Genomic DNA, 55,698 nt, shown 5'->3' on the forward strand with positions numbered 1-55,698 from the left:
GGCGTGTTCGGTGGAGTACCGGGTCTGCATCCCGCCCTCCCACGGCCGGACCTCCTCGGCGAACACGCCCCACACGCCGGTCGCCGGATGCAGGTGCAGGTGCCGGCCGATGTTCGGGTTGGTGAGCCCGGAGCGGCGGAGCAGTGCGGGTGTCTGCACGCTGCCGGCGGCGACCACCACGGCGCGGGCGCGTACGGCGACCGGATGGCCGTCCGCGGTGTGGCCGGTCACGCCCGTCGCCCGGCCCGCTTCGACTGTCACGGTCCGCACGTCGACGCCGACGACGAGCCGCGCACCGGCGCGTTCCGCGTCGGCCAGCCAGGTCTTCGTCGCGGACCGTTTGGCGCCGATCCGGCAGCCCAGGCCGCAGCGCCCGCACTCGACACCGGTGTCGCAGCCGTCGACGTTGCGGGGCATCTCGTCGACGTGCCAGCCCAGCCGGTTCAGTCCGCGCTCCATCAGCGCGTCCCGGGAGGAGATCCGGCCGTGCTCGCGGTTGACGCCGAGCCGCGTCCACACCGCGTCGAGGCAGCCGTCGTACTCGTCGGTGGCGAACTGCGGCACGCCGAGCGCGGCCCACTCCTCGCGTACCCGGGCCGGGGTGGGGAACGACGTGGTGTAGTTCACCACTGTGCCGCCGCCGAGGCACTGCCCCTGGAGGAGGCTGAGCTGGCCCTCGGCGGTGGCGGCGGGGCCGGGGGCGTAGAGCCGGGACAGTCCGGACAACTCCCCGCCGTCGAAGTCCCGGTCGTCGTAGTAGCCGCCCTTCTCGACGACGACCACGTCCAGGCCGTGCCCGGCGAGGACCGCGGCGGCAGTGCCGCCGCCGGCGCCGGATCCGACGACGACGACGTCGCAGTCCAGTGTGGCCGGCGCGGAGGGGCGGACCGGGGTCAGCGGCGGCGCGGGCGCGTCGGCCCGGACCCCGAGCGGTCCGGGATAGCCGATGGCGTCCCACACGGGCGAGTGCCCGGCCGGCCCCGGCGTCAGGTAGTAGGAGAGGGTGGCGGCGCCCTTGAGTGCCTGGAACAGCGCCCGTTTGGCGGTGACCCGCGAGTGGGCCAGCGCGAGCAGCGTCCTCTCCCGGCGTTGCGGCGACTGCCGGGAGAACGGCTGCGCGCAACCGCCGAGGACGAACTGGGTGACCGGGGAGTCCCACCGGTCCAGCAGCCGCAGGAACTGCCGGACCTCGGCGGTGCGCGGATTGTGCAGGACGAGCGCGGCCATCACCTCGGTCGCGCCGAGCCGGCTGGCCGACGGGATCCCGGCGCCGTCACCCGGCGCGAACGTGTCGCAGATGCTCGCCAGGGCGGCGCGCTGGCGGTCGGACAGGTGCACGGTGCCTCCGATCGACCGAGGGGCCGGGTGGGTCAGGACATCTGCTCGGACAGGCCGTACGTCTTGGCGATGATCTCGCGCTGGATCTCGCTGGCGCCGCCGTAGACGGTGGACACGATCGACGAGCGGACCAGGCGCTCCATGTCGAACTCGGTGGTGTAGCCGTAGCCGCCCATCATCTGCATCGCGTCCAGGGCGACCCGGCGGGCGGTCTCGGTGGCCTTGAGCTTCGCCATCGAACTCTCCCGGGGCAGCACCGTGTCCGGTGCCCTGTCGACCTTGGCGGCGGTGTCGTAGACCAGCAGCCGGGCGCACTCGATCTCGGTGGCCAGGTCGGCCAGCCGGTGCCGGAGCACCTGGAACGATCCGATCGGCCGGCGGAACTGCCGCCGGTTCCGGACGTACTCCACGACGTCGTCGAACGCCCGCTGCGCGGTGCCGAGCATGACGCTGGCGAGGATCAGCCGCTCCATGTTGAGCCCGGCCATCAGTTGCCGCCAGCCGTTGTCGACCTCGCCGACCACGGCGTCGGCGGGCAGCGCGCAGTCGGTGAAGTAGAGGTCGTTCACCTCCCGGCCGCCCATGGTGTCGATGCCGGAGACGGTCAGGCCGGGCGCCGAGGCGGGGACCAGGAACATGGTCAGGCCGTGGTGGTCGCCGGCCCGGCCGGAGGTGCGGGCGACCAGCAGGATGTGCTCGGCGAGGTGGGCGTTCGAACACCACGTCTTCTGGCCGTTGACGACGTACCCGTCGTCGCGGCGCTCGGCGCGGCAGCTCAGGTTCGCCACGTCGGAGCCGGCCTCGGGCTCGGACATCGCGACCGCCTCGATGACACCGCGGGCCACTCCGGACAGGATCAGCTTCTTCTGGGCCGGCGTGCCGAACCGCTGGTAGGTGGCGGCCACGATGATCGAGGTGGTGAAGCCGCCGATCGGGGCCATCGCGCGGGCCGTCTCCTCCAGGAACAGGCACAGCTCCGTCATGCCGGCGCCGCCGCCGTCGAACTCCTCGGGCAGGGACAGGCCCAGCCAGCCGAGGTCGGCCATCTTGCGGTACAGCTCCGGGCTGTGCGGTTCCCGGCCGCCGTTCGTGAGGTTCCGCCGCTGCTCGCGGGTGCCCACCTCGCGGCGGCAGAAGTCCCGCACCGCCTCGACCAGGGATCGTTGCTCGTCGCTCCACTCCACCGCGGTACCTCCAGCGCGTCAGCAGGGATTGACAGCAAGGCTAGACTATCGAATATCAAATGTCAGGAGGCTGCCGATGACGTCCCTCGTGGAGCACCCTCGCCGGCTGCGCGTCGTCGACCCGGTGACGGGTGAGCACCGCGCCGACTACGAGATCGCCGACGACGCCGCCGTGCGCGCCGCCGTGGCACGGGCCCGCGAGGCGGCCGGCTGGTGGGCCGCCCTGGACGCCCGGCAACGCCGCCGCCACCTGCTGGCGTACAAGGCGGCGGTCGCCGGCGGCATCGAGGAACTGGCCGGGATCGTCCGGAGCGAGACCGGCAAGAGCCTCGCCGGGGCGCAGCTCGAGGTGATGCTCGCCGTCGAGCACCTGGACTGGGCGGCCCGGCACGCCGCGCGGGTGCTCAGGCGGCGCTCGGTCTCCTCCGGCCTGCTCGCGTTCAACCAGGCCGCCTCCGTCGAGTACGTGCCGTACGGCGTGGTCGGCGTGATCGGCCCGTGGAACTACCCCGTCTACACGCCGATGGGCGCGGTGTCGCACGCGCTCGCGGCCGGCAACGCGGTGGTGTTCAAGCCCAGCGAGTTCACCCCCGGCGTCGGTGTGTGGCTGGCCGAGCGCTGGCACGAGCTGTTCCCCGACCACCCGGTCCTCCAGGTGGTGACCGGCGACGGCTCGACCGGAGCCGCGCTGTGCCGCGCGTCGGCCGACAAGATCGCCTTCACCGGGTCGGCCGCGACCGGCCGCGCGGTCATGGCCGCCTGCGCCGAGAGCCTTACCCCGGTGGTGATCGAGGGCGGCGGCAAGGACGCGCTGATCGTCACCGCCGACGCCGACCTGGACGCGGCCGCGCGGGCGGCGGTCTTCGGCGGCCTGGGCAACGCCGGGCAGACGTGTGCCGGCGTCGAGCGCGTCTACGTCGAACGGTCCGTCTACGAGCCGTTCCTGGCCACGCTCACCGAGCTGGCACGGCAGGTCCGGCCGGGCGCCGAGCCGGACGCGCCGTACGGGCCGATGACCACGCCAACCCAGCCGGACGTCGTCCTGCGCCACGTCACCGACGCGCTCGACCGGGGCGGTCGGGCGGTGGTGGGTGACGCCGCTTCGGTGCGGCCCCCGTTCGTGGAGCCGGTCGTGCTGACCGAGGTGCCCGAGGACAGCACCGCCGTCACCGAGGAGACGTTCGGCCCGGTGCTCGTGGTCAACCCGGTGGCCGACGCCGACGAGGCGGTACGCCGGACGAACGCGACCAGCTACGGGCTCTCCGGTTCGATCTTCACCCGCGACCGCCGCCGTGGCCTGGCGCTCGCCGGGCGGCTGCGGGCCGGCGCGGTGTCGGTCAACTCCGTGCTGGGGTACGCGGGCGTGCCGTCACTGCCCTTCGGCGGTGTGGGCGACTCGGGGTTCGGCCGGGTCCACGGCGCGGACGGCCTGCGCGAGTTCAGCCGGGCGCGATCGGTGACGTGGCAGCGGTTCCGGCCGCTGATCGAGGTGATGACGCTCCAGCCGTCCGCCTCCGCCATGAAGCGCTCGCTGGCGATGTTCGCGTGGCGTCATGGCCGCCGGTGACTCACTCGTTCCACACGCCCAGCCCGTCGAGGTGCTTGACCAGCCGTTCCGCGCCGTCGGTGAAGTGCCGGGCCATGACCGGCCGGACGGCCTCCGGGTCGCGGGCTTCGAGCGCGTCGAGCAGCGCCTCGTGATCGGCGATCATGCCCGCCCGCCACTCGGGGTCGGCGGCGTAGAAACGCGACGGCGTGTAGCGGGTCACGGTCCGCAGCAGCCAGGACAGCTTGCGCGCGTCGGCGAGCCGGTTGATCCGGCGGTGGAACTCGTATTCGAGCTGCTCGACCCGGCTGACCTGCCGGGCCTGGGCGGCACGGCGCAGCCGCTCGTGCTGCTGCCGCAGGTCGTCGAGCTGCTCCGGGGTGATGCTGACGGCCACCCGGGCGGCCAGCTCACCGGCGATGTGGCCCTGGAGGCTGAACACGTCGATGATGTCCTGCCGGGACAGCGGCGCCACCACGTGCCCGCGGCGCGGTTGCAGCTCGACCATGTCCTCCGCGCGCAGCATCAGCAGCGCCTCGCGTACCGGCGTGATGCTCAGCCCGGTCTCCTGGGCGACCTCCTCCAGCCGGATGCGTTCGCCGGGGCGCAGCTGACCGGACATGATCCGGTCGCGCAGCAGACTCGCCACGGTCTCGGAGAGCTGGGGTTGAGAGACGTTCTGGATCCTGCCGCGGTCCGCCACCAGTTGAGGGTATCAAATGTCAAATGTCACAACAGGAGCGCCGGTCGGCGCCGGCTTGCGGGCCGCCACCAGCGGCGGCGTACGCACCATCTGGTTCGACCGGCCCGACCGGCGCAACGCGATGACGCTGGAGATGTTCCGCGACTACTACGCGGCCCTGGTGGCGGCGGACGCGGACCCGGAGGTACGGGCGGTCGTGGTCACCGGCTCCGGTGACTGGTTCTGCTCCGGCGCCGACCCGGAGGCGCTGGCCGCACTGCTCGACGAGCGCAACCGTGAGCTGCTCGCCGGCGAGTTCGGCTTCCCGCCGCACCTGCCGTTGACGCTCGGCACGCCGATCGTCGCCGCGATGAACGGCGGGGCGGCCGGTCTCGGCCTGGTCCACGCGCTCTACGCCGACATGCGGTTCATGGCGGCGGAGGCGCGCCTGTCCACCACGTTCAGCCGGCTCGGCCTCGTCGCCGAGTACGGCAGCGCCTGGCTGCTGCCCCGGCTCGTGGGCGTCGGCGCCGCGCTGGACCTGCTGCTGTCCGGCCGCAAGGTCGACGCGGTGGAGGCGTTCCGGATCGGGCTTGTGCAACGCGTGCTCCCGCGCGACGAGGTGCTGGCCGAGGCACAAGCCTATGCCGCGGCCCTGGCGCAGCACTGCTCACCGGCGTCCATGGCGGTGATCCGTCGGCAGGTGTTCTCCGGCCTGGAGACCGGCGCCGCCGAGGCCGCCGCCGACGCGATCCGCCTCATGGTCGAGTCGCTGGCCGGCGCCGACTTCGGCGAGGCCCTGCTCGGCCGGGCCCAGGGCCGCGCACCCCGCTTCGCGCCACGGGCCGGCGCGTGAGCGGCCCGCTCGCCGGCGTCCGGGTCGTGGAACTGGCCGGGATCGGCCCCGGCCCGTTCGCCGCCATGCTGCTCGCCGACCTCGGCGCCGACGTGGTCCGGGTCGACCGGCCGGAACCCGGCGCGTTCGCGTCCGGCGACCCCGGGCGGAACCTGCTCAACCGGGGCAAGCGTTCGATCGTGGTGGACCTGAAACACCCCGACGGTGCCGAGGTGGTCCTCGCGCTGGCCGGGCGGGCCGCGATCCTGATCGAGGGCTGGCGTCCCGGTGTCGCCGAGCGTCTGGGCGTCGGACCGGCCGCGGCGCTGGCCCGCAACCCGGGGCTGGTCTACGGGCGGATGACCGGCTGGGGACAGGACGGGCCGCTGGCCCGCACCGCCGGCCACGACATCGGCTACATCGCGGTGGCCGGGGCGCTGCACCCGATCGGCCGCGCCGACGGGCCGCCGCAGATCCCGCTCAACCTGGTCGGCGACTTCGGCGGCGGCGCGCTCTACCTGGTCGTCGGCATCCTGGCGGCGCTGCACGTCGCCGGCGCCACCGGGCGAGGGCAGGTCGTCGACGCCGCCATCGTGGACGGCGCGGCCCACCTCACCACCCCGTTCGCCGGGCTGCTCGCCGAGGGCGCCTGGCGGCCCGAGCGGGGCCGCAACCTGCTCGACGGCGGCGCGCCGTTCTACGACGTGTACGCCACCGCCGACGGCGGGCACATGGCGGTCGGCGCGCTGGAGCCGCAGTTCTACGCCGAACTGCTGCGGCTGCTCGGGCTGGCCGACGCGGACCTGCCGGACCGGCACGACGTCACCGGATGGCCGGTGCTGCGCGCCCGCTTCGCCGAGGTGTTCGCCGGGCGTACCCGCGACGAGTGGACGGCCGTGTTCGACGGCACCGACGCCTGCGTCGCGCCGGTGCTGTCGCTGACCGAGGCGCCGGGTCACCCGCACCTTCACGCGCGCGGCACGTACGAGGAGCACTTCGGCGTCCGGCAGCCCGCCGTGGCGCCCCGCCTGTCCGGGACACCCGGCCGGGTCGGCGGCCCGCCGCCCGCGCCGGGCGCGGACACCGAGCCCGTCCTCACCGACTGGGGGCTGGACGAACACCTACCGCGGTGGCTGGACGGCGGCGCCGTCGGCCGGAAGCAGGGAGCAGCGCACTGATGCGTATCGGGACGACACTGGCGTACGCCGCCGATCCCCGCGGCGGCGCCGACGACGTGGCCGCCTGGGAACAGGACGGCCTGGACGTGGTCTGGGTGTCCGAGGCGTACGGCTTCGACGCGCCCACGGTCATGGGTTACCTCGCCGCCCGCACGAGCCGCGTCCACATCGGCTCGGCGATCCTGCCGATCTTCTCGCGTACCCCGGCCCTGCTGGCGCAGACCGCGGCGGGCCTGGACGCGATGTCCGGTGGCCGGGCCATCCTCGGGCTCGGCGCGTCCGGGCCGCAGGTGATCGAGGGATGGCACGGCGTCGCGTACGACCGGCCGCTGGCCCGCACCCGCGAGGTGATCGACATCTGCCGGCGGGTGTGGCGGCGCGAGACGCTGACGAACGACGGCCTCTACCGGCTGCCGCTGCCGCCCGGCGAGGGCACCGGGCTGGGCAAGCCGCTGAAGATCCTCACCCACCCGGTCCGCGACCGCATCCCGATCCACGTGGCGAGCCTCGGCGACCGGAACGTCCGGATGACCGCCGAGATCGCCGACGGATGGCTGCCGTTCCTCTACGACCCGCGGCGCGCGGGCGACGTCTGGGGCGCCGCGCTGGCGGCCGGCCGGGCGAAGCGGTCCGCCGATCTGGGGCCGCTGGAGGTGGTGGCCGGCGGGCCGCTGGCCATCGGCCCGGACGTGACCGGGCTGCGCGACCTCGCCCGGCCGCTGATCGCCCTGTACGTGGGCGGGATGGGCGCCAAGGGCCGCAACTTCTACCACGACCTGCTGTGCCGCTACGGCTACGCCGCCGAGGCGGACCGCATCCAGGAGCTCTACCTGGACGGTCGCAAGGCCGAGGCCGCCGCCGCGGTGCCGGCGGAACTGCTGGAACGCACCAGCCTGATCGGGCCGGAGAGCTATGTGCGCGACCGGGTCCAGGAGTACCGCGACGCGGGCGTGACGATCCTGAACGTCGCGCCGCTGGGCGAGGACCCCCGGCGCCTCGTCGCCGCCGTCGCGGACATGGCCCGGTAGCGCGGGGGAGGGAGCCGACACATGGACCGCACCGTCTTCACCGCCGACCATCTCGCATTCGCCGAACTGGTGCGCGCGTTCATCGACAAGGAGATCACCCCGCACCACGAGCGCTGGGAGGCCGACGGCATCGTCGACTGCGGCGTGTGGCGGGCCGCGGGCGCCGCCGGCCTGCTCGGCTTCTTCGTCGACGAACGGTACGGCGGCGCCGGCGTCACCGACCGGCGCTTCCACGCCGTCCTGACCGAGGAACTGGCCCGGGCCGGCGCGAGCGGGCCGGCGTTCGGCCTGCACAACGACATCATCGGGCCGTACCTGACCGACCTGACCACCGAGGAGCAGAAGCAGCGCTGGCTGCCGGGCTTCTGCTCCGGCGAGATCGTCACCGCCATCGCGATGTCCGAGCCGGGCGCCGGCAGCGACCTGGCGGGCATCACCACCACGGCGGTACGCGACGGCGACGACTGGGTTCTCAACGGGCAGAAGACGTTCATCAGCAACGGCATCCTGGCCGACCTGGTGATCGTGGTCGCCCGTACCGACCCCGGCGCCGGACGGCGGGGGATCAGCCTGCTCGTGGTCGAGCGCGGCATGCCCGGGTTCGAGCGCGGCCGCAACCTCGACAAGCTCGGCCAGAAGGCGCAGGACACCGCCGAGCTGTTCTTCGCCGACGTCCGCGTACCGGCGGCCAACCTGCTCGGCGCCGAGGGCGAGGGTTTCGCCTACCTGATGCGCAACCTGCCGCTGGAGCGGCTGTCGATAGCCGTCGCGGCGCTCGCGGGCGCCGAGACGGTGTTCGCGCAGACGCTCGACTACTGCCGGCAGCGCCAGGCGTTCGGCCGTCCCATCGGCAGTTTCCAGCACAACCGGTTCGTGCTCGCCGAACTCGCCACCGAGCTGCGCCTGGGCCGGGTCTTCGTGGACCAGTGCCTGGTCGCGCCGGACCTCACCGCGGAGACGGCGGCGATGGCGAAGTGGTGGTGCACCGAGTTGCAGAAGCGCGTCGTGGACCGGTGCCTCCAGTTGCACGGCGGCTACGGCTACATGCGCGAGTACCCGGTGGCCCGCGCCTACCTGGACGCCCGCGTCCAGACCATCTACGGCGGCACCACCGAGATCATGAAGGAGGTGATCGGCCGCTCACTCGGCCTGTGAGCCGGGCTCCAGCATGGGTACGAGGAACCGCCGGGCCATCTCCCGCAGCGCGTCGGCGTCGTCGAGGTCGACGACGTGGCTCGGGGTGAGCAGGAAGGAGCAGGACAGGCGGGTCATCAGCTCGGCGGCCACCTCCACGTCCACTGTGGCGGCGATGGTGCCGGCGCGCTGCTCGCGGCGCAGCTGCCCGGCGACGAACCGCTGCACGGTCGCCAGCGTCCGCCCGCCGTCGCTGATCATCGAGGGGATGAGCACGTCCGGTTCGACGCTCATGAGCCCGCCGATCAGCGGGTTGCGGCGGATCGCGTCCAGCGCGCTGACGAAGCCCAGCACCACCCGGTCGCCGACTGTCTCCGCCTGCTGGATGTCGACCAGGAACCGGTCGAAGTAGCGCCGGAACTCGCGGCGGACCACCTGCTCGACCAGCCGGTCCTTGGTGGCGAACCGGCGGTACGCGGTGATCCGGGAGACGCCGGCCCGGCGGGCCACGTCCTCCATGGTGGAACGGCGGATGCCCATCCGGCAGAACTGCTCGTAGGCGGCGTCGAGGATCCGGGTGGCCACCTCGTCGGTGTCGTCGGCGCTGTGCAGCGCCTCGGTGAAGGCGCGTTCCAGCAGCGACTCCGGCGGGCCGGCCGGTTCGTCGTGACCGGCACCGGGGGAGGACGCCTGCGCCGGAGCGGTCCGGGCCATGGGTGCCCTCCCGGGAGAGACGGTGACGCGGTTGGCGCTTCACCGTACCAATCGCCGGGGCGTACCCCCGTGCGAGCGCGACCGCCGCGCCCTGCGGATGCGGGACGCGGCGGTCGCGTGGGTCGTGCGGCGTGCGGTCAGGAGCCGGCGCGCTTGGCCGTCGCCTTCAGATAGTCCCGGTTGAGCCGGCCGATGGTGTTCAGCGGGATGCCCTTCGGGCAGGCCGCCGCGCACTCGCCGATGTTGGTGCAGCCGCCGAAGCCGGCCTCGTCGTGCGCGTCGACCATGCCGATCACCCGGGTGTAACGCTCCGGCTGGCCCTGCGGCAGCAGCGAGAGCTGGGTGATCTTCGCGGCGGTGAACAGCATGCCGGAGCCGTTCGGGCAGGCCGCCACGCAGGCGCCGCAGCCGATGCAGGCCGCGGACTCGAACGCGGCGTCCGCGTCGGCCTTCGGCACCGGCACCGAGTGCGCCTCCGGGGCGCTGCCGGTCGGCGCGGTGACGTAGCCGCCGGCGGCGATGATCTGGTCGAAGGCGTTGCGGTTGACCACCAGGTCCTTGACGACCGGGAAGGCGCGGGCCCGCCAGGGCTCGATGTCGATCGTGTCGCCGTCGGAGAACTGCCGCATGTGCAGCTGGCAGGCGGTGGTGCCGCGCTGCGGGCCGTGCGCCTCACCGTTGATCATGAGGCTGCACATGCCGCAGATGCCCTCTCGGCAGTCGTGGTCGAACGCGACCGGCTCCTCGCCGTCGAGGATCAGCCGCTCGTTGAGCACGTCGAGCATCTCCAGGAAGGACATGTCCGGGGACACGTCCTGCACCGGGTAGGTCACCATCCGACCCTTGTCCTCGGGGCCGTGCTGGCGCCAGATGCGCAGGGTCAGGTTCACTTGTAGCTCCGCTGCGTGGGGTGGACGTATTCGAAGGTCAGGTCTTCCTTGTGCAGCACGGGCTCACCGGTGCCGGTGTACTCCCAGGCCGCCACGTAGGCGAACCGGTCGTCGTCGCGCTGCGCCTCGCCGTCGGGCGTCTGGTGCTCGGCCCGGAAGTGGCCGCCGCAGGACTCCTCGCGGTGCAGGGCGTCGATGCACATCAGCTCGGCCAGCTCGAAGAAGTCGGCCACCCGGCCGGCCTTCTCCAGCGACTGGTTGAGGCCCTCGCCGTCGCCCGGCACGCGCACCCGCTGCCAGAACTGCTCGCGCAGCGCGCGGATCTCGTCGATCGCCTTGCGCAGCCCGGCCTCGGAGCGCTCCATGCCGCAGTGCTCCCACATGATCTGGCCCAGCTCGCGGTGGAACGAGTCCACGGTACGGTCGCCGTTGATCGCCAGCAGCCGCTTGATCCGGTCCTCGACCTCGGTACGCGCCGCGACCGCATCGGGGTGGCTGGCGTCGACCTTGTCCAGCGGGCCGGAGGAGGCCAGGTAGTTGGCGAGCGTGTTCGGCAGCACGAAGTAGCCGTCGGCCAGGCCCTGCATCAGCGCCGAGGCGCCGAGCCGGTTCGCGCCGTGGTCGGAGAAGTTGGCCTCACCGATCACGAACAGGCCGGGGATGCTCGACTGGAGGTCGTAGTCGACCCAGAGGCCGCCCATCGTGTAGTGCACGGCGGGGTAGATCCGCATCGGCACCTCGTACGGGTCCTCGCCGGTGATCCGCTCGTACATCTCGAACAGGTTGCCGTACTTGGCCTCGATGGCCTTGCGGCCGAGCCGGTTGATCGCGTCGGCGAAGTCCAGGTAGACGCCGAGGCCGGTCGGGCCGACGCCGCGTCCGGAGTCGCACACGTTCTTCGCGGCGCGGGAGGCGATGTCGCGGGGGACCAGGTTGCCGAAGGACGGGTAGATCCGCTCCAGGTAGTAGTCCCGCTCGTCCTCGGGGATCTCCCGCGGGCTGCGCTGGTCGCCCTTGGCCTTGGGCACCCACACCCGGCCGTCATTGCGCAGCGACTCGCTCATCAGGGTCAGCTTCGACTGGTGGTCGCCGGAGACCGGGATGCAGGTCGGGTGGATCTGCGTGTAGCAGGGGTTCGCGAAGTACGCGCCCTTGCGGTGCGCCCGCCAGGAGGCGGTGACGTTGCAGCCCTTGGCGTTCGTGGAGAGGTAGAAGACGTTGCCGTAGCCGCCGGAGGCGAGCACGACCGCGTCGGCCATCTCGGTGCTGATCTCGCCGGTGACCATGTCGCGGACCACGATGCCGCGCGCCCGGCCGTCGACGAGCACCAGTTCGAGCATCTCGTGGCGGGCGTTCATCTCCACGTTGCCCAGGCCGATCTGCCGCTCCAGGGCCTGGTACGCGCCGAGCAGCAGCTGCTGGCCCGTCTGGCCCCGGGCGTAGAAGGTGCGCTGCACCTGGGCGCCGCCGAAGGAACGGGTGTCCAGCAGGCCGCCGTACTCGCGGGCGAACGGCACGCCCTGGGCCACGCACTGGTCGATGATGTTGACGGACACCTCGGCCAGCCGGTGCACGTTCGACTCGCGGGAGCGGAAGTCGCCGCCCTTGACCGTGTCGTAGAACAGGCGGTGCACGGAGTCGCCGTCGTTGCGGTAGTTCTTGGCGGCGTTGATGCCGCCCTGCGCGGCGATCGAGTGGGCCCGGCGCGGGCTGTCCTGGTAGCAGTAGGACTTCACCCGGTAGCCCTGCTCGGCCAGCGTGGCGGCGGCGGAGCCGCCGGCCAGGCCGGTGCCGACCACGATCACCGTCATCTTCCGGCGGTTGGCCGGGTTGACCAGCTTCATCTCGAAGCGGTGGCGCTCCCACCGCGTCTCGATCGGGCCGTCCGGGGCCCGGGTGTCGGCGATCGGGTCGCCCTCGGTGTAGAGATCCATGTCAGGCCACCAATCCGGTGATCACGGCGAACGGGACCAGCAGGTAGCCGCCGACGAGCGCGACGGCGAAGACGAGTGCGGCGATCCGGGCCCGGCGCTCGCCCTTGGGCGTCTGCTGGCCGAGGCTGCGGAACGCGCTGAAGGCGCCGTGGCGCAGGTGGAAGCCGAGGGTCACCAGCGCGAGGGTGTAGAAGAGCGTGACGTACCAGCGCTCCGGCGCGAAGTCCGCGACGACGTTGCCGTACGGGTTCGACGGGTCGCCCTGCGGGTTCAGGTGACCCGTGGTCAGGTCCAGGATGTGGTAGATCACGAAGAGCAGGATGATCACACCACCCCAGCGCATCGTGCGGGCCGCATAGTTCACGTGGATCTTGCGGCGGTGCGCGTACTTCACCGGCCGGGCGGCCCGGGACCGCATCGCGAGCATGGTGGCCGCGCCGATGTGCCCCAGGACGGCCAGGGTGAGCACCGTGCGCTGGATCCACAGGAACCACGTCGTCGGCAGCAGCGGCGTGCCGATGTCGCGCAGCCAGTGCGCGTAGTGGTCGAACGAGGTCTCGCCCGTGAAGATCTTCAGGTTTCCGAGCATGTGCAGGATCAGGAACAGCACAAGGATGATGCCCGTCACCGCCATGACGGCCTTGAGGCCGACGTTCGAGCGGATGGGCGACCGAGTTTTCGTGATTACCACGCGGTCGACGCTAGGAGCACTTCGATCAGGCGTCCAATGCATCGAAATCGCAGTGTTGATAGCCGTAAGCTATGTAGATGCAGCTCCATCAGCTTCGGTACTTCGTAGCGGTCGCCGAAGTACGACATTTCACCCAGGCAGCCGATCTTGTCGGCATTACCCAGCCCTCGTTGAGTAAGCAAATTCACGCCCTGGAGACCGACCTGGGGGCCCCGCTGTTCGAGCGGGTAAGGGGCAACATCGCACTCACCGCGGCCGGCGAGGTGCTGCTGCCGCTGGCCAAGCGGATCCTCGCCGACGTGGAGACCGCCACCCGCGAGGTGCAGGAGCTGGTGGGGCTGCGCCGCGGCCGGGTCCGGCTCGGCGCCACGCCCAGCCTGGCCACCTCGCTCGCCCCGCCGGTGCTGCGCCGGTTCCGCGACGCGCACCCCACTGTCGACCTACGCGTGGAGGAGGGCGGCTCGCAGGATCTCGTCCGGGACCTGCTCCGCGGCGACCTCGACCTCGCCCTGATCATCATGCCGTCGGCCGGCACCGACCCGGGGCTGCGCGCCGACCCGATCCTGCGCGAGAGCCTGGTGGTCGCCTCGGTCGACCCGCTTCCCGGCGCCTCGGCCGCCGGGGAGCTGCGCATCACCGACCTGCGCGACCAGCCGCTCGTCATGTTCCGTGAGGGCTACGACCTGCGCGACGCCACGCTCCAGGCGTGCCGGGCAGCAGGGTTCGAGCCGACCCTGTCGGTCGACGGCGGGGAGATGGACGCGGTGCTCAGCTTCGTCGAGGCCGGGCTCGGCGTCGCGCTGGTGCCGGGCATCGTGGTGGCCCGCCGCCCCGGCATCCGGGTCACCCGGCTCGTGCCGCCCGGCGTCCGCCGGACCATCGCGGTGGCCCGCCGCCGCGACGTGGTGCCCACGCACGCCGGGCGCGAGCTGCGCCGCATCCTCCTGGAGTACGTCCACGACGCCACCGCCACCGCCGCCCTCCCCCCAGGCGTGGAGCCGTTATAGCCCCGCCCGGCCGCCCCGCCTCCCCGCCGCCCCGTTGATCTTGCACTTTCGGCCCCGGCGAAAGGGGCGAATGCCCCTGCGCGGGGGTGCCAAGTGCAAGATCGACGCGCAGGGGTCAGCGGCCCTCGGCGTCGTCCATGGCTCGGTAGATGCGCTGCTCCGACACCGGGTAGGGGGTTCCCAGGGCCTGGGCGAAGACGTTCACCCGCAGCTCCTCGATCATCCAGCGGATCTGGCGCGCCGCCGGGGTCGCGCGCCTCGGCGGGGGCAGCGCGGCCAGCATGTCCTGGTACTCCTTCTGCACCGTGGCGACCCGGTCCTGCTGAGACTTGTCCCGCTGCGGGTTGCCCGGCAGCCGGTCCAGCCGCCGCTCGATCGCGGTCAGGTAGCGCAGCACGTCGGGCAGCCGCGCGTACCCCGTCTCGGTGACGAAACCCTTGTGCACCAGGCCGGTGAGCTGGTTGCGGATGTCGGCCAGCGCGGCCACCACCGCCAGGTTCCGGGTGGCGCCGAGCCGCTGCTCCACCGCGTACGCGGAAGCGAGCACCCGACGCACCCGCTCCATCACCTCGACGACCGTGTCCACCAGGTCGGCGCGCACCTTGTCGCGCAGCGCGGCGAAGCCCTCCGCGTCCCAGGCCGGGCCGCCCGCGTCGCCGATCAGCTTGTCGATCGCCGCGCCGGCCGCGTCCTCGATCAGCTCCGGCACGCTGCCGTGCGGGTTGCGCGACAGCGCCAGCTTCGCCTCGTTGCTCAGCCGCCCCTGGAGGAACTTCGCCGGTGACGGCGTCGTCAGCCGCAGCAGCCGCCGGGTGCCCGCCCAGTGCGCGGCCTCCTGCTCGGCGGCGGAGTCGAACACCTTCACCCCGACCGTCGTGCCCTCGTCCACCAGCGCCGGGTACGCGGTCACCGCGAAGCCGGCGCGTACCTGCTCGATGGTGCGCGGCAGGGTGCCGATCGACCACTCGGTCAGCCCGGTACGGGCCACGTCCGGCGCGGCGGCGGCCACGACCTGGCGTACCTCCTGGCGCAGCTCGCGTTGCAGCGCGGGCAGGTCCTTGCCCTCGGCGACCGGCTTGTCGTCGTCGCCGAGCACCCGGAACGTGACCCGCAGGTGCGGCGGCAGCCGGCTCAGGTCCCACGCGTCCGCCGGTACGGTCACGCCGGTCATCCGCCGCAACTGCCGGGTCAGCGCGGCGAGCAGCGGCTCCTCGCCCGGGGTGATCGCGGCCAGCGCGGCGCGGGCGTAGTCGGGCACCGGCACGAAGTTGCGCCGTACCGGCTTGGGCAGTGACCGGATCAGCGCGATCACCAGTTCCTCGCGCAGCCCCGGCACCTGCCAGTCGAAGCTCTCCGCCGGCACCTGGTTGAGCAGCGGCAGCGGGATGTCCACAGTCACGCCGTCGGTGGGCGCGGTCGGGTCGAACGTGTACGTCAGCGGCAGCGTCACGCCGTCGGCCCGCCACTCGTCCGGGTAGTCCTCCTCGTCCACCCCGCCCCGGCCGTCGTTGACGAGCAGTTCGCGGGTGAACGTGAGCAGGTCCGGCTGCTCCCGGCGGGTCTTCTTCCACCACGAGTCGAAGTGCCGGCCGGAGACCACGTCGGCGGGGATCCGCTGGTCGTAGAAGGCGAAGATGGTCTCGTCGTCGACCAGGATGTCGCGGCGCCGGGCCCGGTTCTCCAGTTCCTCGATCTCGGTCAGCAGCTTCTGGTTGTCCCGCCAGAACTGGTGGTGGGTCTGCCAGTCGCCCTCCACCAGGGCGTGCCTGATGAACAGCTCCCGGCTCAGACCTGCGTCGATCCGCCCGAAGTTCACCTTCCGCGAGGTGACGAGCGGGATGCCGTACAGCGTGACCTTCTCGTAGGCCATCACCGCGGCCTGCTTCTTCTCCCAGTGCGGCTCGCTGTAGCTGCGCTTGACCAGGTGCTGGGCCAGCGGCTCGACCCACTCCGGTTCGACCCGCCCGGCCACCCGGCCCCACAGCCGGGACGTCTCCACCAGCTCGGCGGCCATCACCCAGCGCGGCGGCTTCTTGAACAACGCGGACCCGGGGAAGATCCCGAACTTCGCGCCCCGCGCGCCGAGGTATTCGTGCTTCTGCGCGTCCTTGAGGCCGAGATGCGACAGCAGGCCGGGCAGCAGCGACTGGTGCACCTTCGGGGTGTCGATCTCCTCCGGCAGGTCGGCGCCGGCGCCGCGCCGGCCCTCACCCTTGTCGGAGGTACGCAAGACCTGGCGCAACTGGCTGACGATGTCCTGCCACTCGCGTACCCGGAGGTAGTTGAGGTATTCGGCCTTGCACATGCGGCGGAACGCGCTGGACGACAGTTCCCGCTGTTTCTCCCGTAGGTAGCGCCACAGGTTCAGGTACGCGACGAAGTCGGACTCCTTGTCGGCGAACCGGGCGTGCGCCTGGTCGGCCTGGGCCTGCTTGTCGGCCGGGCGTTCGCGCGGATCCTGGATGGACAGCGCGGCGGCGATCACCACCACCTCGGTGGCGCAGCCGTTGCGCTCGCCTTCGAGGACCATCCGGGCCAGCCGGGGGTCGACCGGGAGCTGGGCCAGCCGCCGTCCCAGGGCGGTGAGCCGCTTCGCCGGGTCGGTCTCGGCCGGGTCGAGCGCGCCCAGCTCGTGCAGCAGGTTGACGCCGTCGGTGACGTTGCGCCGGTCCGGCGGGTCGATGAACGGGAACGCCGCCACGTCCCCGAGCCCGATCGATGTCATCTGGAGGATGACCGAGGCCAGGTTGGTCCGCAGGATCTCCGGGTCGGTGAACTCGGGACGGGAGTCGAAGTCCTGCTCGTCGTAGAGGCGGATGCAGATGCCGTCCGAGGTACGCCCGCAGCGGCCCTTGCGCTGGTTGGCGCTGGCCTGCGAGACCGGCTCGATCGGCAGCCGCTGCACCTTGAGCCGGCTGGAGTAGCGGGAGATCCGGGCGGTGCCCGGGTCCACCACGTACTTGATGCCGGGCACCGTCAGCGAGGTCTCCGCGACGTTCGTGGCCAGTACCACCCGGCGGTTGCTGTGCGCGGCGAAGACCCGGTGCTGCTCGGCGGTGGAGAGCCGGGCGTACAGCGGCAGGATCTCGGTGCCGAGCAGGGCGCGCTTCTTCTGGACCAGCTTGCCCAGCGCGTCGGCGGTGTCGCGGATCTCCCGCTCGCCGCTGAGGAACACCAGGATGTCGCCCGGCCCCTCGGCGGCCAGTTCCTCGACCGCGTCGCCGATCGCCTGGATCTGGTCCCGGACGTTCTCCTCGTCGGCCTCGTCCTCCTCCTCGGCCTCGGTGACCTCGACCAGCGGCCGGTAGCGGACCTCCACCGGGTACGTGCGCCCGGACACCTCGACCACGGGCGCCGGGTTGCCGTCGGCGTCGGCGAAGTGCTTCGCGAACCGGTCGGTCTCGATGGTCGCCGACGTGATGACCACCTTGAGGTCGGGCCGGCGGGGCAGGAGCTGCTTCAGGTACCCGAGGATGAAGTCGATGTTGAGGCTGCGCTCGTGCGCCTCGTCGATGATCAGCGTGTCGTACTGCCGCAGCATCCGGTCGGTCTGCAACTCGGCCAGCAGGATGCCGTCGGTCATCAGCTTGACCAGGCTGTTGTCGCCCACCTGGTCGGTGAAGCGCACCTTGTAGCCGACCACGTCGCCCAGCTCGGTGCCGAGTTCGTCGGCGATCCGGTCGGCGACCGTGCGGGCCGCCAGCCGTCGGGGCTGGGTGTGCCCGATCAGGCCGGTGATGCCGCGCCCCAGCTCCAGGCAGATCTTGGGGAGCTGGGTGGTCTTCCCGGAGCCGGTCTCGCCGGCCACGATCACCACCTGGTGGTCGCGGATCGCGGCGGCGATGTCGTCCTTGCGCTCGCTGACCGGCAACTGCGGCGGATAGGTGATCGCCGGCACGGCTGCGCGGCGCGACGCCAGCCGCGCCTCGGCCCGGGCGACCTCGGCCCCGATCTCGGCCAGCGCCGCCTCCCGCCGCTGCGGGTCGCGCAGCTTGCGCACGCCGTCGAGCCGCCGCTGGAGCCGCCGCTGGTCGCGGAACATCAGGGGGCCGAGGCGGCGGTGCAGGTCGCGGGCGGTCTCAGGGGCGGCGGGTACGGCTGGATTCTGCATGTCGTCGCCAAGGATAGGCAGCCGCGCGGCGGACCGCCCCCGGGTTACCGGGCGCCGGGCGTGCCCTCCCTGGCCGGGCCGTCCGCGCCGGATAAAGTTGCCGCCGACGAGGCCGACGGACGAGGCCGACGAGGGGCGGGGATGATCATGCGGGACACCGACCGGGCGCTCGTGCAGGCCGCCACCGCCGTCGCGAAGCTGCGCTGCCGCAGCGACAACCACACCGTCGCCGCCGCCGTACGCAGCACCGACGGGCGGGTGTTCAGCGGGGTGAACGTCTACCACTTCACCGGCGGCCCGTGCGCCGAGGTGGTGGCTCTCGGGGCCGCCGCGACCCAGGGCGCCGGTGAACTGGAGGCCATCGTCGCGGTGGGGGACCGGGGCCGGGGCGTCCTGCCGCCGTGCGGGCGCTGCCGCCAGGTGCTCCTCGACTACTTCCCGTCGATCAAGGTGATCGTCGGCCCGCCCGACGGGCTGCGCGCGGTCCCGATCGCCGACCTGCTGCCCGAGACGTACGTCTGGTCCGACCAGCAGGTCGAGGTGCCGGTGGCCGCCCGAGCCGGGGTGTGGCCGACCCCGGTGGTGCCGGGCAGCCGGCAGGCGCCGGAGGACTGAGCCGCCTCAGTCGCCTGCCGCCGCCTCCAGCATCGAGCGGGGGACCGGCACCTGCTCGAAGCGGACCTGGCCCTCCGGCACCATCCAGCTGCTGACCTGCGCGACCAGCCGGCCCGCGCGGACCGCCGGGTCGTTCGCGTACAGCTCACGGGCCATCTGCGGGTCCACCGACAGCACCACGAAACCGCGGACACGCCCGTCGTCGCCGTCCAGGAACGGCCCGGCCGCGAGCACGGCGCCCTGCTCCACCAGCCCGGCCTGGTGCGCCAGGTGGGCGTCCTGGATCCGGTCGAGGGCGTCCTGCGGCAGGTCCGGCGCGTCGTCCGGGCGGACCAGGAGCACCACCGTGTGCCTGTCGAATCGCATGTCCTCAGGCTAGGGGCTGCCGGGCGTGCAGTGCCCGGATCGACCAGTCCAGCACCGGGGCCAGGCTCTCGGGCGGTGGCCAGCCGTTGACCACGGAGAGCAGCTCCAGGTACCGCTCCCGGCGAGGGTCGCGCGCGGTCCGCAACCGGTCCAGCATCCGCCGGCGCAGGCCGGCGTCGTCCGGCCGGCCGCAGAGCCGTGCGTACCGGTCCGCTGCCCGGGCCAGGACGGCGTCGGCCCCGGGCGAGGCCGGCTCGACACCGGCGGCCAGCGCCGGGGTCACCTCCTCCCGGACCACGGCGACCACGTCCCGGCGTACGCCCTCGGCGCCGGCCCGGTCCGCCTCGTGCTGCTCGGCCAGCCGGCGCAGCCCGGCCCGGAACTCCGGGTCCTGAGCCAGCTCGGCCAGCTCCACCCACGCCTCGACCTGGGCGTCGTCCGGATCGTCCGGCAGTTCGGGTGTGAGCGACCGGCGGATGCCCGTGAACCCCGGATCGGTCAGGCCGCCGAACGCCGCGTCGAGGAACTCGTCGACCAGTCGCCGTCGTTCCCGCGCGGCCAGGCCGGCCAGCCGGTGCAGCAGGTCGGCCTCGGACGGGCCGGCCCCGCGCCGGGCGATCACCGTGAGCACCGCGCGGCGCGACCGCAGCAGCCGGATCTGCGCGGTCAGCGCGTCCGCGTGCGCCGAGGCGACCTCGGCCAGGGTGACCTCCCGGGTCACCACCCGGCGCACTGTGGGCAGGTCCACGCCCAGCTCGCGCAACGTCCGTACCAGGTCGAGCCGGGCCACCGCGGCCGCGTCGTAGCGGCGGTGGCCGGCCGGTCCCCGGTCGGTGGGCGGCACGATGCCGCGGTCGGACCAGAACCGGATGGTCTTCACCGGCAGCCCGGTCCGCCGGGCCAGGTCACCGATCGAGTAGCGCTCCGCACCGTCCATGTGCCCACCATCGCGCCTCCCCCCGGTGGAGGCGCAACCCCATCGACAGCGCCCGCTTAGGTACGCCTTAGCAGGTCAGTTAAGGTAAGGCGCACCTAACTGGAAGGCCAAGATCCCTCGTGACCACCGTCGCCGTCCGGCCCGCGCGGGCCGGGGCTCCCGTCCGCCGCGGCACCGTACGCCGCGTCGCGGTCACCGTGGCGGCGGCACTCCTGCTCCTGCTGGCGCTGCTGGCCAGCCTGGCGCTCGGCAGCCGGCACCTCCCCGTCGACCAGGTGTGGCACGCGCTGGTGTCCCCGGACGGAGGCGACGCCACCACTGTGGTCCGGGACATGCGGCTGCCGCGTACCGCCCTCGGGCTCGTCGTCGGCCTGGCGCTGGCGCTGGCCGGGGTGCTGTTCCAGGCGGTGACCCGCAACCCCCTGGCCGAGCCGCGCATCCTCGGCGTCAGCGCCGGGGCGTCGTTCGGCGTGGTGCTGGCCATCGCCGTGTTCGGGGTGGGCACGCTCGCCGGGTACGTCTGGTTCGGTATCGCGGGCGCGCTGCTCGCCGGGCTGCTCGTGTTCGCCGTCGCCAACCGCGCCCGCGAGGGCGCCAGCCCGGTCACTCTCGCGCTCGTCGGCGCGGCCCTCGACGCCGGTCTCGGCGCCATCGTGTACGCGCTGCTCAGCATCGACGCCCGCACGTTCGAGGAGTACCGCTTCTGGGTGGTCGGCGGGCTGACCGGCCGCGACGTCGGCGTGGCCGGGCAGGTGCTGCCGTTCGTGGTGGCCGGGGTGCTGCTGGCCGCGCTCGCCGCCCGCGGCCTGGACGCGCTCGCCCTCGGCGACGACGTGGCCCGGGGGCTCGGGCACCGGGTCGCGCTGGTCCGGATCGCCGCCGGGGCCGGTGGCGTGCTGCTCACCGGCGCGGCGGTGGCCGCCGCCGGGCCGATCGCCTTCGTCGGGCTGGCGGTGCCGCACCTGGCCCGGGCGCTCGTCGGCGCGGACCAGCGGTGGACGCTCCTGGTCGCCGCGCTGCTCGGCCCCGCGTTGCTGCTCACGGCCGACGTGGCCGGCCGCCTGGTCGCCCCGCCCGGCGAGATCCCCGCCGGCATCATCACGGCTCTGCTCGGCGCGCCCCTCCTGGCCTTCCTGGTCCACCGAGCCAAGACGGTAACGACATGACCCGCCCCGCCCCCCACTCCCGCGATCTTGCACTCGCCGCCCCGGCCGAAGGGGCATTCCGGGCACCCGGAGGGCCCGAAGTGCAAGATCAACGACGTGGGACGCGGCGGCGCGGGCGTGGGGTGCTCACGGTCGGGGCGGTGGTGGTGCCGTTCCGGTGGCGGCCGGTCGTGGTGGCGTCCGTGCTTTTCGTGCTGCTGTGCGCTGCGGTGGTGATCAGTCTGTCGCTGGGTACGCCGTACGTCGCCCCCGTCGACGTGGTGCGGTCGCTCTCCGGCGCGGGCACCCCGTACGACCTCGTGGTGCGCGACCTGAGACTGCCTCGCGCGGTCCTCGCGGCGGTGGCCGGCGCGGCCTTCGGCGTGGCCGGCACGCTGATCCAGAGCGTCGCCCGCAACCCCCTCGCCAGCCCCGACGTCATCGGCGTCACCCAGGGCGCCGGGCTGGCCGCGACGATCGCGTTGACCAGCGGCGCGGCGGCGGTGCTGGTGGCGCCGGCGGCGCTGCTCGGCGGCCTGGCCGCCGCGGTGGTGGTGTTCGCGCTCGGCGCCCGGCACGGCCTTGCCGCCCAGCGGTTCGTGCTGGCCGGCGTGGCGGTGGCGTTCGCGTTCCGGGCGCTGATCGAGGTGGTCATGCTGACCGCCGACCCGATCGACGGGCTGCGCGCCCAGATCTGGCTGATCGGCACGCTCGCCGGCAAGGGGTGGAGCGAGGCGGCCTGGATCGCCGGCACGCTCGCCGTCCTGCTGCCGGTGCTGCTCTGGGCCGGGTGGGCGCTGCGCAGCAGCACGCTCGACGACGACACCGCGCGCGGGATCGGCCTGCGGCCGGTGGCCCGCCGGATCGGCCTGGCCGGGACGGGTGTGCTGGCCGCCGCCATGGTCACCGCCCAGGTCGGCGCCGTCGACTTCGTCGCGCTGGTGGCCCCGCAGGTGGCCCGCCGGCTGGTCCGCGCCGAGCGTCCGCCGCTGCTGTGCGCCGCGCTGCTGGGCGCGTTGCTGCTGGTCCTCGCCGACCTGGGCGCCCGCCGGCTGCTGGCGCCGACCCAACTGCCGGCCGGCGTGCTGACGGCCGCGATCGGCGGGCCGTACCTGATCTTCGTGCTGCTCCGCACCCGAGGGAGGCGGTCGTGACCGCGCTGCTGTCCACCCGCGACCTGGTCGTCGGCTACGAGGGCCGCACCGTGCTGGACGGACTGGACCTCGACCTGCCGGCCGACACGTTCACCGTGATCGTCGGCCCGAACGCCTGCGGCAAGTCGACGCTGCTGCGCACGATGGCCCGGCTGCTCACGCCGCGGCGCGGCGCGGTGCTGCTCGACGGCGCGGCGATCCGGGACCTGCCCACCCGGGACGTGGCCCGGCGGCTCGGCGTCCTGCCGCAGAGCCCGCTGGTGCCCGAGGGGATCACCGTGGCCGACCTGGTCGGGCGCGGGCGCCAGCCCTACCAGCGGTGGTGGCGGCAGTGGTCGGCCGAGGACGGACGGGCGGTCGACGAGGCCATGCGGCTGGCCGACGTCGGCGCGCTCGCCGACCGCGCGGTGGACACGCTCTCCGGCGGGCAGCGCCAGCGGGTGTGGATCGCCATGACGCTCGCGCAGGACACCGACGCGCTGCTGCTGGACGAGCCGACCACGTTCCTCGACCTGGCCCACCAGGTCGAGGTGCTGGACCTGCTGCACCGGCTTCGCGCCGAGCGCGGCCGCACGGTGGTGGCCGTGCTGCACGACCTCAACCAGGCGGCCCGGTACGCCGGCCACCTGATCGCCATGCGCGACGGCGCTGTGGTGGCCGCCGGCAAGCCGCGCGAGATCCTCACCGCGGACCTGGTCCGCGACGTGTTCGGGCTCGACTGCGTGGTGGTGCCCTGCCCGGTCAGCGGCGCCCCGCTCGTGGTGCCCGCCCTCACCCAGACCGGGTCCACCCGGACCGCGCCCGCCCAGGCCGGCCCCACCCAGACCTCGGCCGTTCCGGCCGTCACGCCGGCCCCGGCCGGCGCCCCCGTCGGCGACGCCTGAGCGCGCCGGCCCGCACCACCGAAAGGAACCTGATGCGTCGTCTCGCCGTCGCACTCACCGCCGCCCTCGCTCTCGGCGTCGGCCTCACCGCCTGCGGGGAGAGCGACCCCGTCGCCGGCACCGGCACCGGGGAGACCCGGGAGATCACCCACGCCATGGGCACCACGAAGGTGCCCGTCGAGCCGAAGCGCGTGGTCGTGCTCGACACCGACAAGATCGACACCGCGCTGTCGCTGGGCGTCACCCCGGTCGGCGCGGCGACCGCCGGTGAGGCGAAGAGCTGGCCCACCTACTTCGGCGCGGACAAGCTCGCCGGCATCACCGAGGTCGGCGTGCTCACCGAGCCGGACCTGGAGGCGATCAACGCGCTCAACCCGGACCTGATCCTGGGCAGCAAGTTCCGCCAGGAGAAGTTCTACGACGAGCTGGCCAAGATCGCCCCGACCGTGTTCACCGAGAAGGTCGGCGTCACCTGGAAGGAGAACTTCCTCCTCGACGGCGCGGCGCTGGGCAAGGAGCAGCAGGCCAAGGACCTGCTGGCCGAGTACGAGAAGCGGGCGGAGGACTTCGGCGCGAAGCTCGGTGACGCCTCGTCCCGCAAGGTCTCCATCGTGCGCTTCATGCCGACCGAGATCCGCCTGTACGGGCCGGACTCGTTCTCCGGCATCGTCGTCGGCGACACCGGCCTGGGCCGCCCCGAGCGGCAGATGCTCGCCGGCAAGGAGGACAAGCGGATGGACCGGGTCAGCCCGGAGCGCATCGCCGAGGCCGACGGCGACGTGGTGTTCGTGACCGCGTACGGCGAGAAGGCCGCCGCCGAGCAGGCGAAGGTCACCGGCGGCACGCTGTGGAAGGGCCTGTCCGCGGTCAAGGCCGGCAAGGCGCACGTGGTCTCCGACGAGATCTGGATGACCGGCATCGGCGTGGGCGCCGCCAACAAGATCCTGGACGACCTGGAGAAGTACCTGGCCGCCTGAGCCCCGATCACCCGCGCCCGTCCCGCCGTCGCCGGCCGGACGGGCGCGGGTGTGTTCAGGCGGCCAGTTGCCAGAGCAGGAACGCGTTGAGCGCCACCACGAACGCGGTGATCGCCACGGCGGCGGCGGTGGTGGCCCGGCGGTTGACCAGGCTGCCCATCAGATCCCGGCGGCGCGTGAACATCACCACCGGGATCAGCGCGAACGGGATGCCGAAGCTCAGCACCACCTGGGACAGCACCAGCGCCCGCGTCGGGTCGACGCCGATCGCGAGCACCGCCAGCGCGGGCAGCAGCGTGATCATCCGGCGTACCAGCAGCGGGATCCGGCGGCGCAGGAAGCCCTGCATGATGATCTCGCCGGCGTACGTGCCGACGCTCGTCGAGGCGAGACCGGACAGGAGCAGGGCGACCGCGAACCCGACCGCGGCGGCCGTGCCGAGCGTGGTGGCGAGCCCGGCGTGCACGCCTTCGAGGGTGTCGGTGCCGGGGATCGAGGTGCCGTGGAAGCTGCTCGCGGCCACGAGCAGCATGGCCAGGTTGACCGCGCCGGCGATGCCCAGCGCGATCAGTACGTCGATCCGCAGGCCCTTGGCGACCACCCGCCGCTGGGTCTCGCCCTCGGCGGGCAGGCGGTTCGGGGTCAGCGCCGAGTGCACGTAGATGACGTGCGGCATCACCGTCGCGCCCAGGATGCCGGCGGCGAGCAGCATGCTGTCGGTGCCCTGCATCCGGGGCAGCAGCCCGGCCGCGGCGTCGGACACGTCCGGCTGCGCGCTGACCAGGTTGACCGCGAACGCCAGCACGATCACGCCGAGCAGCACGGCGATGGCGATCTCGAACGACCGGAAACCCCTGGCGCGCAGCGCCAGGATGGCGAACGAGGCGGCGCCGATGATCAGGCCGCCGGGCAGCAGCGGGACGCCGAACAGCAGGTACAGCGCGACCGCCCCGCCGATCACCTCGGCCAGGTCGGTGGCCATGGCGACCAGTTCGGCCTGCGCCCACATGACCCGGTTGAGCGGCCGGGGCAGGTGTTCCCGGCACAGTTCGGGCAGGCTGCGCCCGGTGGCCAGGCCGAGCTTGGCGGTGAGCGTCTGCACCAGCATGGCGGCCAGGTTCGCCGCCACCACCACCCAGACCAGCAGGTACCCGTACTGTGCCCCGGCGGTGGAGTTGGTGGCGAAGTTGCCGGGGTCGACGTAGGCGACCGCCGCCACGAACGCGGGCCCGAGCAGGATGAGGCGCCCACGGACCGGGCGCGGGGCGCTGGGCGTCCGTAGCGGGGGTAGGACTGGCGAGTCGTTGGTTACCACTGGTGCTCCTCGACGACGGACGACGGGTGACAGACGACGGACGGCGGGGGCGGCCGGGGTGGCGGCAGGGCGAGGTCAGGCGGGTTCGTGCCGGGCGGTCGCCCGGTGGCCGGCCGGTGCCGGACCGCGCTCCAGCGCGTCCGCGAACGGGACCAGCGCGGTGAGGGCGGCCAGCGCGAGGACGGCGGGCAGGGCCAGGCCGGCGCCCACCGAGACGAGCGTGAGCAGGGCGAGGACGGCCGTCCTGATGCGGTTGGACGTGGACATGACGACTCCCGGACGGTGCGGTGTGGGTCCGCCGCGCCGGGCCGCCGTGCGGGTGGCCCGGCGCGGGCGCGGTCAGGTGAGCTTGCTCTTGACGGTGTTGGCGACCTTGCCGGCCATCCCCGGGTTGGTGCCGTACAGGCGCGGGTCGCCCGGGGCGAGCACCGGCTCGGGGGCGTGCGCGCGCGGGCTGCTGTCGTAGCGGAACTCACCCTTGCCGTCCGGCGTCGGACCGGAGGCCCACCGGCCCTCGGCGGCGTCCGGGCCGGGGGAGAAGTCCAGGTACGTGTAGCTGAACTCCTCGGTGAACTCCGGCGAGTCGGGGAAGGCGTCCGGCACCGGCATCTCCTCCAGGCCGTCGGACTTGAGCTGCTCGATGGCCGCCATCCACATGTTCTGGTGCATGGTGTCGCGGGCCAGCAGGAAGCGCAGCATCTGCTTGACGCCGGGGTCGTCGGTCATGTTGAACAGGCGGGCCACCTGGAGCCGGCCCTGGGCCTCGGCGGTGACGTTCAGGTGGAAGTCCGCCATCAGGTTGCCGCTGGCGGTGATGAAGTTGCCGTTCCACGGCACGCCGGCGCTGTCGACCGCCAGGGCTCCGCCGCCGCCGTGGATGAAGTGCGCCGGGTTGGACCCGCCGTAGATCGCGCCGACCATCGGGTTCTCCTCGGCGGCCTCCTCCAGCGACAGCGGCGCGTTCTCCAGCAGCCGGGTGATCATCGTGGCGATCATCTCGACGTGGCCCATCTCCTCGGTGCCGACGTCGAGCAGCAGATCCTTGTACTTGCCGGGGAGCCGGCAGTTCCAGCCCTGGAACAGGTACTGGTTGGCGACGGTCATCTCACCCCACTTGCCGCCGAGAACCTCCTGGAGGCGGCGGGCGAACGCGGCGTCCGGCCCGTCCGGCTTGGCCTCGAACTGCAGATCCTTCATGTGCGTGAACATGTCGTCTCCTCCGGTTCACCGATGCTGTCCTCTCCCGGGTGCCCGCTGCGGCGGCCCACCGGGGCCGACCCGTGTCCCGGACGGGACAGGCCGCACCGGGACCGGCAGCCGGACGTCCACTGCCAGCCCGCCGCCGCGTGGACGGCGGGCGCCCACCGTCCCGCCGTAGGTATCGACCAGGCGCCGCACGATCCACAACCCGAGGCCGTGCCCGGTGGCCGACGGGGCGGGCCGGGCCAGCGCCGCGCGCAGCGTGGGACAGGGGCCGCCGCGGTCGAGGACCGACAGCGTCAGCGTGGAACCGCGCGCCGCGGCGCGGACGACGACCTCGCCGCCGGCCGGGCCGTGGCACCGCGCGTTGTCCACCAGGTTGGTGAGGATCTGCCGGACGTGCTGCTCGGGCACGGGCAGGCCGGCGGCGGTCCGGCCGATCCGCGCGCGCACGCCGGGACCGGCCCCGGCCGTCACGGCGCGCACCACTACGGCCAGGGGGACGCGGCGGGGTGGTTCCAGCTCGCCGGGGCCGCCGGGCCCGCCGAGGTCGTCCAGCAGGGCACCCAGGTGTACGGCGTGCTCGTGCGCCAGCGCCGCGATGGCCCGCCGGTCCGGCGTGGCCAGCGCCGGCTGCTCGGCGAGCGCCCGGGTGAGTGCCGCCAGCGCCCGCACGGGGGTGCGCAGCTCGTGGCAGAGGACCCGGATCGACAGCGACTCGTCGCGGTCGCCCGGGCGGCCCCACGGGGTCATGGACTCCACAGCCATGCCGGGTTGTTCCCGACGGTTACTCGCATATGCCACTAACCTGGAGCGGAAGGAGGAAAGCCGACATGGGGGACGGCACCGTCCGGCTCGCGGTGGTGGACGACCATGCGCTGTTCGTCCGCGGCCTGGAGCTGCTGCTGTCCGCCACCACCGACGGCCGGGCCCGGATCGTCGGCTCGACCACCGACGCGGCCGGGGCCGCCGCGCTCGTCGCCCGCTGCGCACCCGATCTCGCGCTCGTGGACCTGCACATGCCGCCGCCCGGCGGCCTCCGGGCGATCGCCGCCATCCGTCGTACCAGTCCCCGGGTACGCGTCCTCGCCATGTCCGGCTCGGACGACCCGGTGCCGGCGGTGGAGGCGCTGCGCTGCGGCGCCGAGGGCTACCTGCCCAAGACCAGCGAGCCGGAGGATCTGCTGCCTCCACTGCTGGCCGTGCTGGACGGCTGGGCGGTGATGCCGGGCGCGCTGCTGCGGCGGCTGGTCGGGCCCGCCCGGTCGCCCGGGCTCAACCTCGACGAAGAGGAGCGCCGGCTGCTGCGGGCGATCGCGACCGGCGAGGCCACCGTGACGATCGCCGAGCGGATGCACACCTCGGAACGGACGGTGAAGCGGATGACCGCCTCCCTGCTGCGCAAGCTGCGGGTGAGCAACCGGGTGGAGGCCGCCGCGCTGGCCGGGCGGGCCGGGCTGCTGGACGAGCACTCCGGCCGGTGAGGCGTCGACCCGGCCGCGTCGCCTCCGGCGCTCCCCTGGGACGGCGAACGGCCGCCCCGGGGGAGCGGGACGGCCGTTCGGTCGGGCGGTGCCTCGGTGCGCCGGAGGGGGTCGCGGCGGGCCGGTCAGGCGGCTGTGGACCAGATGGCCCGGAACGCGGCCGCCTCGCCGGCCAGCCACTGCTCGATCTGCTCGGGCTTGACGTCGGCGGGCATCCGGTGCGCCTCGCCGCGCCGCACGTCCACCAGGACCGGCTCGGCGTGCGGCAGCACCGCGTCCATGTGCCGGGCCATCAGGTGCAGCGTGGCGAGCGTGGCCTCCTCGCTCGGCGGCGCCTCGTCGAAGTGCAGCCGGATCGCCTCGGCCCGGCCGTCGGCGTACCGGACGCCGAACTGGGGGTTGATCTTCACGGGCAGGTCACCCAGCATCGCCAGGGCGTCGCGGGTCTGGGCCAGGTCGACGCCGGCCGGCTCGCCGAGGGAGTGCAGCCAGCGGGTCGCGCCCGGCACGAGCGACTCGTAGAGCGGCCGCCAGCGGGGCTTGACCACGTCGGCGACCTGCGCGAGGTGCGTGCCGCCGGTGTGGAACGCGACGTCGGCCTTGAGCGCCTTGACGAACTGGCCGTGCGGGTTGAAGCCGTGCCGGCTTGCCCGCTGCCGGCGTAGCCCGCCGACGAAGGTGGCCTTGGTGGGGCCGGTGCGGTCGACGTACCGGGTGAATCCGAGGAGGGTGGCGTAGGGGGTGACAGGGGTCGCGGAGGTGGGCGCAGTCACGAGCATCCTCCCAGGTCAGCAGCTCGATTAGTACATACATTCTAATCGACGGGTCTGACATCGCCCAGGGCACGAAAAGGGCCGCCCGGACATCCCGGGCGGCCCTTTTTCGCGTAGTCCTAGAGCTGGCCGACGTCGATGATCCGGACCGCCGCCGCACCGGTCTCGTCGGACGCGGCGAGGTCGATCTCGGCGCTGATGCCCCAGTCGTGGTCGCCGTCCGGGTCGTCCAGGATCTGCCGGACGGTCCACCTGTCGCGGCCCTGCTCGATCATCAGCAGCGCCGGCCCGCGCGCGTCCGGGCCCACCCCGATCGAGTCGTACGCCTCGAAGTACGGCTCCAGCGCGTCGGCCCAGGCGTCGGCGTTCCAGCCGTCGCCGGCGTCCAGCTCGCCGAGCAGGTCCCAGCGCCGCAGCGCGGCCAGCTCGACGCGGCGGAACATCGCGTTGCGCACCAGCACCCGGAACGCCCGCGCGTTGCGGGTCACCGCCGGCGGCCGGTCGTCCAGCGACGCGGCCACCTCGGCCACGTCGGACGGGTTGCGCAGCCGCTCCCACTCGTCGATCAGGCTGGAGTCGACCTGGCGGACCAGCTCGCCCAGCCACTCGATGAGGTCGACCAGCTCCTCGGTCTTGGCATCCTCGGGGACCGTCTGCCGCAGCGTCTTGTACGCGTCGGCGAGGTAGCGCAGCACCAGCCCCTCGGACCGGGACAGCCCGTAGAACTGGACGTACTCGGGGAACGTCATGGCCCGCTCGTACATGTCCCGGACCACGGACTTCGGGGAGAGCTGGTGGTCGGCGACCCAGGGGTGGCCCTGCCGGTACATCTCGTACGCGGACTCCAGCAGCTCGGCCAGGGGCTTGGGCCAGGTCACGTCGTCGAGCAGTTCGAGGCGTGCCTCGTACTCGATGCCTTCGGCCTTCATCGCGGCGACCGCCTCGCCGCGGGCCTTGAACTGCTGCGCGGACAGCACCTGGCGCGGGTCGTCGAGGATCGACTCGATCACGCTGAGCACGTCCAGCGCGTACGACGGGGACTCCCGGTCGAGCAGTTCGACGGTGGCCAGCGCCAGCGGCGACAGCGGCTGGTTGAGTGCGAAGTCGAGCTGGAGGTCGACGGTGAGGCGCACCCGCCGGCCGGTCTCGTCCGGCTCGGGCAGCTCCTCGACCACGCCGCCGGCGCGCAGCGCCCGGTAGATGGCGATGGCCCGGCGGATGTGCCGGCGCTGGGCGGCCGGGTCCTCGTGGTTGTCGGTGAGCAGGTGCCGCATCGAGGCGAACGCGTCGCCGGGGCGGCCGATCACGTTCAGCAGCATCGAGTGGCTGACCTGGAAGCTGGAGGTGAGCGGCTCCGGCTCGGCCTCGACCAGGCGCTGGAACGTCGGCTCGCCCCAGCCGATCGAGCCCTCCGGTGGCTTCTTCTTCACCACCTTGCGGCGCTTCTTCGGGTCGTCACCGGCCTTGGCGAGCGCCTTCTCGTTCTCGATCACGTGCTCGGGGGCCTGCACCACGACCCGGCCCAGCGTGTCGAACCCGGCCCGCCCGGCCCGGCCGGCGATCTGGTGGAACTCGCGGGCCTTGAGCAGCCGGGTGCGGATGCCGTCGTACTTGCTCAGACCGGTGAACAGCACCGTACGGATCGGCACGTTGATGCCGACGCCGAGCGTGTCCGTACCGCAGATGACCTTGAGCAGGCCGGCCTGGGCGAGCGTCTCGACCAGGCGGCGGTACTTCGGGAGCATGCCGGCGTGGTGCACGCCGATGCCGTGCCGCACCAACCGGGACAGCGTCTTGCCGAAGCCCGAGGTGAACCGGAAGTTGCCGATCGCCTGGGCGATCATGTCCTTCTCGGCGCGGGTGCAGACGTTCACGCTCATCAGCGCCTGCGCGCGTTCCAGCGCGGCGGCCTGGGTGAAGTGCACGACGTACACCGGGGCCTGCTTGGTCTCCAGCAGCTCCTCCAGCGTCTCGTGCAGCGGCGTGGTCGCGTACGAGAAGAGGAGCGGGACCGGCCGCTCGGCCGAGCGGACGACGGCGGTCGGCCGCCCGGTACGCCGGGTCAGGTCGTCGACGAAGCGGGTGGTGTCGCCGAGCGTGGCGGACATCAGCACGAACTGGGCCTGCGGCAGCTCGATCAGCGGCACCTGCCAGGCCCAGCCGCGGTCCGGCTCGGCGTAGAAGTGGAACTCGTCCATGATCACCTGGCCGACGTCGGCGCGGCGGCCCTCGCGCAGCGCCAGGTTGGCCAGGATCTCCGCGGTGCAGCAGATGATCGGCGCGTCCGCGTTGACGCTGGCGTCGCCGGTGAGCATGCCGACGTTCTCGGCGCCGAAGACCTCGCAGAGCGCGAAGAACTTCTCCGAGACCAGCGCCTTGATCGGCGCGGTGTAGAAGGTCGTCCGGTCGTCGGCCAGCGCCGCGAAGTGCGCCGCGATCGCCACCAGGCTCTTGCCCGAGCCGGTCGGCGTATTCATGATCACGTTCGCGCCGGAGACGATCTCGATGACCGCCTCCTCCTGATGGGAATACAGGTCGAGGCCGCGCTCGGACGCCCAGGAGGCGAACGCGTCGTAGAGGGTATCGGGGTCGGCGGTCTTCGGCAGCGCGGCGGTGAGAGTCATGGCGGCTCCCATCGTGCCTGGATCACACCGCGCCGCGCCAACCGGGTTCAGCGCACCGGCTTCCGGGCACCGGCTTCAGCGCCGCCGGTGGATCAGGTCGAAGACCTCCCGGCCGGCGGTCAGCGCGCGGCGCTCGAACTTCGTCACCGGCCGGTGCGCCGGACGCGGCGCGTAGCCGCCGTACACGTCCACCAGCTCCGGGTCGGCGGTGAGCGTCTCGCGCATCGACTCGGCGTACTCGGCCCAGTCCGTCGCGCAGTGCAACGTGCCGCCCGGCGCCAGCCGGGACCGCAGCAGCGCCACGTGCGCCGGCGCGATGATCCGCCGCTTGTGGTGGCGCGTCTTCGGCCACGGGTCGGGGAAGAAGACGTGCACCGCGTCCAGGCAGCCCTCCGGCATGGCCCGGACCAGGTCCAGCGCGTCCCCCTCGGCCACCCGGACGTTGTCCAGACCGTGGCGTTCGACCAGGTCGAGCAGGTTGGCGATTCCCGGCGTATGGACCTCGACCGCCAGATAGTGTCGGTCCCGGTCGGCCGCCGCCATCACGGCGGTGGCGTCGCCCATGCCGGAGCCGATCTCCAGCACCAGCGGCGCCCGTCGTCCGAACAGCGCCGTCGGATCGCACGGCCCGTCGAGGGCGGCGATCTCCAGGCCGTACGCGGGCCAGAGCCGGGTGAGCGCGTCGCGCTGCCGCTCGCTCATCCGTCCGCGACGCGGATGGAAGGTGCGGATGCGGCCGGCGGCGATGTCGGGGAGGGTCACAGCGACCCGAGCCTAGCCCGGATCGGATGTGATGTGCCGCCGGGGGTGAGAGGATTCATCCCGTACGCCGGGAGGGGTCATGGGGTCGTTCAGGGTACGTAGGGCGCTGCTGGTCGCGGTCGCCGCGTGCGCCGCCCCGCTGGTCGGCGCGGTGCCCGCCCAGGCCGCGCCGCGCGCCGCCGAACCGGTGCCGGAACAGCCCCCGGCCGACGTGATCTTCGTGGAGGTCACCCCGGGCACCGTCTCGCCCGGCTACCTCGTCGGCATCCGGGCGAGCTGCCGCAACAACTCGGTTCCGGCGATCGTCACCTCGGACGCGTTCGGCAAGATCCAGGTGCAGCCGCAGCGCGGCCTGCTCACCGCCTCGCCGATGGTGCACGAGCGCACCCGGCCGGGCAACTACCGGGTCAAGCTGGAGTGCCCGGGCGGGGAGACCGCCTCCACCATGCTCCAGGTGGTCAAGCAGGGGCAGCCGACCCGGCAGCCGAGCCACGGGCCCAGTCACCTGCCCAGCCGCGGCCCGGCGACCGGTTTCGGCGGCACCGCCGGCCCCGGGCTCGGTGGCCTGCTGGTGCCCGTCGGGCTGGCGGTGACTGTGGTCGGCGCCGGGCTCGGCGTGGCCGCGTCCCGCCGGCACGCCCGCGGCGCCGCCAGAGGCTGAGGCCGGCGATGGCCGAGCACTTCGTCCCGCCGCCCGCCGGATCACGGCGCTCCGGCCGGCCGTTCCTGGCCCTGCCCCCACCCGCCGCGCCGCCGACCGACGCGGCCCGGCTGTCCAGGGTCGCGCCGCCCGCCGCGTCGCGACCGTGGTACCCGCCGTCGGCCGATCCGCCTGCCCTGCGTCCACGGCCCGCGGGGCCGCCGCCGGTCGAGCCGCCACCGGCGTCGCCGGGCCGGGGGGACCGGGGCCGGGGCTCCTGGTCGAAGCCGCTGGCAGTGGTGCTGGTGCTGGTCGGCGTGTTCGCCACCGGGGCCGGGCTGGGCCGCACGGCCGGGCCGTTCGACTTCGCCGACGCGTCGACCGAGTCGAGCCGGGCGAACGGGTCGGGTGCGGCGGCCCCGGCGAGCGCTGCCGCCCCGGTCCGGAAGCCGGCGAGCCGGCCGGTACGCCTGGCGGTGCCGGCCATCAAGGTCAACGCCCCGGTCACCCCGGTCGGGCAGGCCAAGGACGGCTCGGTGGACGTACCGCCGCTGACCGAGCACGACCAGACCGGCTGGTACGACAGGGGAGCGGTGCCCGGCGACCCGGGCCGGGCGATCATCGTGGGCCACGTCGACACCAAGAGCGGCCCGGCCGTCTTCTACCGGCTGCGCTCGCTCAAGCCCGGCGCGCGGATCCAGGTGACCCGCGCGGACCGCAGCGTGGTGACCTTCAAGGTGGACAGCGTCGAGTACTTCGACAAGTCGAACCTGCCCGCCGCCCGGGTCTACGGCGACTCCGGTCCGGCCGAGCTGCGGCTGATCACCTGCGGCGGCGAGTGGGTCGGCGGCCGTACCGGCTACCAGGACAACGTGATCGTCTTCGCGTCCCTGACGCCCTGACCGCCCCGCCCTGACCGCCCGGCCCGCCCTGAGCGCCCTGAGCGCCCTGAGCGCGTCGATCATGAGGTTAGCGGCGCAGGTTGCCCGTTTCGTCACCGCCAACTCCATGATCGCCGAGCGGAGACCCGGAGCGCGCCGGGGCCGTGGGAGATCTTGGTAGGAAACGGCCCCTATGGGGGCGCGAATCTTCCAAGATCTGCGCGCGCCCCGGCCCTGAGCGCGTCGATCATGAGGTTGGCGGGGACAAAGCGGACGGTGAGTGCCGCCAACTTCATGATCGACCGAAAGAGGAGGAGAGGGGGAGGGGGTCAGGGTTTGGTGGGGACCTGCTGGACCACCTCGAACTCCAGCAGGGTGGCGCCGGTGGCCACGGGCTTGCGGGGTTCGCCGCCCTCGGCGTGCGCGGCCCGGGACGGGCCCTGCGCCCACGCCTGGTACGCCTCCTCGCTCTCCCAGCGCGTGTACACGAAGTAGCGGGTGTCCCCGGCGACCGGGCGCAGCAGCTCGAAGCCGAGGAAGCCGGGGGAGTTCTCCACCGCGCCGGCCCGGGCCGCGAACCGCTTCTCCAGCTCCTCGCCGGCGCCGGACGGGACGTCGATCGCGTTGATCTTCACGACAGCCATGCGTCCACCCTAACGAGCCTCGGACTCAGAACGTCTCGACGGCCGGTGCCAGGTCCGCGTCGACCACGATCGGGGCGTGGTCGGAGGGGCCCTTGCCCTTGCGGGCCTCCCGGTCCACGTACGCGGAGCGGACCGCGCGGGCGAACGACGCGCTGGCGTACACCAGGTCGATCCGCATGCCCTTGTTCTGGTGGAACATCCCGGCCCGGTAGTCCCAGTACGTGAACGGGTGCGGCCCCTTCATCGGCGTCGGCACCACGTCCTCCAGTCCCAGGTCGCGCAGCGCGGCCAGGGCGGCCCGCTCGGCCGGGGTGACGTGCGTGGAGGTGACGAACAGCGCGGGATCCCAGACGTCGGCGTCGGTGGGCGCGACGTTGAAGTCACCGCAGACGGCCACCGGCAGGGGACCGGCCACCTCGGCTTCCAGGGCGTCGCGCAGCGCCGCGAACCAGGCCAGCTTGTACGCGTAGTGCGGGTCGTCCGGCGCGCGGCCGTTCGGCACGTACACCGACCAGACCCGCAGCCCGTCGCAGGTGGCCGAGATGGCGCGGGCCTCGGGCTCGGGAAACCCGGGTTCGCCCGGGAAGCCGACCGCCACGTCGGCCAGCCCGACCCGGGACAGCACCGCGACCCCGTTCCACCGCCCGTCGCTGTGGCTGGCCACCTCGTAGCCCAGCTCGCCCACCTCGGCGACCGGGAACGCCCCGTCGGGGCACTTGGTCTCCTGCAGGCACACGACGTCGGGCTTCGTGGTGGTCAGCCAGTCCAGCAGCCGGGGCAGGCGGGCCTTCACCGAGTTGACGTTCCAGGTCGCCAGGCGCATGCCCCCAGCCTGCCGCATCCCCGCCCGCCCCGCCCGGTCAGCGCTCCGGGGTGTCGCCGGGGCGCGTCTGCTCGGCGAGGAAGCGTTCCAGCTCCGCGCCGAGTTCGTCGGCGGTGGGCAGCGGCCCGGTCTCGCCGGCGAGCAGGTTCTTCTCGCCCCGGCCGCGGGCGAACGCGTCGTACTGCTCCTCCAGCGCCTGGACCAGCGTCGCCGCCTCCTCGGTCTGGGTGACCTGGCGGTCGATCTCCACCCGGACCGCCTCGGCGGCGGTCCGCAGCGTCTCGACGGGCAGCAGCAGGCCGGTGCTGCGGGACACGGCGGACAGCAGCGCCTCGGCGGCGGCCGGGTACTCGGCCTGGGCCACGTAGTGCGGCACGTGCGCGGCGAAGCCGAGGGCGTCGCGCCCCTGCTCGCCGAGGCGGTACTCCAGCAGGTGGCCGACGCCGGCCGGCACCTGCACCTTCTGCAACCACGGCTCGTGTCCGGCGATCAGTTCCTTGCGGGTGGCGTGCGCGGTGACGCCGCTGGGCCGGGTGTGCGGCACCGCCATCGGGATCGAGTTGAGCCCGACGGTGAGCCGGACGTCGAGGCGGGCGCAGAGCCCGGCGACGGCGGCCACGAAACGCTCCCACTGCAGGTCCGGCTCGGGGCCGGTGAGCAGCAGGAACGGGGTCTCGTCGTCGTCGCGCAGCAGGTGCAGCTCCAGCGCCGGGGCGTCGTAGGACTCCCAGTGGTCCTCGACGAACGTCATCACCGGGCGGCGGGAGCGGTAGTCGAAGACCTGGTCCACGTCGAAGCGGGCGATCACCCGGGCGTCGAGCGAGGTGAGCAGCTGTTCCCGGGCGAGCCGGGTGGCGTTGCCGGCGTCGACGAAGCCGGTGAGGGCCTGGATCAGCACCGGCTGGCCGAGCTCGGGCAGCTCGTCGGTGAGTTCGTAGAGCTCGTGTGGATCGAGCACCGGTGGGGTCCTCCCTGTCGACGCGTACGGGGGAGCGCCGAACGTGCGGCCTCCCCGATTCGGCCAACGTACCGGGGCGGGTGGTCCATTCCGTTACGGCACATCCGATGCCCGGATGATGATCACGATTCGGCTACGCCCCGGTCCGGCGACCCATATCCGGATCGTCCGAACGGACGAGTTAGTCGATCATCGGACGGGACCGGGAGGTCTGCGAGGTTCGTGCCCGCGTCGCGACCGGCCGGGGAGCACGGGTGATTGGCCCGCTTCCCGAGGTCTGCCGCGCCCTGCGCCGGGCTGTGGCGCGATGCCCGGGTTGCGGGGGCCAGAGTGTGGCGAGGGCCACCCTTTCGGCCTGGGTGATCCCGGTTTGCCCTGCCTAGCCTCGTCGGATGCGTAACGACGGCAACCTCGACGACCCGTTCGGCTCCGGCCGCCCGGCTGACCGTTCGGACGATACCCCCTCCACCAACCGGTTGACCACACTCCGGGGACTGGTCCGGCGTACCCGCTTCTGGGCACCCACGAACCCCCGGCCCGGCCGGACGAAGCTGGCGGTCGCCACCGGCGCCGCCTGCTGCCTGGGCCTGGTCGGCGTCAGCCAGGCCGGCTTCGGCGCCCCGGACCGCGCCGCCGGCCCGGCGCCCTCGGCTGAGGTCGCCGAGCGCGCGGAGGTCGACGCCGCCTCCCGGGCCATGGCCCGGCCGAGCACCGCCCCCACCACCCCCACCCCCAGCGCCAGCCCGTCCGCGACGGCGAGCCCGAAGGCGACCGCCAAGCCCAAGCCGAAGAAGACCGTCCGGCAGATCGTCCCGGTCGCCGGCCTGGACCGCACCCAGATGAACAACGCGAAGAAGATCGTGCAGGCCGGCAAGGAGTCGGGCATGCCGCGCCGCGCCCTGGTCATCGCGGTGGCGACCGCCATGCAGGAGAGCACCCTGCTCAACTACGCCAGCGGCGTGCTGCCCGAGTCGCAGAGCTACCCGCACCAGGCCATCGGCTGGGACCACGACTCGGTCGGGTTGTTCCAGCAGCGCCCGAGCAGCGGCTGGGGCACCGTCGAGCAGCTCATGGACCCGGAGTACGCGACGAAGGCGTTCCTGTCCGCGCTGGCGGAGATCCCCGGCTGGCAGGACCTGCCGCTCTCGGTCGCGGCCCAGGCGGTGCAGATCTCGGCGTTCCCGGACGCGTACGCCCAGCACGAGTGGCGGGCCGGCGAGGTGGTGGCCGAGATCCTGGGCTGACCCGGACGGGTGGTTGCCGAAGGGCCGATTCGGGTATCAGGGACTTGCCGGTCCCAGGTACACATGAAGGGGACCGCGGGACGGGAGGACCCTCATGTCGCTGATGCAACGGATCACCGCCTTCCTGCGGTCGCCGCGGGGCCAGCAGTTGGTCGACCGCGGTCGGCGTGAGATGTCGAAGCCGGAGAACCAGGCCCGGCTGCGGCAGATCGCGAACCGGCTGCAGTCGCGCCGGCGCTGACCCGCGTCACCCCCGCCGCACGAGCCTCCGGAGCCCTTCGTGACCGACCCCGCCCCCGTCGACGGGGAGCCCAACGCCGTCCCCACCACCCCCGTCCCGCCGGTGGAGGCGCCCGAGGCGCCACCGGCGAAGCTGTGGGACCGGATGCGGGACGACCCGCAGTACGCGCCGGAGCACCTCGCCCTGGAGGCGGTACGCCGGCTCGGCCCGGAGGCCGCGCAGTGGGCCGCCCGGGAGCGGGCGCTACGGCCGGACGCGCCGCCGGAACAGCTGGCCGACCAGGCGGTTCGCAAGTTCGTCAACCACGCCCGGCTCTCCGGCGCGGTGTCCGGCGCGGCCGGGCTGCCCGGCGCGGTGATCGACGTGGGTGTGCTGGCCTGGACCCAGGCCCGGCTGGTGCTGCACGTCGCCGCCGCCTACGGCGCCGACCCGACGCACCCCGACCGGGCGACCGACCTGCTGGTGCTCCAGCGGGTGCACAAGGCCGCCCAGACCGCACGCCTGGCGCTCGGGGTGGCGGCCGGCCGGGAGCGGGCCGGCGCGTTGTTCGGCTCCGCCGGTGACCGGGCGCTGGGCCGGGTGATGCTCCAGCTCGGGGTCCGGCTGGCCCGGATGGCCGGGGTGCGCGCCGCCAAGCGGATGTTCGCCAAGGTCGTGCCGGGTGCCGCGATCGTGCTCGGCACCTGGGCCAACTCGTCGGCGACCAAGGAACTGGCCGACCGCACGCGCGCCCTCTACCGCGCCGCCGGTCCCCGGCAGCTACCCGGCCCGCGTCAGCCCTGACCAGCCGGAGGCGTTCCAGGTCACCTCGGCCAGTCGGCCCTGACCGGCCGCGTTCGGGTGGAACCAGTCGAGCGCGTTGACCTGGTCCAGCGTGAAGCGGTGGCGGTGCACCGCGCCGCCGTCCCAGCGGCAGCGTGACCCGTACGCCCGGCAGGCGGCGCGCAGTTGCCCGTCGTACGCCTCGATCCGGTCCCTGACGCGGGCCCGGCGGGCCACCGCGGCGGGCGCGGTCGACGTGGCGTCGGCCAGCAGTGCCGGGCAGACGCCCCGCGACCAGGCCCGCACGGCGCGGGGCTCGGTGTGCCCGATCTGCCAGAGCCGGTAAAGGTCCGGGATGCCGGCCACCAGCACCCGGGCCTTCGGCCGGCCCTCGCGCAGCACGCCCAGCGCCGCGTCGACCTGGTCGCGGAAGGTCTCCACCGGCGTCATGTCGTCGACGTCACCCCGGCAGGCGTCGTTCGCCCCGATCAGCACGGTGACCAGGTCGGCCTTGTCGCGTACCGCCGAACGGGCCTGGCCGGTCAGCGCGGACGCGCGGGCCCCGGGCACCGCCCGGTTGTACGCCCGCAGCCCCGGCACGTCCGCGCGCAGCCGCCGGTAGAGGCTCTCCACCCGCAGGCCGTCCCCGGTCGACCAGGAGTTGCGTTCGCAGCTCACCAGCACCAGGCAGGAGCCGTAGCCGGTGCTCACCGAGTCGCCGAGCGCGACCAGCACCCGCGGCTCGCCGGGGCGGGGCGTGCCGGACGGCCGGGGCGACGCCTCGCCGGAGCCGTCACAGGCGAGCGCGACGAGCGCCGCCAGGCAGGCCAGCGCGGCGGTCCAGCGTCTCATCGGTCCCCCGTCCGGCGGCGGCAACGGGCGCGTCGACCCTATGCCCCGGCGGAGTTCCGGCGGCAGTTCTGTCGGCTATCGGGCATCGACCACCGTCGTTCACATCTGTGGTGTCGGCGCAGGCCGGCCGTGCAGCCACCGGTGCAGCGCCCGGGTGATCCGGGGCAGCACCAGGTAGGTCATCAGCGGGGTGAGCACGAGCGTCATCAGCAGCGTCCGGCCGGCCAGCGGCACGCCGGCGAGGAACCGGGTGGTCAGCAGCGTGGCGGCCAGGCTGAGCGGGAAGAACGCCAGCCAGATCGTGACCGCCTGCTTCCAGCGCGGCGGCGCGGCCGGTTCCGGCTCGCCGAACGTCTCGACCACGTGGTCCACCGGCGGGTCGAACCAGCCCTCGATGCCGGTGCGCCGCTCCACCCGGGTGTGCTCGACGATGCCCTGCGCCGAGCCGAGCCACCAGCGCCGCTGCGGCGAGTCCTCCCAGCCGCGCAGCGTGTCCGCGTCGGCGAAGCGGTACATCACGTGCCACTCGCCCGAGCCGGGGGCGCTGCGGACGAAACCGGCGCCGAGGAAGCCCGGGAAGCTCTCCGCGAGCGCCGTCCCGGCCCGCATCCACGCCACCACCTCGTCGGTACGCGCCGGATCGGCGCGCCGGGACACGGCGACGGTCACGGGTACGGCCTGCGTCGTGGTCATGCCATCCTCTCCACCGTCCCGCGGGATCTCCGCCGGAACCGGCGCACCGATGTAACGCACCCACCCGCCGGGCGCATCCGGCGCCTGCCCGCCGGGTGTCCCGGATCACCGGCGTTCCCGCGCCGGCCGGTTATCCCCGCCCGTGCCGGGGTAGGCCCCAGGAATGACCCGATCACAGCCCCGTCGCGCCCGTGGCACGGTCGGCCACGCCAACAGTGCCCTGAACCTGCGGCTGGCGCTCGCCACGTTCGGTCTGGTCGTGATGACCGTCTTCGCGGTGCTCGCGTTCGCCGCGGACGTCGCCTGGCTGGGTGTCGTCTGCGCGCTGCTCGCCGTGGTGGCGGTGGTCGACCTGGTCGTGATCCAGCGCCGCCGCGCCGCGCGCCGCCGGGAGGAACCGGGCGTGCGGCACTCGCTGTTCGAGTGACAGGAGTACGAGATGCCCATCGCCACCACAAATCCCGCCACCGGACAGGTGCTCAAGACGTACGAGGCGATGTCGGACGAGCAGATCGACGCCGCGATCGAGCGGGCCGACCTCGCCTTCCGGCAGTTGCGTGAGACCACCATCGCGCAGCGGGCCCGGTGGCTCACCGCCGCCGCCGACCTGCTCGACGCCGAGCGCGACGAGACGGCCCGGCTGATGACCACCGAGATGGGCAAGACGTACGCCGCCGCGAAGGCGGAGGTCACCAAGTGCGCCACCGCCTGCCGCTTCTACGCCGACAACGCACCCCGGATGCTCGCGGACGAGCCCGCCGACGCCGCCGCGGTCAAGGCGAAGCGGGCGTACGTGCGCTACCAGCCGATCGGCCCGGTGCTGGCCGTGATGCCGTGGAACTTCCCGCTGTGGCAGGTGATGCGGTTCGCCGCCCCGGCGCTGATGGCCGGCAACACCGGCCTGCTCAAGCACGCCTCCAACGTGCCGCAGACCGCGCTCTACCTGGAGGACCTGTTCCGCCGGGCCGGTTTCCCGGAGGGCGCGTTCACCACCCTGCTGGTCGGCTCCGACGCGGTCGACCGGATCCTCAGCGACCCCCGCGTCCGCGCCGCGACCTTGACCGGCAGCGAACCGGCAGGCCGGTCCATCGCCCAGATCGCCGGCCGGGAGATCAAGAAGACGGTGCTGGAGCTGGGCGGCAGCGACCCGTTCGTGGTGATGCCCTCGGCCGACCTGGACACCGCCGCCGAGGTCGCCACCACCGCCCGCTGCCAGAACAACGGGCAGTCCTGCATCGCGGCGAAGCGGTTCATCGTGCACACCGACGTCTTCGACGCGTTCGCCGAGAAGTTCGCCGCCCGGATGGCGGCGCTGCGGGTCGGCGACCCGATGGACGACGGCACCGACGTCGGCCCGCTGGCCAGCGAGCGCGGCCGCGACGAGGTGCACGCCCAGGTCACCGACGCGGTGGACCAGGGCGCGACGGTGCTGTGCGGCGGCGAGAAGCCGGCCGGGGACGGCTGGTACTACCCGCCGACCGTGGTCACCGACCTGCGCCCGGAGATGCGGATGTGGAGCGAGGAGGTGTTCGGGCCGGTCGCCGGGCTCTACCGGGTCGGGTCGTACGACGAGGCGATCGAGGTCGCAAACGGCACCAGCTTCGGCCTCGGCTCCAATGCCTGGACCAACGACCCGGCCGAGCAGGAGCGCTTCGCCGTCGACCTGGACGCCGGCAACGTGTTCATCAACGGCATGACCACGTCCTACCCGGAGCTGCCGTTCGGCGGCGTGAAGAACTCCGGGTACGGCCGCGAGCTGTCCGCCGCCGGCATGCGCGAGTTCTGCAACACCAAGACCGTGTGGATCGGCGAGGGCGAGGCCGGCGCGGGCGCGGGCGCGCACTCCGAGTAGACGCGATTGGCCGGACGCCGTCACGGGTAGGAGTGGCGACCATGACGGCGTTCGGCTTCCACGCATCCCACGAGCAGATCCACCCGGCCCGGCTGCTGGAGGCGGTGATCCACGCCGAGCGCGCCGGCTTCGACGCGGCCATGTGCTCCGACCACTTCTCGCCCTGGAGCGAGCGGCAGGGCCAGTCCGGGTTCGCCTGGTCCTGGCTCGGCGCCGCGCTCCAGGCCACGAACCTGTCCTTCGGCGTGGTGAACGCGCCCGGCCAGCGCTACCACCCGGCGATCATCGCGCAGGCCATCGGCACGCTCGGCGCCATGTACCCGGGCCGGTTCTGGGCCGCGCTGGGCACCGGCGAGGCCGCCAACGAGCACATCACCGGCGAGGTCTGGCCACGCAAGGACGTCCGCACCGCCCGGCTGCGCGAGTGCGTCGACGTGATCCGGGCGCTGCTCGCCGGCGAGGAGGTCAGCCACGACGGGCTCGTCACAGTGGACCGGGCGAAGCTGTGGACCCGGCCGGAGGAGCCGCCCGCCCTGGTCGGCGCCGCGGTCAGCATCGCCACCGCCCGCTGGTGCGCCGAATGGGCGGACGGGCTGATCACCGTCAACGCGCCGGTCGAGCACCTGCGGCGGATGATCGACGCCTACCGGGACGCGGGCGGACGCGGCCCGCTGCACCTCCAGGTGCACGTGAGCTGGGCGCCCGAGCAGGAGCAGGCCGAGTCGATCGCGTACGAGCAGTGGCGCAGCAACGTGTTCGCGCCGCCGGTCTGCTGGGACCTGGAGACCCCCGAGCACTTCGACGTGGCGAGCGCCGACGTGCCGATGTCCAAGGTCGCCGAGACCGTGAACGTCTCCGCCGACCTGGGCCGGCACATCGGCTGGCTGGAGGAGTACGTGGCGCTGGGCTTCGACCAGATCGCGCTGCACCACGTCGGGCAGGAGCAGCGCGCCTTCATCGACACGTTCGGCGCCGAGGTGCTGCCGAAGCTGCGCTCCGCCGCCTGATCACACATCGGCCCCTCGACGCCTAGGCTCGTCGTTCGTGGATGCTCTGTTCGAGGTCGTGGTCTTCCTGGCCATCGCGACCTTCGGTGCGGCACTGGCCCGCCGGCTCGGCCTGCTGGCACCGATCCTGCTGGTGGTGCTCGGCCTCGCCCTGTCCTTCCTGCCGTTCTTCCCGCACGTGCGGCTGGACCCGGACCTGGTGCTGGTGGGCATCCTGCCGCCGCTGCTCTACGTGGCGGCGCTGGAGACGTCGGTGCCGGCGTTCCGGCTCAACCTGCGGCCGATCCTGCTGCTCGCCGTCGGGCTGGTCATCTTCACCGCGTTCGTGGTGGGCACCGTCGTGCACTGGTTCCTGCCCGAGCTGCCGTACGCGATCTGCCTGGCACTCGGCGCGGTGGTGGCACCGCCGGACGCGGTCGCCGCCACCGCGGTGGCCCGGCGGGTCGGCCTGCCCCGGCGGGTCGTCACCATCCTGGAGGGCGAGAGCCTGGTCAACGACGCCACCGCGCTGGTGCTGCTGCGGGTGGCGATCGTCGCCGCGACCGCCACCACCGGCGGCGTCGGCGTCGGCGAGGTGGCCCGGGAGGTGGTCGTCGCGGCCGGCGGCGGCATCCTGGTCGGCCTGCTGGGCGTGGTGGTCTTCGGCTACCTGCACAAGCGCATCACCGACCCGGTGCTGGACAACGCGCTGTCGCTGATCGTGCCGTTCGCCGTGGTCTTCGCCGCCGAGGAGATCCACGCATCCGGCGTGGTCGCCGTGGTGGTGACCGGCCTCGGCATCGGCCACAAGCTGCCCACGCTGCTGTCGGCCGCCTCCCGGCTCCAGGTGACCGCGTTCTGGCGGCTGATCCGGTTCCTGCTCGAAGGACTGGTGTTCCTGCTGGTCGGCCTGCAACTGCCGGAGGTGGTCCGCGACCTCGACGAGCCGTTCGGCTCGCTGGTGGCGATCACCGCGGCGGTGCTGGCCGCCGTCTTCCTGGCCCGGTTCGTCTGGGTGTTCCCGGCCACCTACGTGGCGCGGCTCGTGCCCCGGGTCCGGCAGCGCGACCCGGCGCCGCCGGTGCAGTTCCCCGTCGTCATCGGCTGGGCCGGCATGCGGGGCGTGGTGACGCTGGCCGCCGCGCTGGGCCTGCCGCTCACCCTCGCCGGCGACACGCCGTACCCGCGCGGGCTGCTCATCTGGCTGGCCTTCGCGGTGATCGTCGCGACGCTGGTCGGGCAGGGCGCCACGCTGCCCTGGCTGGCCCGGCGGCTGCGGCTGCCCCCGGACGACCCGGTGCAGGACGCGCTGTCCGCCGCCGGGGTGCAGCAGCGGGCCAGCCGGGCGGCCCGGGAACGGCTCGACGAGCTGGCCGCCGGCGCGCCGGAGGCGGTGGTGGAACGCCTGCGCGGGTTGACCACCTCCCGGGCCAACCTGGCCTGGGAGCGGCTCGGCGGCACCGAACGGGAAACCCCCTCCCAGGCGTACGCGCGCCTGCGGCAGGAGATGATCGACGCCGAGCGGGAGGTGTTCCGGGCCGCCCGCGACTCCGGGCAGATCCCGGAGGAGGCGCTCACCCGCGCCTATCGTGATCTGGATCTGGAGGAGTCCATGCTGCGACAGGAGGCCGTCGAATGAGTTGCCAGCACCTTGCCGGGGCGGGCACGGCCGAACCGGACACCACGACCGAGTGCCCCGACTGCGCGGCCATCGGCAACCCGGACTGGGTGCACCTGCGCGCCTGCCTGACCTGCGGGCACGTGGGCTGCTGCGACTCCTCGCCGTACCAGCACGCCACGAAGCACTTCGAGTCCGCGGGGCACCCGGTGATGCGGTCGATCCAGCCGGGGGAGTCGTGGCGCTGGTGCTTCGTGGACGAGGAGATCGGCTGACTCAGCCGACCCGGCGCTCCAGCACCTGCCCGGTCCACGTCGGACGGCCCGGCCGCTCCACCGTGAACGGCTCGGTGGCGGTGAACCCGCAGCTCTCGTAGAACCGCACGAGCGCCCGGTCCGGGCTGCGGAAGCAGTCCACCCGCAGCAGGCCGACGCCGCGTTCGCGGGCCAGCTCCGCCGCGTACGCCAGCAGCCGCGTCCCGACCCCGCGTCCCGCGTACGCCCGGTCGGTGACCAGCAGGTTCACGTACAGCTCCGGTTCGGTGGCCGGCGGCACGTACTCGGTCGCCGCGCCCACCACCAGCGCGCCCACCACAGTCGCGTCGATCTCGGCGAGGTGCAGCCCGTCCCCGGCGGCCCACGCGTCGGCCTGGGCGATGCGGCGCGGGTCGATCGACGCCGGCTCGGTGCCCCACTGCTCGGTACGCCCGCGTTCGGCCAGCCAGGCGGTGGCGCTGTCGAGCAGCCGCAGCAGCGTGGGGGCGTCGCCGGGTCCACCCGGGCGGATGGTGATGCTCTGCTGGTCGGTCATCCCGCCATGCTGCTACACCGGGCTCAGCCGGGCACCCCGGCGGGTCGTGCCTCCGGCACCGGCCGGTCCGCGATCGCCCGGCGGGCCAGCGCCGGGGCGGCCAGCCCGGCGGCGGCGAAGATCCCGCCGAGCACCAGCCAGCCGACCGGACCGCCGCCGAGCACCAGCAGCGTGAGCAGGCCCCGGCCGAGCGCCTGGGCCAGCCCGGCGACCAGGCCGTCCGCGCCCTGGTAGGCGCCGATCGCATCCGGCGGGGCCAGGTCGTAGGCGAGGCCCGCTCCGGCCGCGCCGTGCCACAGGTCGCCCACCGTCCACACCGCGGTCGCGCCGAGCAGCAGGACGACCGCCGGGAGCACCGGCAGGACGCCGGTCACGGCGTACAGCGGTGTCGCCGCCGCGAGCACCAGCCCGGCCCGGCGCAGCTTCCGGGCGGCCGGCGCGGCACGCTCCGCGCCCCGGCTCAGCCGCACCGCGAGCAGGACGGTGAGGACCGTGTTGGCGAGCAGCACCGCCGACACCACAGGCGGTGGCGCGCCGGCCCGGTCCACCGTCCACAGCGGCACGACGAGCACGAGCACCGTCACGTGCGTGCTCAGCACCGCCGACGCGCCGCTCACCGCGAGGAACCGTCCGTCCCGCAGCGGGCCGCCGCGCCGCAGCGTGCCCGGCGTGCGTCGCGTGCCGGCGGCGGCCGGTTGCGGCGGCAGGCGCAGCAGCAGCGCCGCCGAGAGCAGGTAGGTGGCCGCGTTGCCCACCACGAGCACCTGGTACGCCCGGTGCGTGTCCACGGCGAGCGCGATCCCGGCCAGCGCGGTACCGACGGTGATGCCCAGGTTCGCCACCGCGCGCAGCGTGGCGAAGGCGTGCACCCGGCCGTCCGGGCCGCCCACCCCGGCGACGAGCGCCGCCCGTACCGCCAGGTTGCCGGCCGCGAGCAGCGCCTCCGGCACCGCCACCGCCAGGAACGCCGGGAACGAGCCGACCATCAGGTACGCCAGCGCGACGACCGCCTGGCCCACCTGGAGGACGGCCCGGAGCGTACGCGGATCCCACCTGTCGGCCAGCCCGCCCAGCGGCACGCTCGCGCTCAGCCCGACCAGCCCGGCGACTGTCAGCCCGGCACCCACCGAGGTGGCGGAGAGTCCCACGTCCCGGGTCAGGTAGAGCGCTCCGCCCGCCAGCCACAGCCCCGCGCCGACCGTGTTGACCAGCGTGGCGTACGCGAGGGTGCGTAGCGGCCCGGGCGGCGGGAGCGGCGAGACGCGTCCCATCAGCGGGGTTCGTCCGGCGCCATGCGGTCGACGCTAGACGCGGGCCGGGCGTGGCGGTGCCCCGGAACCGGCGACGCCCGTCACAGGATGCCTCAGGGAGCCGCCACCTCGGTGAGGCGTTCCGTCGCCAGGCAGGAGATGAGACAGCGCTCCTTGGCGTCGCCGAGCAGCCGTGCGGTCCAGTCGGTGAAACCGCCGTCACCGATTTCCCTCTCGCCGTCGCGGACCGTGACCCGCAGCGCCGCACCTCGGTAGTAGCCGCGGCCGCGTTGCCGCTCGGGCTCGTCATGCAGTGGAACCGGGCCGGCACCGAGCATCGGACGGACCGTGTCGGCGAGCCGGTCGCCGACGATCCCGTCCAGAGCCGTGACGTGCAGCCGAGGTGTTGCCGCCGGAACCAGGTCGGCCAGCACCGCACGCCAGAAGGCGAGATGCCGGACGAGCATCCGGGCCTCGGTGCGTCCCGATCCGGTGTCCCGCGCGGTGGAAACGAGCGCGCAGAGCCGGAAGTGGGCCGAGGCGCCAGGACCGAAGTCCTGCGCCCGCAGCACTCTGTGCATCGCGGCCAGGTGCACCTCGTCGGCCTGCCTGCGGCGCGCCGCAGCTTCCACCGCCAGAGCGTTCGTCGGGTCGCTGACCACCTCCGTGCCGCGCATCGTAGAGACGATGCGGTGCTGGCTGACCGATGCGACGGCGGCGCAGGTGCCGAGTGGCGCCACCGGCGACAACTCCACCCCGGCCACGTCCGGCGGCAACAACGACCAGATCCGCCCCTCCACCCGGGACAGCGCACGGGGGTCGGCCGCGGACGGCCGGACGAACCGGTCCTCACGCCAGCGCCGCAACAGCTGCGCCGGACGGACGGCCTCGGCGCGGTCACGGGCGACGCCGAGAAGCAGCGTTCGCAGGTCCGCCGACGGGAGCGCAGCGAGCGCGTCACGGCTACCGGCTGGCATTGCCGCCCAAACCCTACGTTCCGCGTCGCCGCCCACGAGGGTCACGGTCGCGCACCCGCCGACGTGAGTCCACCCGATTCTCCGGGCAGCCGGACGAGTTGCGGAGAGCGCTCGCGCCGGCCTGGCTGCGCGATGGCGGCCGGCAGTTCCCGCCCGAACGAAGGGTGAGCTTCCGAGCGGTATGACTCTGAGGCATAAATATGACCAGGAGTCATACCGCCGGATGGACACCTCTTCTGTTCCGGGGCGACACGCCGCTCCCGGGAGGGCGCGTTAACCGGTCGACCGGGGGCGCCCGCCGTGCCACGATCGCGCGGTGCCCGCCTCCGTGACCGCCCTGCTGCGCCGGCAGTTCGACCTGACCTGGGCGCTCGCCGAGTACCACCTCGACCGGCTGGAGCCGGCGGACTTCCTCTGGGAGCCGGGGAGACTCTGCTGGACCATGCGTCCCGGCCCGGACGGCGGGTGGCGGCCCGACTGGGCCGACACCGAGCCGGATCCGGTGCCGGTGCCCACTATCGCCTGGCTGACCTGGCACGTCGGCTGGTGGTGGTCGGTCGCGACCGACCACGTGCGGCAGCGGCCGGCGCGGGAACGCGACGACATCCGGTGGCCCGGGCCGGGCGCGGACACGGTCGCCTGGCTGCGAGGGCTGCGGGCGGAGTGGACCGACGCGCTGGACGGGCTGACCGAGGCCGACCTGGACCGGCCGTCCGCGTACCCCTGGCCCGCCGACGCGGGGTTCACCGTCGCGGACCTGGCCGCTTGGGTGAACGCCGAGCTGATGAAGAACGTGGCCGAGATCGGGCAGCTCCGGTTGCTGCGGGCGGCGGGGCGGCCGGACTGAGCGGGGGCGTGCTCAGTGCGCGCCGCCGAGGTTGAGCACCACCACCCCGGCGATGACCAGTCCCGCCCCGACCACCTTCGTCACGCTCAGCGGCTCGCCCAGGAACGCCGCGCCGATCGCCATGATGGCGGCGGTGCCGAGGCCGGACCAGACCGCGTACGCGACGCCGACCGGGATGTCCTTCACGGCCAGCGAGAGCAGCCCGAACGCGGACAGGTACGCCACGGCGAGGCCGAGCGTGGGCCAGAGCCGGGTGAAGCCGTCGGTGGCCTTGAGCAGACTGGTGCCGATCACCTCGGCGGTGATCGCGCCGAGCAGGAACAGGTACGCCATCGCAGGACCGTACCCGGTCCTGCGATGGCGCCCGGTCAGCTCGGTCAGGAGACCGTGCAGGCCTTTCCGTTCAGGGTGACCAGCCCCGGATCCGGGTTCGGGAAACGGGACGCGGTGCCGTTGAAGCCGAACGTGGTGCTGGCGCCGGGCGCCAGCTTCGCGTTCCACGACAGGTTCTTCGCGGTGACAGTGGCTCCGCTCTGGCCGAGCTGCGCCGACCAGGCCTGGCTCACCTTCTGGTCGCCGAGGAAGGCCCACCGCAGGTTCCAGCCGTTCACCGCCGTCGTGCCGGCGTTGCGCACCGTCACCTGGGTGGTGAAGCCGGACGGCCAGCTCCCGTGCGTGGTGTAGGTGACCGCGCAGGACGGCGCCGGCACCGCGCCGGCGTCACCCTGGTCGGCCAGGAACGACGCGAGCCAGGCCAGCGCCGAGTTCCAGTTGATCGCCACCTCGTTCGTCGCGTACGAGTTGATGTCGTCGACGTAGCAGAACATCGGCGCGCACCCGGCGAGCAGGTTCGCGGCGAACGGGTCCTGGAGCGCGGCGTTCGGACCACCGGCGAGCGAGCCGGCCGGCGGGCGCGGCAGGTCCGGGTTCAGCTGGTGGCCGAAGATCCGGCTGTGCTGGTTGCGGGCGTGCTGCTCGCCCCACCCGGTCACGTACGACATGTTCAGCGCGTTGCGGCCGAACAGGTAGTCGGCGGCCTGCACCGCGCCGTCCCGGTACTTCGCGTCCCGGCTCAGGTCGAACGCGGTGGCCAGCACGATCGCGTTGTTCACCAGGTTGCTGTTGCTGCCCCAGACGTACGCGTCGGCGCTGCCCGGGAACGGCAGCCCGTACGCCTGGCCGGCGATCGTGGCCAGGTAGCTGTCGGCGGCGGCGGTGATGGACTCGCGGATGCGGGTCTTCTCCGCGGCCGGCAGCGTGTTCGGCACGGTGGCCAGGTCCAGGCGGCCCAGCGCGGCGACGCTCTGCCAGCCGAACGCGCCGCTCGGGGCGAACACGTCGGCGGTGTGCAGCGGCGAACCGGTGACGTCGGCCAGGTACGCCTTGTCGCCGGTGGTCAGCCACAGCTCGGCGGCGGCCCAGTAGAACTCGTCGCTGACGTTGGTGTCGTCGTACGCGCCGCCGCCGGTGCTGTCGCTGGCCAGGGCGTAGATCGCCGGGTTCGCCTTGGCCGCCGCGTAGGCGGTCTTCGCGGCGGTGCCGCAGCGCGCGGCGAACGCGGCGTCGTACGGGGCGTACAGCCGCTGGCACTGCGCCGCGACGGCGGCCAGGTTCAGCGTGGCGGCGGTGGACGGCGCGTGCAGCTCGCGCGGCTGCGGGTCGTCCTGGGGTGAGAGGGGCAGGCCGGTCCAGTTCCGGTCGTGGATCTTGTGGTGGACCATTCCGGCCAGCGGCTTGCCCGCCGGCACCTGCATGCGCAGCAGGAACTCCAGCTCCCAGCGGGCCTCGTCGAGCACGTCCGGCACGTCGTTGCCGCGCTCGGGCAGCCGCAGCGTGGAGTCGCCCAGGGCGGCGCCGCCGCCGGCGGTCTCGGCGGTCTTGGTCCGCTCGAAGGTGCTCAGCAGCTGGTAGGTGGCGATGCCGCCGTTGACCACGTACTTGCCGTGGTCACCGGCGTCGTACCAGCCGCCGCGCACGTCCAGCGAGTAGTCGCAGACGCCGGGCTGGCACGGCACGTCGGTGTCGCCCTGGTTGGGCTCGACGCCCAGGTGGCCGGCCGGGCGGGCGTACTCCTCGCCGATCAGGTCGCCGTCGATGGCGATGCCGCTGCGCTGGGCGTAGAAGAACTGCAGCGAGTCGGCGCGCAGCCGGTCGTAGAGCGAGCCGGAGATGTCGAACGGGTGGCTGGTCTCGCCGTCCACGGTCAGCGTGTAGCCGGTGCCCGGCTTGCGGTAGGCGGAGAAGTCGACGGTCTGCACGTTCTGCGCCGAGGCGGCGTCGGTGCCGCGCGGCGTGGTCTGCCCGCTGGCGACCACCGCGCCGGCCCCCGACTTGAGCTGCCACGGCAGCGCGTCGGTGGCCTCGGTGACCACAGTCGCGTGCTTCGGCCCGCCGGGCAGGTAGCCGACCTGGTTGACCCGGACCCGGGGACCGGTGTCCGGCTCGTACGGCGGCGCCGGCTCCCCGCCGCGCAGCGACACGTTGTCCAGGCAGAACGTCTGCGCCTGGGCGCTGCCGCCGACCTGGAAGATCAGCTGGGCGGTGGGGTTGTCCGCCGGGGAGGTGAACGTGGTGGTGACGCGCTGGGCGGTGCCGGTGGCTGTGGCGTCGACGCTCGCGTACGTGGTGTAGGGGGCGCTGCCGAGCTGGAGCACCGCCTTGACGGCCGCGCCGGGGGTCGCGGAGACGTCGAAGGACAACTCGTACTCGGCGCCCTGGGTCAGCGGCACCGCGTCCTGGCCGATGCCGGCGTCCCACGGGTTGGCGGTGCCCGCCGCGACGGAGGTGCAGAGGCGGCCGTCGACGACCGCGAGGTCGCCGGTGCCGTACGAGAACCAGGGTGAGACACCGGCGCTGAAGTCGCCGTTGCGGAGTTGTTCGGGGGCGTCCGGCGGCACCTCGGCGCTCGCCGGGCCGGCGGTGAGGCCGGTGAGCGCCAGCGTGGTGGCCGCGAGTGCGGCGAGCCGACGACGGGATCGGGTCACGGAGGTTCCTTCCGTGCTCGGGGGTGGTGGGGGAGACCGGGAGCTGGGAGCGCTCCCAATATCAGCCCGATGTTTCCATCGCGTTCCGCCGCTGTCAATCGATCCGGCCCGATGAGCGCCGCGCGCCCGCGCGCGGTTCGATTCGGCGCGCCACGTACGATGTCAGTGATCTCCTAGAGACATCCGAGCCCTCGACCTGGCAGGCTGCGACCCATGACCCTGAAGCTTCGTTCCGTCGGAGCGAGCGACCGTGGGCTGATCCGCAGCGGTAACCAGGACGCTCAGCACGCGGGCGCCTGGCTGGTCGCGGTCGCCGACGGCATGGGCGGCATGGCGGCCGGCGACCTGGCCAGCCGCATCGCCATCGACGCGGTCGCCCCGCTGGACGTGGAGACGCCGGAGGACGCGCTCGTCGCCGCGCTCCAGGGCGGGATCGAGCTGGCCACCGCGCGGATCCGCCAGGCCGTCGAGGAGGACCCGGAACGCCAGGGCATGGGTACCACGCTCACCGCGCTGCTGTTCGCCCGTACCGGCAGCTGCCTCGCGCTGGCGCACGTCGGCGACTCCCGGGCCTACCTCTACCGCGAGGGCGTGCTCAAGCAGGTCACCCGCGACGACACGTTCGTGCAGATGCTCGTCGACCAGGGCGTCATCACCGCCGAGCAGGCCAGCAGCCACCCACGCCGAGCGGTGGTGACCCAGGCGTTGCAGGGCGACGAGGTCTCCCCGTCGTACGCCACGATGGTGCCCCGGGCCGGTGACCGCTGGCTGCTGTGCAGCGACGGCCTCTCCAACGTGGTCCGCGCGGACACGCTCACCGAGGTGCTCAGCGAGCAGCCGGGACGCGACGCCTGCGCGGCCCGGCTGATCGACCTGGCGCTGCGGGCCGGCGGCCCGGACAACATCACCGTCGTGATCGCCGACGTCGTCGAGGAGTAGCCCTCACCGACGTCGTGGGCTCGCCCGGCGGGTCGGCTCGGCGGTGGTCGGGTCCTCCGGCCAGGGATGGCGCGGGTAGCGCCCGCGCAGCTCCGCCCGCACCTGCGGGTATCCGCTGCGCCAGAACGACGCCAGGTCGGCGGTGACCGCCACCGGCCGCCCGGCGGGGGAGAGCAGGTGCAGCAGCACCGGCACCCGCCCGTCGGCGATGCGCGGCACGTCCCGCCAGCCGAACGTCTCCTGGAGCTTGACGGCCAGCACGGGGGCGGCCGGGTCGGCGTAGTCGACCCGGATCCGCGAGCCGCTGGGCACGTCGAGCCGCTCCGGGGCCAGCTCGTCCAGCCGCGCCGCCTGCCGCCAGTCCAGCAGCCGCCGCAACGCCGCCGTCACGTCCACCCGGCCGAGGTCGGCCCGGCGCCGGGCGCGGGCCAGCTCCGGGCCGAGCCAGACGGGTGCGCCATCCAGCAGCGCCGCGTCGGAGACGTCCGGCCAGTCGTCACCGAGCGCCTGGCGGCAGAAGGCCAGCCGGCGGCGCAGCCCGGTCGCCTCCGGCGTCCAGCGCAGCAGCCCCGGGCCTTCCTGCCGCAGCCCGTCCAGCAGCGCCGCCGCGACCAGCTCCGGTTCCGGCGCGGTGAGCGGCCGGTCGACCAGCTCGACCGCGCCGAGCCGGACCACCTCGCGGGCCACCACGTCCCCGCCGGACCAGGCCACCTCCCGTCCGGCGCGCAGCAGCGCCGCCCCGGCCTCCCGGGCGGTCGCCTCGTCGATCGGCGCGGCCAGCCGCACCCGGGCGGCCGGCGCGCCGGGGGAGCGGTCGGCCACCGCGACGGCCAGCCACGCCGCTCCGGCCAGCCCCGACCCGGGGGCCAGCTCCGCGGCGGTCCCGCCGGCCATCAGGTACGCGGACCCGCCCGGCCGCCGCGCCCGGGCCAGCCGTTCCGGGTACGCCAGCCCGGCGAGCAGCCCCGCGGCCAGATCGTCGGGCAGGCGCTCCCGCTCGTCTCCCGCCGGCCGCCCGGCGTCGCGCCGTTGCGCCGCCCGCCCGGCGGGCGCGCCGGTCTGTCGCCGGTCCGCCGGGCCTGCGGGTGAGCCGGGGCGCTCGTCTGCGCCGTCGGTGGGCAGGGCGGCGCGCAGGCGGCGTACCTCGGTGCGCCACCGGGCGGTGGCGGCCGGGTCGGTGCCGTCCCGCAGCCGCCGCCAGCGGGCGGGCAGGTCGTCCCCCGTGCCGCCCAGCGTGTCCTCGCCGAGGATCGCCACCACCTGGGCGGCCCGTTCGGCGCCGACCCGGGGCGCGCCGTCCAGCAGCGCCCGCGCCAGCCGGGGATGTGTGCCCGCCGCCGCTACCGCCCGCCCCCGCGCGGTGATCCGGCCGTCGTGGTCCACCGCGCCGAGCGTGGTCAACGTCTCCCGCGCCACCGTCAGCGCGGCCGGCGGCGGCGGGTCCGGCAGCGCCAGCCCGGTGCCGTCCGGTGTGCCCCAGGCGGCCAGCTCCAGCGCGAACCCGGTCAGGTCGGCGGTGGCGATCTCCGGCTCGGGCTGCGGGGCGAGTCGCTCGTGCGTCGCCTCCGACCAGCAGCGGTAGACGGCACCCGGCGCCTCCCGTCCGGCCCGGCCGGCGCGCTGGGTGGCCCCGGCCCGGGACACCGGCACCGTCACCAGCGCGCCCAGCCCTCGGGCCAGGTCGGTGCGCGGCACCCGGCTCAGTCCGGCGTCCACCACGACCCGGACGCCGGGCACGGTCAGGCTGCTCTCGGCCACCGCCGTCGCCAGCACCACGTGCCGCCCGGCGGCCGGGGTGAGCGCCGCGTCCTGGGCCGGGCCGGGCAGCCGTCCGTGCAACGGCAGCACCGCGACCTCGCGCAGGCCGCCCAGCCGACCGGCCACGGCGGCGATCTCACCCGCGCCGGGCAGGAAGACGAGCACGTCACCGTCGCGTTCGCGCAGCGCCCGGCGCACGGTGGCTGCCACGTGGTCGAGCAGCGCCGGGTCGACCCGGCCGGCGCCGGCCGGGGTCACCGGGCGCGGCGGCGGTGCCCACACCCGCTCGACCGGGTGCAGCGCGGCCTCGGCGCGTACCACGGGGGCGGGGTCGCCGGAGCCGAGCAGCGCCGCGAACCGGTCGGTCTGCGGGGTGGCCGACATCGCCAGCAACCACAGGTCGGGGCGCAGCGTCGCACGGGCCTCGACGCTGAACGCCAGCGCCAGGTCGGCGTCGAGGTGCCGTTCGTGGCACTCGTCGAGCAGTACCGCGTCCACGCCGGGCAGTTCCGGGTCGTGGTGCAGGCGGCGGACCAGCAGGCCGGTGGTGACCACCTCGACCCGGGTACGCGGCCCGGCCCGGCGCTCGCCGCGCACCGCGTACCCGATCCGGCCGCCGACCCGCTCGCCGAGCAGGGCGGCCATCCGGTGCGCGGCGGCGCGGGCGGCCACCCGCCGGGGCTGGGCGATCACCACGCGGCCGGTGACCGCGTCGGCGACCGCGAGCGGCGCGGTGGTGGTCTTGCCGGTGCCCGGCGGTGCCACCAGGACGGCGGCGCCGCGCTCGCGCAGCGCGCCGACGAGCGCCGGCAGGACCGGACGGACCGGCAGGTCGAGCGGGATGTCGGCGAGCACCGACCCACTCTCGCACCGCGCCGCCGGACGGGCCGCGTCGCCCCCGGAACGCGGAACGGCCCGGCCGGCGCACCGCCGACCGGGCCGGGTGGGCCGCAGCGCCGGGTCCGCCGACCCGGCCGCCGCCCCCCTTGCTAGTACGTTCCGTCGAGCTGACCGCGCAGCTTGGTCAGGGCCCGGGCCAGCAGCCGGGACACGTGCATCTGCGAGACGCCGATCTGCTCGGCGATCTGCGACTGGGTCAGGTTGCCGTAGAAGCGCAGCGTGAGGATCTTCTGCTCGCGCTGGTCGAGCGTGGCGAGCGCCGGGCCGAGGGCGACCCGCATCTCGGCCAGCTCGAACTCGCCGTCCTCGCCGCCGAGCAGGTCGCCCAGCTCGGTGGCCCGCTCGCCGTCGCCGGTCGGGGTGGACAGCGACACCGCGTTGTACGCGCGGGCGCCCTCCAGACCCTCCAGCACCTCTTCCTCGGTGAGCTTGAGGTGGGCGGCGATGTCGGCGACAGTCGGCGAGCGGCCGAGCGTCTGGAGCAGCGTGCTGTTGGCGTCGGAGATCGCCAGGCGCAGCTCCTGGAGCCGG

53 protein-coding genes (2 of these 53 cut by a window edge) are annotated in these 55,698 nt (G+C 73.7%); 24 read left to right on the plus strand and 29 right to left on the minus strand.

Features of this window, described 5'->3' with window-relative positions; genetic code table 11:
• Window positions 1–1,338: the 5' portion of a GMC family oxidoreductase N-terminal domain-containing protein gene (locus tag ACN27D_RS26335; protein ID WP_358172968.1), read on the minus strand. Its footprint begins 609 nt before the window's first position; only the first 1,338 of its 1,947 coding nucleotides appear in the window; its start codon is at window positions 1,336–1,338; its stop codon lies off the left edge, out of view.
• Window positions 1,339–1,370: 32 nt separating this feature from the next.
• Entirely contained in the window at window positions 1,371–2,522 is a 1,152-nt protein-coding gene (locus ACN27D_RS26340; protein ID WP_358172966.1) for an acyl-CoA dehydrogenase family protein, read from the minus strand.
• Between the two features lie 76 nt (window positions 2,523–2,598).
• On the opposite strand from ACN27D_RS26340, the gene ACN27D_RS26345 reads away from it, so the two are divergent.
• Window positions 2,599–4,089 carry an aldehyde dehydrogenase family protein gene (locus ACN27D_RS26345; RefSeq protein WP_357795804.1) on the plus strand — a complete coding sequence of 497 codons (1,491 nt, stop codon included), beginning with the start codon at window positions 2,599–2,601 and terminating at the stop codon, window positions 4,087–4,089.
• Between the two features lies 1 nt (window position 4,090).
• Here the strand turns inward: ACN27D_RS26345 and ACN27D_RS26350 are convergent, their stop codons facing one another.
• Entirely contained in the window at window positions 4,091–4,771 is a 681-nt protein-coding gene (locus tag ACN27D_RS26350) for a GntR family transcriptional regulator (protein ID WP_421500259.1), read from the minus strand.
• A 16-nt stretch (window positions 4,772–4,787) separates the two neighbouring features.
• Here ACN27D_RS26350 and ACN27D_RS26355 point away from each other — a divergent pair, with 16 nt between their 5' ends.
• Genes ACN27D_RS26355 through ACN27D_RS26370 form a run of 4 tightly spaced genes read left to right on the plus strand, consistent with a single transcriptional unit; the run spans window position 4,788 to window position 8,946 of the window.
• Complete coding sequence (locus tag ACN27D_RS26355; RefSeq protein ID WP_421500260.1) at window positions 4,788–5,606, plus strand: enoyl-CoA hydratase-related protein; 819 nt, start codon at window positions 4,788–4,790, stop codon at window positions 5,604–5,606.
• Complete coding sequence (locus tag ACN27D_RS26360; protein ID WP_421500261.1) at window positions 5,603–6,763, plus strand: CaiB/BaiF CoA transferase family protein; 1,161 nt, start codon at window positions 5,603–5,605, stop codon at window positions 6,761–6,763. The genes ACN27D_RS26355 and ACN27D_RS26360 overlap by 4 nt, the downstream gene beginning before the upstream one ends.
• Window positions 6,763–7,791 carry an LLM class F420-dependent oxidoreductase gene (locus ACN27D_RS26365; RefSeq protein ID WP_421500262.1) on the plus strand — a complete coding sequence of 343 codons (1,029 nt, stop codon included), beginning with the start codon at window positions 6,763–6,765 and terminating at the stop codon, window positions 7,789–7,791. Before ACN27D_RS26360 ends, ACN27D_RS26365 begins: the two co-directional genes overlap by 1 nt.
• A gap of 21 nt (window positions 7,792–7,812) precedes the next feature.
• On the plus strand, window positions 7,813–8,946 hold the full coding sequence (locus tag ACN27D_RS26370) for an acyl-CoA dehydrogenase family protein (RefSeq protein ID WP_421500263.1): 1,134 nt from the start codon (window positions 7,813–7,815) through the stop codon (window positions 8,944–8,946).
• On the opposite strand, the gene ACN27D_RS26375 is transcribed toward ACN27D_RS26370, so the two are convergent.
• From ACN27D_RS26375 to ACN27D_RS26390, 4 genes are all read right to left on the minus strand, one after another.
• The gene (locus ACN27D_RS26375) at window positions 8,932–9,639 is read right to left on the minus strand and encodes a TetR/AcrR family transcriptional regulator (RefSeq protein ID WP_120570663.1); all 708 of its coding nucleotides are present in this window, start codon (window positions 9,637–9,639) and stop codon (window positions 8,932–8,934) included. The two genes, ACN27D_RS26370 and ACN27D_RS26375, sit on opposite strands and share 15 nt — an antisense overlap.
• Before the next feature lie 137 nt (window positions 9,640–9,776).
• A complete protein-coding gene (locus ACN27D_RS26380) occupies window positions 9,777–10,529 on the minus strand; it encodes a succinate dehydrogenase/fumarate reductase iron-sulfur subunit (protein WP_030499798.1) in 753 nt (250 codons plus the stop codon).
• On the minus strand, window positions 10,526–12,463 hold the full coding sequence (locus ACN27D_RS26385) for a fumarate reductase/succinate dehydrogenase flavoprotein subunit (RefSeq protein ID WP_120570662.1): 1,938 nt from the start codon (window positions 12,461–12,463) through the stop codon (window positions 10,526–10,528). Before ACN27D_RS26385 ends, ACN27D_RS26380 begins: the two co-directional genes overlap by 4 nt.
• A gap of 1 nt (window position 12,464) precedes the next feature.
• On the minus strand, window positions 12,465–13,148 hold the full coding sequence (locus tag ACN27D_RS26390) for a succinate dehydrogenase cytochrome b subunit (protein ID WP_121683943.1): 684 nt from the start codon (window positions 13,146–13,148) through the stop codon (window positions 12,465–12,467).
• Window positions 13,149–13,231: 83 nt separating this feature from the next.
• Here ACN27D_RS26390 and ACN27D_RS26395 point away from each other — a divergent pair, with 83 nt between their 5' ends.
• On the plus strand, window positions 13,232–14,161 hold the full coding sequence (locus ACN27D_RS26395) for a LysR family transcriptional regulator (protein ID WP_358172954.1): 930 nt from the start codon (window positions 13,232–13,234) through the stop codon (window positions 14,159–14,161).
• Between the two features lie 115 nt (window positions 14,162–14,276).
• On the opposite strand, the gene hrpA is transcribed toward ACN27D_RS26395, so the two are convergent.
• The gene (gene hrpA, locus ACN27D_RS26400) at window positions 14,277–18,272 is read right to left on the minus strand and encodes an ATP-dependent RNA helicase HrpA (RefSeq protein WP_421500264.1); all 3,996 of its coding nucleotides are present in this window, start codon (window positions 18,270–18,272) and stop codon (window positions 14,277–14,279) included.
• A gap of 147 nt (window positions 18,273–18,419) precedes the next feature.
• On the opposite strand from hrpA, the gene ACN27D_RS26405 reads away from it, so the two are divergent.
• Window positions 18,420–18,887: a cytidine deaminase family protein gene (locus tag ACN27D_RS26405; RefSeq protein ID WP_421500265.1), complete on the plus strand. Its 468-nt coding sequence runs from the start codon at window positions 18,420–18,422 to the stop codon at window positions 18,885–18,887.
• A 6-nt stretch (window positions 18,888–18,893) separates the two neighbouring features.
• Here the strand turns inward: ACN27D_RS26405 and ACN27D_RS26410 are convergent, their stop codons facing one another.
• Window positions 18,894–19,253: a YciI family protein gene (locus tag ACN27D_RS26410; RefSeq protein WP_013285335.1), complete on the minus strand. Its 360-nt coding sequence runs from the start codon at window positions 19,251–19,253 to the stop codon at window positions 18,894–18,896.
• Window positions 19,254–19,257: 4 nt separating this feature from the next.
• Complete coding sequence (locus tag ACN27D_RS26415; protein ID WP_421500266.1) at window positions 19,258–20,190, minus strand: MerR family transcriptional regulator; 933 nt, start codon at window positions 20,188–20,190, stop codon at window positions 19,258–19,260.
• Window positions 20,191–20,309: 119 nt separating this feature from the next.
• On the opposite strand from ACN27D_RS26415, the gene ACN27D_RS26420 reads away from it, so the two are divergent.
• The 4 genes from ACN27D_RS26420 (at window position 20,310) to ACN27D_RS26435 (ending at window position 24,350) form a co-directional block, all read left to right on the plus strand.
• Window positions 20,310–21,356 (plus strand): FecCD family ABC transporter permease, encoded by a 1,047-nt coding sequence (locus ACN27D_RS26420; RefSeq protein WP_120570656.1) that lies wholly within the window; start codon window positions 20,310–20,312, stop codon window positions 21,354–21,356.
• Between the two features lie 140 nt (window positions 21,357–21,496).
• The gene (locus tag ACN27D_RS26425; RefSeq protein ID WP_244933395.1) at window positions 21,497–22,489 is read left to right on the plus strand and encodes a FecCD family ABC transporter permease; all 993 of its coding nucleotides are present in this window, start codon (window positions 21,497–21,499) and stop codon (window positions 22,487–22,489) included.
• Window positions 22,486–23,373, plus strand: a complete 888-nt coding sequence (locus tag ACN27D_RS26430; protein WP_358172947.1) for an ABC transporter ATP-binding protein — start codon at window positions 22,486–22,488, stop codon at window positions 23,371–23,373. Before ACN27D_RS26425 ends, ACN27D_RS26430 begins: the two co-directional genes overlap by 4 nt.
• 32 nt (window positions 23,374–23,405) lie before the next feature.
• Window positions 23,406–24,350, plus strand: coding sequence for an ABC transporter substrate-binding protein (locus tag ACN27D_RS26435; RefSeq protein ID WP_121686630.1), 945 nt, complete (start codon window positions 23,406–23,408; stop codon window positions 24,348–24,350).
• A gap of 55 nt (window positions 24,351–24,405) precedes the next feature.
• Here the strand turns inward: ACN27D_RS26435 and ACN27D_RS26440 are convergent, their stop codons facing one another.
• The 4 genes from ACN27D_RS26440 to ACN27D_RS26455 form a co-directional block, all read right to left on the minus strand.
• Complete coding sequence (locus ACN27D_RS26440; protein ID WP_358172945.1) at window positions 24,406–25,665, minus strand: Nramp family divalent metal transporter; 1,260 nt, start codon at window positions 25,663–25,665, stop codon at window positions 24,406–24,408.
• 75 nt (window positions 25,666–25,740) lie between these two features.
• Window positions 25,741–25,932, minus strand: a complete 192-nt coding sequence (locus tag ACN27D_RS26445) for a hypothetical protein (protein ID WP_120570651.1) — start codon at window positions 25,930–25,932, stop codon at window positions 25,741–25,743.
• 72 nt (window positions 25,933–26,004) lie between these two features.
• Window positions 26,005–26,874: a manganese catalase family protein gene (locus tag ACN27D_RS26450; protein ID WP_421500267.1), complete on the minus strand. Its 870-nt coding sequence runs from the start codon at window positions 26,872–26,874 to the stop codon at window positions 26,005–26,007.
• Window positions 26,875–26,889: 15 nt separating this feature from the next.
• A complete protein-coding gene (locus tag ACN27D_RS26455; RefSeq protein ID WP_421500268.1) occupies window positions 26,890–27,633 on the minus strand; it encodes a sensor histidine kinase in 744 nt (247 codons plus the stop codon).
• A 65-nt stretch (window positions 27,634–27,698) separates the two neighbouring features.
• On the opposite strand from ACN27D_RS26455, the gene ACN27D_RS26460 reads away from it, so the two are divergent.
• Complete coding sequence (locus ACN27D_RS26460) at window positions 27,699–28,349, plus strand: response regulator (RefSeq protein WP_421500269.1); 651 nt, start codon at window positions 27,699–27,701, stop codon at window positions 28,347–28,349.
• A gap of 125 nt (window positions 28,350–28,474) precedes the next feature.
• Here the strand turns inward: ACN27D_RS26460 and ACN27D_RS26465 are convergent, their stop codons facing one another.
• From ACN27D_RS26465 to trmB, 3 genes are all read right to left on the minus strand, one after another.
• Window positions 28,475–29,122 carry a hypothetical protein gene (locus ACN27D_RS26465; protein WP_358172937.1) on the minus strand — a complete coding sequence of 216 codons (648 nt, stop codon included), beginning with the start codon at window positions 29,120–29,122 and terminating at the stop codon, window positions 28,475–28,477.
• A 119-nt stretch (window positions 29,123–29,241) separates the two neighbouring features.
• The gene (locus ACN27D_RS26470; RefSeq protein WP_421500270.1) at window positions 29,242–31,746 is read right to left on the minus strand and encodes a DEAD/DEAH box helicase; all 2,505 of its coding nucleotides are present in this window, start codon (window positions 31,744–31,746) and stop codon (window positions 29,242–29,244) included.
• A gap of 75 nt (window positions 31,747–31,821) precedes the next feature.
• Window positions 31,822–32,448, minus strand: a complete 627-nt coding sequence (gene trmB / locus ACN27D_RS26475; protein WP_233586196.1) for a tRNA (guanosine(46)-N7)-methyltransferase TrmB — start codon at window positions 32,446–32,448, stop codon at window positions 31,822–31,824.
• 139 nt (window positions 32,449–32,587) lie between these two features.
• On the opposite strand from trmB, the gene ACN27D_RS26480 reads away from it, so the two are divergent.
• Window positions 32,588–33,169 carry a hypothetical protein gene (locus ACN27D_RS26480; protein ID WP_120570644.1) on the plus strand — a complete coding sequence of 194 codons (582 nt, stop codon included), beginning with the start codon at window positions 32,588–32,590 and terminating at the stop codon, window positions 33,167–33,169.
• 269 nt (window positions 33,170–33,438) lie between these two features.
• The gene (locus ACN27D_RS26485; protein ID WP_421501201.1) at window positions 33,439–34,050 is read left to right on the plus strand and encodes a class F sortase; all 612 of its coding nucleotides are present in this window, start codon (window positions 33,439–33,441) and stop codon (window positions 34,048–34,050) included.
• A gap of 308 nt (window positions 34,051–34,358) precedes the next feature.
• Here ACN27D_RS26485 and ACN27D_RS26490 read toward each other — a convergent pair whose 3' ends face one another.
• Genes ACN27D_RS26490 through ACN27D_RS26500 form a run of 3 tightly spaced genes read right to left on the minus strand, consistent with a single transcriptional unit; the run spans window position 34,359 to window position 36,454 of the window.
• Window positions 34,359–34,673, minus strand: coding sequence for an antibiotic biosynthesis monooxygenase family protein (locus ACN27D_RS26490; RefSeq protein ID WP_421500271.1), 315 nt, complete (start codon window positions 34,671–34,673; stop codon window positions 34,359–34,361).
• 25 nt (window positions 34,674–34,698) lie between these two features.
• Window positions 34,699–35,496 carry an exodeoxyribonuclease III gene (locus ACN27D_RS26495; protein ID WP_421500272.1) on the minus strand — a complete coding sequence of 266 codons (798 nt, stop codon included), beginning with the start codon at window positions 35,494–35,496 and terminating at the stop codon, window positions 34,699–34,701.
• Between the two features lie 37 nt (window positions 35,497–35,533).
• Window positions 35,534–36,454, minus strand: coding sequence for a proteasome assembly chaperone family protein (locus ACN27D_RS26500; RefSeq protein ID WP_120570641.1), 921 nt, complete (start codon window positions 36,452–36,454; stop codon window positions 35,534–35,536).
• Window positions 36,455–36,846: 392 nt separating this feature from the next.
• Between ACN27D_RS26500 and ACN27D_RS26505 the strand changes: the two genes are divergently transcribed.
• The 3 genes from ACN27D_RS26505 (at window position 36,847) to ACN27D_RS26515 (ending at window position 38,722) form a co-directional block, all read left to right on the plus strand.
• Window positions 36,847–37,698: a peptidase M23 gene (locus ACN27D_RS26505; protein WP_421500273.1), complete on the plus strand. Its 852-nt coding sequence runs from the start codon at window positions 36,847–36,849 to the stop codon at window positions 37,696–37,698.
• A gap of 94 nt (window positions 37,699–37,792) precedes the next feature.
• Window positions 37,793–37,939 carry a hypothetical protein gene (locus tag ACN27D_RS26510; RefSeq protein ID WP_013285352.1) on the plus strand — a complete coding sequence of 49 codons (147 nt, stop codon included), beginning with the start codon at window positions 37,793–37,795 and terminating at the stop codon, window positions 37,937–37,939.
• A gap of 39 nt (window positions 37,940–37,978) precedes the next feature.
• Window positions 37,979–38,722 (plus strand): EcsC family protein, encoded by a 744-nt coding sequence (locus tag ACN27D_RS26515; RefSeq protein ID WP_358192457.1) that lies wholly within the window; start codon window positions 37,979–37,981, stop codon window positions 38,720–38,722.
• Here the strand turns inward: ACN27D_RS26515 and ACN27D_RS26520 are convergent.
• Entirely contained in the window at window positions 38,699–39,553 is an 855-nt protein-coding gene (locus ACN27D_RS26520; RefSeq protein WP_421500274.1) for a GDSL-type esterase/lipase family protein, read from the minus strand. The genes ACN27D_RS26515 and ACN27D_RS26520 overlap by 24 nt on opposite strands.
• A 99-nt stretch (window positions 39,554–39,652) precedes the next feature.
• On the minus strand, window positions 39,653–40,246 hold the full coding sequence (locus ACN27D_RS26525; protein ID WP_357795857.1) for an antibiotic biosynthesis monooxygenase: 594 nt from the start codon (window positions 40,244–40,246) through the stop codon (window positions 39,653–39,655).
• A 163-nt stretch (window positions 40,247–40,409) separates the two neighbouring features.
• Here ACN27D_RS26525 and ACN27D_RS26530 point away from each other — a divergent pair, with 163 nt between their 5' ends.
• Genes ACN27D_RS26530 through ACN27D_RS26550 form a run of 5 tightly spaced genes read left to right on the plus strand, consistent with a single transcriptional unit; the run spans window position 40,410 to window position 44,977 of the window.
• A complete protein-coding gene (locus ACN27D_RS26530; protein ID WP_120570636.1) occupies window positions 40,410–40,673 on the plus strand; it encodes a DUF6343 family protein in 264 nt (87 codons plus the stop codon).
• 12 nt (window positions 40,674–40,685) lie between these two features.
• On the plus strand, window positions 40,686–42,098 hold the full coding sequence (locus ACN27D_RS26535; protein ID WP_421500275.1) for an NADP-dependent succinic semialdehyde dehydrogenase: 1,413 nt from the start codon (window positions 40,686–40,688) through the stop codon (window positions 42,096–42,098).
• Window positions 42,099–42,130: 32 nt separating this feature from the next.
• Complete coding sequence (locus ACN27D_RS26540) at window positions 42,131–43,105, plus strand: TIGR03885 family FMN-dependent LLM class oxidoreductase (RefSeq protein WP_421500276.1); 975 nt, start codon at window positions 42,131–42,133, stop codon at window positions 43,103–43,105.
• 37 nt (window positions 43,106–43,142) lie between these two features.
• On the plus strand, window positions 43,143–44,723 hold the full coding sequence (locus ACN27D_RS26545; RefSeq protein WP_121684310.1) for a Na+/H+ antiporter: 1,581 nt from the start codon (window positions 43,143–43,145) through the stop codon (window positions 44,721–44,723).
• The gene (locus ACN27D_RS26550) at window positions 44,720–44,977 is read left to right on the plus strand and encodes a UBP-type zinc finger domain-containing protein (protein ID WP_421500277.1); all 258 of its coding nucleotides are present in this window, start codon (window positions 44,720–44,722) and stop codon (window positions 44,975–44,977) included. The genes ACN27D_RS26545 and ACN27D_RS26550 overlap by 4 nt, the downstream gene beginning before the upstream one ends.
• A gap of 1 nt (window position 44,978) precedes the next feature.
• Here ACN27D_RS26550 and ACN27D_RS26555 read toward each other — a convergent pair whose 3' ends face one another.
• The 3 genes from ACN27D_RS26555 to ACN27D_RS26565 form a co-directional block, all read right to left on the minus strand.
• The gene (locus tag ACN27D_RS26555; protein ID WP_357141289.1) at window positions 44,979–45,512 is read right to left on the minus strand and encodes a GNAT family N-acetyltransferase; all 534 of its coding nucleotides are present in this window, start codon (window positions 45,510–45,512) and stop codon (window positions 44,979–44,981) included.
• A 23-nt stretch (window positions 45,513–45,535) separates the two neighbouring features.
• Complete coding sequence (locus tag ACN27D_RS26560; protein ID WP_421500278.1) at window positions 45,536–46,783, minus strand: MFS transporter; 1,248 nt, start codon at window positions 46,781–46,783, stop codon at window positions 45,536–45,538.
• Window positions 46,784–46,875: 92 nt separating this feature from the next.
• Entirely contained in the window at window positions 46,876–47,739 is an 864-nt protein-coding gene (locus ACN27D_RS26565; RefSeq protein WP_357141292.1) for a hypothetical protein, read from the minus strand.
• 316 nt (window positions 47,740–48,055) lie between these two features.
• Here ACN27D_RS26565 and ACN27D_RS26570 point away from each other — a divergent pair, with 316 nt between their 5' ends.
• On the plus strand, window positions 48,056–48,586 hold the full coding sequence (locus ACN27D_RS26570) for a DinB family protein (protein ID WP_421500279.1): 531 nt from the start codon (window positions 48,056–48,058) through the stop codon (window positions 48,584–48,586).
• A gap of 12 nt (window positions 48,587–48,598) precedes the next feature.
• On the opposite strand, the gene ACN27D_RS26575 is transcribed toward ACN27D_RS26570, so the two are convergent.
• A complete protein-coding gene (locus ACN27D_RS26575; protein ID WP_120570628.1) occupies window positions 48,599–48,919 on the minus strand; it encodes a DMT family transporter in 321 nt (106 codons plus the stop codon).
• Window positions 48,920–48,963: 44 nt separating this feature from the next.
• Window positions 48,964–51,570 (minus strand): glycoside hydrolase family 9 protein, encoded by a 2,607-nt coding sequence (locus ACN27D_RS26580; RefSeq protein WP_421500280.1) that lies wholly within the window; start codon window positions 51,568–51,570, stop codon window positions 48,964–48,966.
• A gap of 213 nt (window positions 51,571–51,783) precedes the next feature.
• Between ACN27D_RS26580 and ACN27D_RS26585 the strand changes: the two genes are divergently transcribed.
• Entirely contained in the window at window positions 51,784–52,509 is a 726-nt protein-coding gene (locus ACN27D_RS26585) for a PP2C family protein-serine/threonine phosphatase (protein WP_120570626.1), read from the plus strand.
• A gap of 3 nt (window positions 52,510–52,512) precedes the next feature.
• Here the strand turns inward: ACN27D_RS26585 and hrpB are convergent, their stop codons facing one another.
• Together hrpB and ACN27D_RS26595 are read right to left on the minus strand one after the other, a co-directional pair.
• The gene (gene hrpB, locus ACN27D_RS26590; protein ID WP_421500281.1) at window positions 52,513–55,122 is read right to left on the minus strand and encodes an ATP-dependent helicase HrpB; all 2,610 of its coding nucleotides are present in this window, start codon (window positions 55,120–55,122) and stop codon (window positions 52,513–52,515) included.
• Between the two features lie 134 nt (window positions 55,123–55,256).
• Window positions 55,257–55,698: the 3' portion of a SigB/SigF/SigG family RNA polymerase sigma factor gene (locus ACN27D_RS26595; RefSeq protein WP_120570625.1), read on the minus strand. Its footprint extends 380 nt past the window's final position; the window shows 442 of its 822 coding nt (coding positions 381–822); its start codon lies beyond the right edge, outside the window; it ends in the stop codon at window positions 55,257–55,259.

Origin of the sequence: Micromonospora sp. WMMD1274 (assembly GCF_049179035.1) — a bacterium.
Taxonomy (GTDB): domain Bacteria; phylum Actinomycetota; class Actinomycetes; order Mycobacteriales; family Micromonosporaceae; genus Micromonospora; species Micromonospora tulbaghiae.

Coding starts and splice junctions, on each gene's coding strand:
- ACN27D_RS26345 (WP_357795804.1), top strand. CDS start 2,599: ATGACGTCCCTCGTGGAGCACCCTCGCCGGCTGCGCGTCGTCGACCCG.
- ACN27D_RS26355 (WP_421500260.1), top strand. CDS start 4,788: ATGTCAAATGTCACAACAGGAGCGCCGGTCGGCGCCGGCTTGCGGGCC.
- ACN27D_RS26365 (WP_421500262.1), top strand. CDS start 6,763: ATGCGTATCGGGACGACACTGGCGTACGCCGCCGATCCCCGCGGCGGC.
- ACN27D_RS26370 (WP_421500263.1), top strand. CDS start 7,813: ATGGACCGCACCGTCTTCACCGCCGACCATCTCGCATTCGCCGAACTG.
- ACN27D_RS26375 (WP_120570663.1), bottom strand. CDS start 9,639: ATGGCCCGGACCGCTCCGGCGCAGGCGTCCTCCCCCGGTGCCGGTCAC.
- ACN27D_RS26385 (WP_120570662.1), bottom strand. CDS start 12,463: ATGGATCTCTACACCGAGGGCGACCCGATCGCCGACACCCGGGCCCCG.
- ACN27D_RS26395 (WP_358172954.1), top strand. CDS start 13,232: ATGCAGCTCCATCAGCTTCGGTACTTCGTAGCGGTCGCCGAAGTACGA.
- hrpA (WP_421500264.1), bottom strand. CDS start 18,272: ATGCAGAATCCAGCCGTACCCGCCGCCCCTGAGACCGCCCGCGACCTG.
- ACN27D_RS26405 (WP_421500265.1), top strand. CDS start 18,420: ATGCGGGACACCGACCGGGCGCTCGTGCAGGCCGCCACCGCCGTCGCG.
- ACN27D_RS26410 (WP_013285335.1), bottom strand. CDS start 19,253: ATGCGATTCGACAGGCACACGGTGGTGCTCCTGGTCCGCCCGGACGAC.
- ACN27D_RS26415 (WP_421500266.1), bottom strand. CDS start 20,190: ATGGACGGTGCGGAGCGCTACTCGATCGGTGACCTGGCCCGGCGGACC.
- ACN27D_RS26435 (WP_121686630.1), top strand. CDS start 23,406: ATGCGTCGTCTCGCCGTCGCACTCACCGCCGCCCTCGCTCTCGGCGTC.
- ACN27D_RS26445 (WP_120570651.1), bottom strand. CDS start 25,932: ATGTCCACGTCCAACCGCATCAGGACGGCCGTCCTCGCCCTGCTCACG.
- ACN27D_RS26450 (WP_421500267.1), bottom strand. CDS start 26,874: ATGTTCACGCACATGAAGGATCTGCAGTTCGAGGCCAAGCCGGACGGG.
- ACN27D_RS26455 (WP_421500268.1), bottom strand. CDS start 27,633: ATGGCTGTGGAGTCCATGACCCCGTGGGGCCGCCCGGGCGACCGCGAC.
- ACN27D_RS26460 (WP_421500269.1), top strand. CDS start 27,699: ATGGGGGACGGCACCGTCCGGCTCGCGGTGGTGGACGACCATGCGCTG.
- ACN27D_RS26470 (WP_421500270.1), bottom strand. CDS start 31,746: ATGACTCTCACCGCCGCGCTGCCGAAGACCGCCGACCCCGATACCCTC.
- trmB (WP_233586196.1), bottom strand. CDS start 32,448: ATGAGCGAGCGGCAGCGCGACGCGCTCACCCGGCTCTGGCCCGCGTAC.
- ACN27D_RS26480 (WP_120570644.1), top strand. CDS start 32,588: ATGGGGTCGTTCAGGGTACGTAGGGCGCTGCTGGTCGCGGTCGCCGCG.
- ACN27D_RS26490 (WP_421500271.1), bottom strand. CDS start 34,673: ATGGCTGTCGTGAAGATCAACGCGATCGACGTCCCGTCCGGCGCCGGC.
- ACN27D_RS26495 (WP_421500272.1), bottom strand. CDS start 35,496: ATGCGCCTGGCGACCTGGAACGTCAACTCGGTGAAGGCCCGCCTGCCC.
- ACN27D_RS26505 (WP_421500273.1), top strand. CDS start 36,847: ATGCGTAACGACGGCAACCTCGACGACCCGTTCGGCTCCGGCCGCCCG.
- ACN27D_RS26510 (WP_013285352.1), top strand. CDS start 37,793: ATGTCGCTGATGCAACGGATCACCGCCTTCCTGCGGTCGCCGCGGGGC.
- ACN27D_RS26520 (WP_421500274.1), bottom strand. CDS start 39,553: ATGAGACGCTGGACCGCCGCGCTGGCCTGCCTGGCGGCGCTCGTCGCG.
- ACN27D_RS26525 (WP_357795857.1), bottom strand. CDS start 40,246: ATGACCACGACGCAGGCCGTACCCGTGACCGTCGCCGTGTCCCGGCGC.
- ACN27D_RS26530 (WP_120570636.1), top strand. CDS start 40,410: ATGACCCGATCACAGCCCCGTCGCGCCCGTGGCACGGTCGGCCACGCC.
- ACN27D_RS26535 (WP_421500275.1), top strand. CDS start 40,686: ATGCCCATCGCCACCACAAATCCCGCCACCGGACAGGTGCTCAAGACG.
- ACN27D_RS26550 (WP_421500277.1), top strand. CDS start 44,720: ATGAGTTGCCAGCACCTTGCCGGGGCGGGCACGGCCGAACCGGACACC.
- ACN27D_RS26555 (WP_357141289.1), bottom strand. CDS start 45,512: ATGACCGACCAGCAGAGCATCACCATCCGCCCGGGTGGACCCGGCGAC.
- ACN27D_RS26560 (WP_421500278.1), bottom strand. CDS start 46,783: ATGGGACGCGTCTCGCCGCTCCCGCCGCCCGGGCCGCTACGCACCCTC.
- ACN27D_RS26565 (WP_357141292.1), bottom strand. CDS start 47,739: ATGCCAGCCGGTAGCCGTGACGCGCTCGCTGCGCTCCCGTCGGCGGAC.
- ACN27D_RS26575 (WP_120570628.1), bottom strand. CDS start 48,919: ATGGCGTACCTGTTCCTGCTCGGCGCGATCACCGCCGAGGTGATCGGC.
- ACN27D_RS26585 (WP_120570626.1), top strand. CDS start 51,784: ATGACCCTGAAGCTTCGTTCCGTCGGAGCGAGCGACCGTGGGCTGATC.